At 41.1% G+C, this 57,671-nt stretch carries 57 protein-coding genes and 1 other annotated feature (2 of these 58 only partly in view); of the genes, 16 read left to right on the top strand and 41 right to left on the bottom strand.

Annotated elements, in window-relative coordinates:
* The 12 genes from ACXAEY_RS18360 to ACXAEY_RS18415 form a co-directional block, all read right to left on the bottom strand.
* Window positions 1-422: the start of a sigma-54 interaction domain-containing protein gene (locus ACXAEY_RS18360; protein ID WP_474814882.1), read on the bottom strand. Its footprint begins 943 nt before the window's first position; only the first 422 of its 1,365 coding nucleotides appear in the window; its start codon is at window positions 420-422; its stop codon lies off the left edge, out of view.
* 96 nt (window positions 423-518) lie between these two features.
* Window positions 519-3,272 carry a VWA domain-containing protein gene (locus ACXAEY_RS18365; RefSeq protein WP_474814885.1) on the bottom strand — a complete coding sequence of 918 codons (2,754 nt, stop codon included), beginning with the start codon at window positions 3,270-3,272 and terminating at the stop codon, window positions 519-521.
* Window positions 3,262-5,061, bottom strand: a complete 1,800-nt coding sequence (locus tag ACXAEY_RS18370; protein ID WP_474814075.1) for a vWA domain-containing protein — start codon at window positions 5,059-5,061, stop codon at window positions 3,262-3,264. Before ACXAEY_RS18370 ends, ACXAEY_RS18365 begins: the two co-directional genes overlap by 11 nt.
* 9 nt (window positions 5,062-5,070) lie before the next feature.
* Window positions 5,071-5,946 (bottom strand): DUF58 domain-containing protein, encoded by an 876-nt coding sequence (locus tag ACXAEY_RS18375; protein ID WP_474814077.1) that lies wholly within the window; start codon window positions 5,944-5,946, stop codon window positions 5,071-5,073.
* Window positions 5,943-6,938, bottom strand: coding sequence for an AAA family ATPase (locus ACXAEY_RS18380; protein WP_474814079.1), 996 nt, complete (start codon window positions 6,936-6,938; stop codon window positions 5,943-5,945). The genes ACXAEY_RS18375 and ACXAEY_RS18380 overlap by 4 nt, the downstream gene beginning before the upstream one ends.
* 2 nt (window positions 6,939-6,940) lie before the next feature.
* A complete protein-coding gene (locus ACXAEY_RS18385) occupies window positions 6,941-8,491 on the bottom strand; it encodes a hypothetical protein (RefSeq protein WP_474814081.1) in 1,551 nt (516 codons plus the stop codon).
* Complete coding sequence (locus ACXAEY_RS18390; protein WP_474814082.1) at window positions 8,488-9,342, bottom strand: ABC transporter permease; 855 nt, start codon at window positions 9,340-9,342, stop codon at window positions 8,488-8,490. Before ACXAEY_RS18390 ends, ACXAEY_RS18385 begins: the two co-directional genes overlap by 4 nt.
* A gap of 1 nt (window position 9,343) precedes the next feature.
* On the bottom strand, window positions 9,344-10,270 hold the full coding sequence (locus ACXAEY_RS18395) for an ABC transporter ATP-binding protein (RefSeq protein ID WP_474814084.1): 927 nt from the start codon (window positions 10,268-10,270) through the stop codon (window positions 9,344-9,346).
* Window positions 10,263-12,656 carry a DUF7408 domain-containing protein gene (locus tag ACXAEY_RS18400; protein WP_474814085.1) on the bottom strand — a complete coding sequence of 798 codons (2,394 nt, stop codon included), beginning with the start codon at window positions 12,654-12,656 and terminating at the stop codon, window positions 10,263-10,265. Before ACXAEY_RS18400 ends, ACXAEY_RS18395 begins: the two co-directional genes overlap by 8 nt.
* A gap of 96 nt (window positions 12,657-12,752) precedes the next feature.
* Complete coding sequence (locus ACXAEY_RS18405) at window positions 12,753-13,196, bottom strand: GNAT family N-acetyltransferase (protein WP_474814087.1); 444 nt, start codon at window positions 13,194-13,196, stop codon at window positions 12,753-12,755.
* A 2-nt stretch (window positions 13,197-13,198) separates the two neighbouring features.
* A complete protein-coding gene (locus tag ACXAEY_RS18410; protein ID WP_474814088.1) occupies window positions 13,199-14,641 on the bottom strand; it encodes a hypothetical protein in 1,443 nt (480 codons plus the stop codon).
* Window positions 14,642-14,762: 121 nt separating this feature from the next.
* A complete protein-coding gene (locus ACXAEY_RS18415; protein WP_270182557.1) occupies window positions 14,763-15,002 on the bottom strand; it encodes a hypothetical protein in 240 nt (79 codons plus the stop codon).
* A gap of 137 nt (window positions 15,003-15,139) precedes the next feature.
* Here ACXAEY_RS18415 and ACXAEY_RS18420 point away from each other — a divergent pair, with 137 nt between their 5' ends.
* Complete coding sequence (locus ACXAEY_RS18420; RefSeq protein ID WP_474814089.1) at window positions 15,140-15,496, top strand: YuzC family spore coat inner layer protein; 357 nt, start codon at window positions 15,140-15,142, stop codon at window positions 15,494-15,496.
* A 39-nt stretch (window positions 15,497-15,535) separates the two neighbouring features.
* Here the strand turns inward: ACXAEY_RS18420 and ACXAEY_RS18425 are convergent, their stop codons facing one another.
* Complete coding sequence (locus tag ACXAEY_RS18425; RefSeq protein ID WP_270182555.1) at window positions 15,536-16,027, bottom strand: universal stress protein; 492 nt, start codon at window positions 16,025-16,027, stop codon at window positions 15,536-15,538.
* A 220-nt stretch (window positions 16,028-16,247) separates the two neighbouring features.
* Here ACXAEY_RS18425 and ACXAEY_RS18430 point away from each other — a divergent pair, with 220 nt between their 5' ends.
* The 3 genes from ACXAEY_RS18430 (at window position 16,248) to ACXAEY_RS18440 (ending at window position 19,170) form a co-directional block, all read left to right on the top strand.
* On the top strand, window positions 16,248-17,846 hold the full coding sequence (locus ACXAEY_RS18430; protein WP_474814091.1) for a GAF domain-containing sensor histidine kinase: 1,599 nt from the start codon (window positions 16,248-16,250) through the stop codon (window positions 17,844-17,846).
* A 12-nt stretch (window positions 17,847-17,858) separates the two neighbouring features.
* Window positions 17,859-18,512: a response regulator gene (locus ACXAEY_RS18435; protein WP_474814093.1), complete on the top strand. Its 654-nt coding sequence runs from the start codon at window positions 17,859-17,861 to the stop codon at window positions 18,510-18,512.
* A gap of 94 nt (window positions 18,513-18,606) precedes the next feature.
* Complete coding sequence (locus ACXAEY_RS18440) at window positions 18,607-19,170, top strand: NADPH-dependent FMN reductase (protein WP_474814095.1); 564 nt, start codon at window positions 18,607-18,609, stop codon at window positions 19,168-19,170.
* Window positions 19,171-19,188: 18 nt separating this feature from the next.
* On the opposite strand, the gene ACXAEY_RS18445 is transcribed toward ACXAEY_RS18440, so the two are convergent.
* The 12 genes from ACXAEY_RS18445 to ACXAEY_RS18500 all read right to left on the bottom strand — a co-directional run bounded on the left by ACXAEY_RS18445 (window position 19,189) and on the right by ACXAEY_RS18500 (window position 33,775).
* Complete coding sequence (locus ACXAEY_RS18445) at window positions 19,189-20,259, bottom strand: Ger(x)C family spore germination protein (protein ID WP_474814097.1); 1,071 nt, start codon at window positions 20,257-20,259, stop codon at window positions 19,189-19,191.
* Window positions 20,256-21,350 (bottom strand): GerAB/ArcD/ProY family transporter, encoded by a 1,095-nt coding sequence (locus ACXAEY_RS18450; protein ID WP_474814099.1) that lies wholly within the window; start codon window positions 21,348-21,350, stop codon window positions 20,256-20,258. Before ACXAEY_RS18450 ends, ACXAEY_RS18445 begins: the two co-directional genes overlap by 4 nt.
* A 22-nt stretch (window positions 21,351-21,372) precedes the next feature.
* Entirely contained in the window at window positions 21,373-22,851 is a 1,479-nt protein-coding gene (locus ACXAEY_RS18455) for a spore germination protein (protein ID WP_474814101.1), read from the bottom strand.
* A 173-nt stretch (window positions 22,852-23,024) separates the two neighbouring features.
* Window positions 23,025-24,464 carry an NADP-dependent isocitrate dehydrogenase gene (locus ACXAEY_RS18460; RefSeq protein ID WP_270182548.1) on the bottom strand — a complete coding sequence of 480 codons (1,440 nt, stop codon included), beginning with the start codon at window positions 24,462-24,464 and terminating at the stop codon, window positions 23,025-23,027.
* Between the two features lie 357 nt (window positions 24,465-24,821).
* Window positions 24,822-25,394 (bottom strand): SCO family protein, encoded by a 573-nt coding sequence (locus ACXAEY_RS18465; RefSeq protein WP_474814104.1) that lies wholly within the window; start codon window positions 25,392-25,394, stop codon window positions 24,822-24,824.
* A gap of 215 nt (window positions 25,395-25,609) precedes the next feature.
* Window positions 25,610-29,890, bottom strand: a complete 4,281-nt coding sequence (locus ACXAEY_RS18470; RefSeq protein ID WP_474814105.1) for a S8 family serine peptidase — start codon at window positions 29,888-29,890, stop codon at window positions 25,610-25,612.
* Window positions 29,891-30,482: 592 nt separating this feature from the next.
* Window positions 30,483-31,268, bottom strand: a complete 786-nt coding sequence (locus ACXAEY_RS18475) for an SDR family NAD(P)-dependent oxidoreductase (RefSeq protein ID WP_474814107.1) — start codon at window positions 31,266-31,268, stop codon at window positions 30,483-30,485.
* A gap of 52 nt (window positions 31,269-31,320) precedes the next feature.
* Window positions 31,321-31,638, bottom strand: a complete 318-nt coding sequence (locus tag ACXAEY_RS18480; protein WP_474814109.1) for an ArsR/SmtB family transcription factor — start codon at window positions 31,636-31,638, stop codon at window positions 31,321-31,323.
* 329 nt (window positions 31,639-31,967) lie between these two features.
* Complete coding sequence (locus ACXAEY_RS18485; protein WP_474814111.1) at window positions 31,968-32,891, bottom strand: cation diffusion facilitator family transporter; 924 nt, start codon at window positions 32,889-32,891, stop codon at window positions 31,968-31,970.
* A gap of 150 nt (window positions 32,892-33,041) precedes the next feature.
* The gene (locus tag ACXAEY_RS18490; protein ID WP_270182543.1) at window positions 33,042-33,188 is read right to left on the bottom strand and encodes a hypothetical protein; all 147 of its coding nucleotides are present in this window, start codon (window positions 33,186-33,188) and stop codon (window positions 33,042-33,044) included.
* 35 nt (window positions 33,189-33,223) lie between these two features.
* Entirely contained in the window at window positions 33,224-33,346 is a 123-nt protein-coding gene (locus ACXAEY_RS18495) for a hypothetical protein (protein WP_270182542.1), read from the bottom strand.
* A 102-nt stretch (window positions 33,347-33,448) separates the two neighbouring features.
* On the bottom strand, window positions 33,449-33,775 hold the full coding sequence (locus ACXAEY_RS18500; protein ID WP_270182541.1) for an ArsR/SmtB family transcription factor: 327 nt from the start codon (window positions 33,773-33,775) through the stop codon (window positions 33,449-33,451).
* Window positions 33,776-34,030: 255 nt separating this feature from the next.
* Between ACXAEY_RS18500 and ctaG the strand changes: the two genes are divergently transcribed.
* Complete coding sequence (gene ctaG, locus ACXAEY_RS18505; RefSeq protein ID WP_270182540.1) at window positions 34,031-34,936, top strand: cytochrome c oxidase assembly factor CtaG; 906 nt, start codon at window positions 34,031-34,033, stop codon at window positions 34,934-34,936.
* Window positions 34,937-34,976: 40 nt separating this feature from the next.
* Here ctaG and ACXAEY_RS18510 read toward each other — a convergent pair whose 3' ends face one another.
* Window positions 34,977-35,441 (bottom strand): hypothetical protein, encoded by a 465-nt coding sequence (locus ACXAEY_RS18510; protein ID WP_270182539.1) that lies wholly within the window; start codon window positions 35,439-35,441, stop codon window positions 34,977-34,979.
* A gap of 150 nt (window positions 35,442-35,591) precedes the next feature.
* Between ACXAEY_RS18510 and ACXAEY_RS18515 the strand changes: the two genes are divergently transcribed.
* Complete coding sequence (locus ACXAEY_RS18515; RefSeq protein WP_270182538.1) at window positions 35,592-36,326, top strand: TraR/DksA C4-type zinc finger protein; 735 nt, start codon at window positions 35,592-35,594, stop codon at window positions 36,324-36,326.
* Window positions 36,327-36,384: 58 nt separating this feature from the next.
* Here the strand turns inward: ACXAEY_RS18515 and argS are convergent, their stop codons facing one another.
* The 3 genes from argS to ACXAEY_RS18530 form a co-directional block, all read right to left on the bottom strand.
* A complete protein-coding gene (gene argS / locus ACXAEY_RS18520; protein WP_474814115.1) occupies window positions 36,385-38,070 on the bottom strand; it encodes an arginine--tRNA ligase in 1,686 nt (561 codons plus the stop codon).
* Window positions 38,071-38,119: 49 nt separating this feature from the next.
* Window positions 38,120-38,330 (bottom strand) — a binding site (T-box leader).
* A gap of 58 nt (window positions 38,331-38,388) precedes the next feature.
* Window positions 38,389-38,583, bottom strand: coding sequence for a hypothetical protein (locus ACXAEY_RS18525; RefSeq protein ID WP_270182536.1), 195 nt, complete (start codon window positions 38,581-38,583; stop codon window positions 38,389-38,391).
* A gap of 221 nt (window positions 38,584-38,804) precedes the next feature.
* Complete coding sequence (locus ACXAEY_RS18530) at window positions 38,805-39,119, bottom strand: hypothetical protein (RefSeq protein ID WP_270182535.1); 315 nt, start codon at window positions 39,117-39,119, stop codon at window positions 38,805-38,807.
* A gap of 152 nt (window positions 39,120-39,271) precedes the next feature.
* Between ACXAEY_RS18530 and ACXAEY_RS18535 the strand changes: the two genes are divergently transcribed.
* Complete coding sequence (locus ACXAEY_RS18535) at window positions 39,272-39,439, top strand: YfhE family protein (RefSeq protein WP_270182534.1); 168 nt, start codon at window positions 39,272-39,274, stop codon at window positions 39,437-39,439.
* Between the two features lie 48 nt (window positions 39,440-39,487).
* Here ACXAEY_RS18535 and ACXAEY_RS18540 read toward each other — a convergent pair whose 3' ends face one another.
* The gene (locus ACXAEY_RS18540) at window positions 39,488-40,123 is read right to left on the bottom strand and encodes an N-acetylmuramoyl-L-alanine amidase (RefSeq protein WP_270182533.1); all 636 of its coding nucleotides are present in this window, start codon (window positions 40,121-40,123) and stop codon (window positions 39,488-39,490) included.
* A gap of 152 nt (window positions 40,124-40,275) precedes the next feature.
* Here ACXAEY_RS18540 and ACXAEY_RS18545 point away from each other — a divergent pair, with 152 nt between their 5' ends.
* Window positions 40,276-40,839, top strand: coding sequence for a sigma-70 family RNA polymerase sigma factor (locus tag ACXAEY_RS18545; RefSeq protein WP_270182532.1), 564 nt, complete (start codon window positions 40,276-40,278; stop codon window positions 40,837-40,839).
* Complete coding sequence (locus tag ACXAEY_RS18550) at window positions 40,836-41,474, top strand: hypothetical protein (RefSeq protein ID WP_474814118.1); 639 nt, start codon at window positions 40,836-40,838, stop codon at window positions 41,472-41,474. Before ACXAEY_RS18545 ends, ACXAEY_RS18550 begins: the two co-directional genes overlap by 4 nt.
* Window positions 41,475-41,513: 39 nt before the next feature.
* Here the strand turns inward: ACXAEY_RS18550 and ACXAEY_RS18555 are convergent, their stop codons facing one another.
* Together ACXAEY_RS18555 and ACXAEY_RS18560 are read right to left on the bottom strand one after the other, a co-directional pair.
* Entirely contained in the window at window positions 41,514-42,554 is a 1,041-nt protein-coding gene (locus ACXAEY_RS18555; RefSeq protein WP_474814886.1) for an ABC transporter permease, read from the bottom strand.
* Between the two features lie 28 nt (window positions 42,555-42,582).
* A complete protein-coding gene (locus ACXAEY_RS18560; RefSeq protein WP_474814120.1) occupies window positions 42,583-43,437 on the bottom strand; it encodes an ABC transporter permease subunit in 855 nt (284 codons plus the stop codon).
* Window positions 43,438-43,594: 157 nt separating this feature from the next.
* Between ACXAEY_RS18560 and ACXAEY_RS18565 the strand changes: the two genes are divergently transcribed.
* The 3 genes from ACXAEY_RS18565 to ACXAEY_RS18575 all read left to right on the top strand — a co-directional run bounded on the left by ACXAEY_RS18565 (window position 43,595) and on the right by ACXAEY_RS18575 (window position 46,017).
* Complete coding sequence (locus tag ACXAEY_RS18565; protein ID WP_474814121.1) at window positions 43,595-44,527, top strand: hypothetical protein; 933 nt, start codon at window positions 43,595-43,597, stop codon at window positions 44,525-44,527.
* Window positions 44,508-45,386: a protein-glutamine gamma-glutamyltransferase gene (locus ACXAEY_RS18570; protein ID WP_270182528.1), complete on the top strand. Its 879-nt coding sequence runs from the start codon at window positions 44,508-44,510 to the stop codon at window positions 45,384-45,386. Before ACXAEY_RS18565 ends, ACXAEY_RS18570 begins: the two co-directional genes overlap by 20 nt.
* A 91-nt stretch (window positions 45,387-45,477) precedes the next feature.
* A complete protein-coding gene (locus ACXAEY_RS18575) occupies window positions 45,478-46,017 on the top strand; it encodes a GNAT family N-acetyltransferase (protein ID WP_270182527.1) in 540 nt (179 codons plus the stop codon).
* A 34-nt stretch (window positions 46,018-46,051) separates the two neighbouring features.
* On the opposite strand, the gene ACXAEY_RS18580 is transcribed toward ACXAEY_RS18575, so the two are convergent.
* Window positions 46,052-47,323, bottom strand: a complete 1,272-nt coding sequence (locus ACXAEY_RS18580) for an MFS transporter (RefSeq protein WP_474814123.1) — start codon at window positions 47,321-47,323, stop codon at window positions 46,052-46,054.
* Between the two features lie 152 nt (window positions 47,324-47,475).
* Here ACXAEY_RS18580 and ACXAEY_RS18585 point away from each other — a divergent pair, with 152 nt between their 5' ends.
* Window positions 47,476-48,009 carry an RNA polymerase sigma factor SigX gene (locus ACXAEY_RS18585; protein ID WP_270182525.1) on the top strand — a complete coding sequence of 178 codons (534 nt, stop codon included), beginning with the start codon at window positions 47,476-47,478 and terminating at the stop codon, window positions 48,007-48,009.
* Window positions 48,009-49,217, top strand: coding sequence for a GerMN domain-containing protein (locus ACXAEY_RS18590; protein WP_474814125.1), 1,209 nt, complete (start codon window positions 48,009-48,011; stop codon window positions 49,215-49,217). Before ACXAEY_RS18585 ends, ACXAEY_RS18590 begins: the two co-directional genes overlap by 1 nt.
* A 117-nt stretch (window positions 49,218-49,334) precedes the next feature.
* Here ACXAEY_RS18590 and ACXAEY_RS18595 read toward each other — a convergent pair whose 3' ends face one another.
* The 3 genes from ACXAEY_RS18595 to ACXAEY_RS18605 all read right to left on the bottom strand — a co-directional run bounded on the left by ACXAEY_RS18595 (window position 49,335) and on the right by ACXAEY_RS18605 (window position 50,865).
* A complete protein-coding gene (locus tag ACXAEY_RS18595) occupies window positions 49,335-49,841 on the bottom strand; it encodes a hypothetical protein (protein WP_474814127.1) in 507 nt (168 codons plus the stop codon).
* Window positions 49,834-50,037, bottom strand: a complete 204-nt coding sequence (locus ACXAEY_RS18600) for a hypothetical protein (protein WP_270182522.1) — start codon at window positions 50,035-50,037, stop codon at window positions 49,834-49,836. Before ACXAEY_RS18600 ends, ACXAEY_RS18595 begins: the two co-directional genes overlap by 8 nt.
* A 204-nt stretch (window positions 50,038-50,241) precedes the next feature.
* The gene (locus ACXAEY_RS18605; RefSeq protein WP_474814129.1) at window positions 50,242-50,865 is read right to left on the bottom strand and encodes an NUDIX hydrolase; all 624 of its coding nucleotides are present in this window, start codon (window positions 50,863-50,865) and stop codon (window positions 50,242-50,244) included.
* A gap of 140 nt (window positions 50,866-51,005) precedes the next feature.
* Here ACXAEY_RS18605 and ACXAEY_RS18610 point away from each other — a divergent pair, with 140 nt between their 5' ends.
* On the top strand, window positions 51,006-51,500 hold the full coding sequence (locus tag ACXAEY_RS18610) for a BsuPI-related putative proteinase inhibitor (protein ID WP_474814132.1): 495 nt from the start codon (window positions 51,006-51,008) through the stop codon (window positions 51,498-51,500).
* Window positions 51,501-51,537: 37 nt separating this feature from the next.
* Here the strand turns inward: ACXAEY_RS18610 and ACXAEY_RS18615 are convergent, their stop codons facing one another.
* Entirely contained in the window at window positions 51,538-52,212 is a 675-nt protein-coding gene (locus ACXAEY_RS18615) for a DUF1836 domain-containing protein (RefSeq protein ID WP_270182519.1), read from the bottom strand.
* A 170-nt stretch (window positions 52,213-52,382) separates the two neighbouring features.
* Here ACXAEY_RS18615 and ACXAEY_RS18620 point away from each other — a divergent pair, with 170 nt between their 5' ends.
* A complete protein-coding gene (locus ACXAEY_RS18620; protein ID WP_474814134.1) occupies window positions 52,383-53,135 on the top strand; it encodes a hypothetical protein in 753 nt (250 codons plus the stop codon).
* A gap of 64 nt (window positions 53,136-53,199) precedes the next feature.
* On the opposite strand, the gene ACXAEY_RS18625 is transcribed toward ACXAEY_RS18620, so the two are convergent.
* The 4 genes from ACXAEY_RS18625 to ACXAEY_RS18640 all read right to left on the bottom strand — a co-directional run.
* The gene (locus ACXAEY_RS18625; RefSeq protein ID WP_474814136.1) at window positions 53,200-53,370 is read right to left on the bottom strand and encodes a hypothetical protein; all 171 of its coding nucleotides are present in this window, start codon (window positions 53,368-53,370) and stop codon (window positions 53,200-53,202) included.
* Window positions 53,371-53,438: 68 nt separating this feature from the next.
* Window positions 53,439-54,431 carry a zinc-binding dehydrogenase gene (locus ACXAEY_RS18630; protein WP_474814138.1) on the bottom strand — a complete coding sequence of 331 codons (993 nt, stop codon included), beginning with the start codon at window positions 54,429-54,431 and terminating at the stop codon, window positions 53,439-53,441.
* Between the two features lie 141 nt (window positions 54,432-54,572).
* Window positions 54,573-56,540 (bottom strand): hypothetical protein, encoded by a 1,968-nt coding sequence (locus ACXAEY_RS18635; protein WP_270182514.1) that lies wholly within the window; start codon window positions 56,538-56,540, stop codon window positions 54,573-54,575.
* Window positions 56,541-56,570: 30 nt separating this feature from the next.
* Window positions 56,571-57,671: the 3' portion of an ATP-grasp domain-containing protein gene (locus ACXAEY_RS18640; RefSeq protein WP_270182513.1), read on the bottom strand. It continues 168 nt past the right edge of the window; the window shows 1,101 of its 1,269 coding nt (coding positions 169-1,269); its start codon lies off the right edge, out of view — the gene reads right to left on this strand; the stop codon is at window positions 56,571-56,573.

Below are 57,671 nucleotides of genomic sequence, written 5' to 3' on the forward strand. Positions count from 1 at the left end.
CCATTTTCTTTCGCAGTACCACTTCGATAATATTCAAGTTCTGAAAGCAGTCCCTTCACATGCGTGTTCATCTGTTTCCATTGCTCCGTATCACGAAAGATCACCGTTCCCACAGCTCCGATGAGTTCATCATGATGATAGATCGGGACTCTATTGGCAATCATGTAGTTTCCACGGATGTATTGGAGATCAGCAAGTTCGAGCTCGCCTGTTCTTGCTACGATATGCATTCGGGTATTCTCGATAACATCAGTAACATGCCTTCCAATGACTTCTTCACTTTTCACTTCTAAAAATTCGCAGTACGTTTTATTCATATAATCGATTAAGCCATTCGTATTTACCACAACGATCCATTCGTAAGCGTTATCAATAATCTTCTCTAAGATGTTGCACTTGATCGTAAGCTCACCAGGGTTCAATTTAGCCACTCCTCTTTCCTATCATTCTCTTATTGTACCATCACTCTTCCTCTTAAAATCAATAAGACTCTTGTGACTAGCACAAGAGTCTTACCTTTACTTACGTCTATTTTTCGCATCGAGCAATCTGGACATCCGATCACTGTTTGACGATTCTTGTTTTTTAATAGGCTGCTCTTGCCTTTTCTTCTCATTCTTTGTAACGACTTCCTTTGGTGGATCAACTTTAGAAAAAGTTTTCTTCGTAGAGCTAGTTTTTGACGCTGTTTTTAACCGTTCAAATTTGCTCGTGCTTACTTGTGTTTGAGGGCGTTCCTTTTTCAAATGCTTGTTCTTCAAGTTGACTTTTATGAGACCAAAACGACGAATGGCAACATCTGCAATGAATAATAGAAGTGCGAGTAACAGCAGATAATTCCAAATAGGCTGTCGATCGTAGCCAACAGGTGTATTTCGTTCAAACACATTATCATTATCAGAGAGCACGCGTCCATTTCCTGCCTCAGCAATCACTTCAAGCTTCTTTTGGTCGAGATTCACTGGACGGTACTCCTCCTTGTATGGAAGGGCGAATCCTGTTTGATAAGCGTCGGTTACTTCGCCATTTTCTTGCTGTTGAATCTGAGCAAAGTAAACACCTGTTTCTCCTTTAAAGGTTAATTCATATTCTCCAGGTGCAGTAATGTTAAATTGTGATGGTACTTCATTACCTCCTGAATCTACTATTTTTCCACTTACTTCTCCTTTAACGTCATCATAAGATGTAATTGAAACAGTTGCCTGATCCCCTTGTTTAGCGGTCTTCAATTCAAAAGCACTACCTTCATACTGTGGAAGGGTGGATGTCACCATATTGTTCCAGAAAGCGGACCACTGCTTCCAAGATGGCCAATTACCAGACCATTCACCGCTAAGATCACTCGTCCAGGCAATCGTCTTACCAAGACCGTATTGCCACCTTGCAAGGACTGGATCTTCCTTCTCACTCTGAAGAAGAACAGATGCCCTCCCTTTTGGTGTCGTAGCAATGTAAGCATTCATTCTTGGTACCCCACCTTCAAGGAAAGACTGTAATTCATTTCCCGTCAAAACCGGGAAGAAAGGGTTGTCTTCGATATACGTCCTTGTCGTTAACGCTGTTTCTCTTGCTAATATACTAGGAATCGTCGATGGATCTTCAACGTCATAAAAACGTCCTTCTCCGTAGCCAGCGATTTCTTCGAGAAGCGCTTTATCCGCATCAGTTCCGATCGCAACAGTCGAAAGTGAAATATCGCTATTTTCCGAGGCGTTTATCATCGTTTCATAATCAGGCCGGTTGCTTGCCTGTCCATCAGTAAGTAAGATGATGTGCTTTCGTTTTAATTCGAGAGGAGACAATGTTTCATAAGCAAGTGAGAGTGACGTAAAGATTTCGGTCCCTCCACCGGAGGTAAGGCTCGATACTGTTTCGATCACACTCTTCTTATCCTCGATCGGCTTCGTTTTAATGATTTCCCACGGACGATCGTCGAAAGCGATAAACCCAAACGTATCCCTCTCTCTTAGCAGTTCCACAGAACGAGCAGCTGCTTCTTTTGCAAGATCGAGCTTGTACCCTGACATACTTCCTGAACGATCCAGTACCATGACCATGCCCAGCGATGGAATTTCTTTTTTACCCTTCACATCCATATCAACAGGAAGAATTTTTTCAATCGGCGTTTGAAAATACCCACCTAACCCGAAACTATTCTTCCCACCTGTCATGATGAATCCTGTCCCAAAGTCTCTTACAGCCGACTCGATCATCGTCATCTGTGCTTCACTTACCTGCGTTCCGGACACATTCGCAAAGATGATAGATTGGTATTCCGCTAGACCGGTCAGAGTAGTCGGAAGAAATTCAGGCGTAATTTGCTTTACAGATAGATCAGTAGAAGCTAACGCTGCTACCGCATTATCTCCTTCGCCTTCTTCGCCTTCGACCACTAAGATTTTAGGCGTGCCTTTCACGACTGAAATTCCGTATGCTTCATTATTTTCAGGAATCGTGTCATCTGGTGCAGTCAATTCAGCTTTGTACTCCTTGAAACCCGCTTCTGAGATCTCATCGTTAAACGTAAACCGATTGATGCCAGCTTCGAGCTCAACTTCCTTATCTATGATTTGTTCGTTTCCTCCATAAATTCTTACGTTGCCTATCATCTTTTCGTTACTTTCAACATTAAGCTCAAGAGTTGCCGTCTCTCCTGTATACACCTTATCTGGAACACGAAATGACGTAATCGCAGCATCTTTTCGTGATTCAGGCTCAAACGCTTTTACGTCTACAGTGATGCCTTGCCTCGCTAATTCTTCTGCACGTGCTACTGCATCATGCACCGTTTCGTTTCCATCCGTTAACAGAACGACCCTCGATCGATGGTTCGTGTTTAGTAGACTTCCACCAACACTAAGACCACTTGAGAGATCAGTAGCACTGCCATCGGTTTCAGCAAGAAATTCAATCTTCTGCTTCTCATAACGGCTTAAATTCCGTTCAACATTCACATCTGATCCAACGGTTACGACACCAAACTCATCATCAGATCGACTGTTTTCAAGTGAACTCTGAATATAGTCCATCATCTCTTCACTTTGGTTCTTTTGACTATCAGACCTGTCCGCGACAAAAATGGTTGAAACCTCTGTAACAGGCGTTACGATTTGCATGCCAGCGAGCGCAAAGATCAAGCAAACAAATTGTAGTGATCTAACGGAAAGTAAAACCCATTCTTCAGTAGTAGATCGCATTTGTTTCCAGTAAAGAAATAACGATAGTCCGACGAGAAAGAAGGTGAACAGCCATAGAGGTTGATCAAAATGCATGCCCACGTCGATACACCTCCCATTCGATCAATAAAATGAGAAGCCCTAAACCAGCGAGCACATACCACCATTCAATCTTACCCGACTCTGTAACTGCTGTCGTTTCTTCTCCTAATGAGAAAGACTCGCTACTGATTGGTGACCTTTCATTCGAAGGCAGAGTTACAATGAAGTGCTTCTCTTGAAAGCCATCTGTTCGTTCTTCAACGATGGTATACAAGTCAGGTTGATAAGGAGCGGCTTGGCTCCACTCGTCCGTACTTAAATCTCCCAAGTGACTTCCTTTACTATCTTCTAATACAGCACCTTTCGTTGTTGATGAATACGGTAAATCGATTGTTTGACCAGGGGAATAAGAACCAAGGAAATGTTGATCTTCACTCACATATTGAATCGCATTTTGTATAAAGATTGGAAAACTCGGATGCAATGGCCAATCAGAATCTTCGATATCGAATGAAGCAAACATCATCGGTCTTCCCTCAAGCTTTCCGCTGAGTAACACAGGAGTATCACCGCTAGTTACGATTGGTTCGAGTGGAATTGAAGTCGGATATGCAGCGTTCAGGTAAACATCTTCCATACTCACATATTCCAATACAGCCTGGTCTTTACTCATGAGCGTCTTTTCAAGTTCAATTTTCTCTTTCACTTCATAGCCATTGAAATCCTGAATCATAGGAGAAAAGAGTAAGATCCCTCCTGTTTCCGGCCAATCTTCACGTGCTACCCCGTCCAACACGTAAATAGCATCCTCACGCTCAGGATATGAAAAAGAATCGCCTTCTATAGATAACGTGACCGGATCATACCCGAGCAGCGTGATGGCTCGTTTTATAAAAGGAGAGACATCACCAGCTAGATAGACTTGAGGCGCAGCCTCTACCTCTGAAAAGGTATAGAGGGTATTGTCGACCTTGTAATCATCTTCGTTCTTAATCTGCGCTTTAAAATGGGTACCCTCCGGTAATCCATCGAACTGAAACGTGAATGACTCTCCTGAATTCACCTTTTCATTTTTTGTTTCGATCAATGCTTCATCTTCAGAATAAACCGATACGCTGACAGTTGACGCTTCAGGCATTTCATTCTTCACTGTAGCCGTTGCTTGATTGTTCTTCACCCCAAAGGTTCGTAATGATAGATTTTTCACTTCTCCACCAATGTTATTAACCACAACCTGGTGTTGAACATCGCTAACCTCATTCTTTTTCACGTCATCTGAGAATACGTATACACTCCCCTGTTGATTCGCTATGTACGATGAAGCAAGGCTAATCGCTTCTTGTATATTTTCTTCTTCATAAGTCACCGAAAGCTCTTCGACAATCTTTTTCATTTTTCGTTTGTCCGTTTCTTTTGCAAATATCATTGTAGGTACTGCCCCTGAAGTGACCATCGTTAAGCTCTGATCATCTCCAAGGGTGTCTATTAAATCGAGTACTTCTTTCTTTGCTTGATCAAACTTCGTCTCCCCTTCACCTGCAGACATTGTAGCTGACGTATCGAGTACGACTGCCCCGGTTTCACCTGATAGGCGATCTGTCGTAACGAAAGGCCTCGCGAGTGCAAAAACGATGAGTATGATAAACAAGAGCTGCAAATAAAACAATAGGTTTTGCTGAAGCTTTTTCCACCATTTAGAGGCCTGCCACTCTTCAATCACTTGATTCCACAGAAAAGTAGATGGCACTCGTGTTTTATCAAATTGCTTTCGAAATAAGTAAAATACAATGATTACAGCTAATAAGCTTAATAGCCATAAAAAAGAGGGTACCAATAACCCCATGTCATCACCTCACAAAATCCAGCCTTTCCTACGGAAATCACGAAACACTACGTTGTCGATCGTCTCAGAAGTTGAACATGTCACAAAACTAATCCCACGCTCTGAACAAAACTGAGCGAGATCATGCTGATGAGACTCGAATCTTTTTTGATAGGAGCGAAGGACATTCTTACTCATCGAGACGTTTGTTTCTGTAGAACTTTCACTATCGATCAGTTTCAAGTCCCCTTTATAACTAGGGTTTACTTCTTCCTCTGACAGCACTTGCACCAATCGCACCTGTTGTTTTTGTGCTTGAAGTCGCTTCAGAGTAAATTGAATCTCTTCTAATGGCTCCATGAGATCGCTGATCACGATGGAAATCCCAGTCTTTTTCGGAAGTTTACGAACAACGTCTTTCATAAAAGACTGCGTTGCTCTTTCCTCCATGTGATTAAGAGACGTAACATAGTTTAGAAGTTTCGTGCTATACGCGCGTCCCTTACGAAATGGAAAAGAGGGTATCTTGTCACCGACCGGATGAAGACATACTCGGTCATCTCCGCATAAACCCATATATCCGAATGCTACCGCGAGAGCTTGAGCATACTCTCTTTTTCCTTTGTCCAACATAACGGAAGAGGTAGAATCTAAATAAATGGAAATCAACAGCTCTTGTTCATCCATAAACCTCTTAATATAGTGACGCTTTGTTCGGGCATAAGCATTCCAATCGATTTGTCGCAGGTCGTCCCCTGGTGAATAAAGGCGATAATCGGAAAATTCGAGAGACGTTCCTAGCTTCGTAGATTTTCTTTCCCCTCGATGAGAACCTTTTGCGACAATTGCAGTTTGAATTCTATGTTTAGGTAATCGTTGAAGGAACTGTGGAGATAATAGCGTCATCTTTCTTCTAATCCCTTAATTACTTCCATAAGAAGATCATCCGTCACAACGCCTGATGCTTCACCCTCAAAATTCAGGAAGACTCGATGCCTAAGGACCGGTATAGCGACTTGTTTTATATCACCGATCGACACATTAGCCCTCCCTGCTAAAAGCGCCCTTGTTTTTGCAACCTTAATGATTCCTTGAAGGCCACGTGGTCCTGAACCGTATCGTACATATTGTTGAACAGCCTCAGGTGCTCCTTCTTGATCTGGATGTGTATTCAAAACAAGTGAGACTGCAAAATCCATGATGCTATCAGCCACAAGAACGTCGTTCGTGAGGTTTTGAACATCTACTATAAACTGACCGTCTACAACCTTTTCGAGTTTTACATCATTCCCACCCGTTGTTCGCACCGCAATCTCTTTCAACTCATTTCGCGAAGGATACTCTACGTCGATCTTTACTAAGAACCGATCCATCTGTGCTTCTGGTAGTGGGTACGTTCCTTCAAGTTCGATTGGGTTTTGTGTAGCTAAGACAAAAAATGGACGCGGAAGTCTTTTCATTTCTCCCATTACGGTTACTGTTTTTTCCTGCATCGCTTCTAGTAATGAGCTCTGAGTCTTCGGTGTGGCACGGTTAATTTCATCAGCTAACACGATATTTGAGAAGATGGGCCCTTTATGAAACGAGAAAGATTGTCCTCCCTTTTCATCAGGTTGAATCATCATCGTACCCGTAATATCCCCAGGCATTAAGTCAGGCGTATACTGAATCCTAGAAAAATCCAAATCCATAATATCTGAAAGCGTTCTTACGAGCATCGTCTTTCCTAAACCTGGCAAGCCTTCAAGCAACGCATGCCCTCCAGAAAAGATCGTCCAAAGAACCTGCTCGATCGTCTTTTCTTGCCCTACAATAAACTTGCCAAGCTCTGTTCGAATCTCTTCTACTTTCTCTCTAGTGTATGATAATTTATTTTCCTGTTCTTTCAATTCGACCACTGTTATTCTCCTTCCGGGTTCATCTCACTGTAGTATTGTTTCACGAGAGATTCTAAATGTGTTGGGAGCTGCATCCGATCTACGCTTTGCCGGTATCCTTCTTCATAATCACCGTACACTTCTTGGTAAGACCTGACTGAACCAGGAAGGACCGGCGCTTCTTTGGCTTCTTCCATCTCACTGCTACCTTCTCCAAGTTCACCGCTATCTTGTTCGATCGTTCCTTCTCCACCAATTCGATCAGGAACGGTCAATAGCTCTCGATCACCTTGACCTGTTCCACCTGATGAACCGCCTGTACCAGAGCTCGAACCGCTTCCAGTTCCATTTCCGCTTCCATTTCCATTTCCAGTTCCTCTTCCTTTGCCTCCACTGCCCGAAGTGCCTGCTCCATCGGCTGATTCAGAATTCCCACTGGCAGCCCCCGTGCTTTTGCCGCTAGAACTTCCTTGGCTACTAGATTGTGAGTTAGAGTTGGCAAAAGAAAGCGATTGTACGCCTCCCATACCCGAAGCTTGCATCGATGAATTTAGAGACTTCGCCCCGCTTTGCAAGCTGTTTTGTAATGCCTGAATATCCCCCAACTGGTTGGCACTCGCAACAGCTTCACTCAATGATTTTTCAAGGCTTTCTAATAACTCACGTATCTCTTCATCAGACAACTCGCCGGAATTGGATGAACCGTTCATCTGTTCTTCTAACGTCTTCAGCGTGTTTTTTTGCTCCTGTGAAAGCTCTTCTTGTTTTAACGCATCCATCGCTTCCTTTAATTGATCTTGATCAAGGTTTTTTAGAGCCTCTGACATGCCTTTTAGCCCCTCACTCTTTTCGGAAAGGGTCATGAGCTGCTTTTTCGCTCTTTCAGCTTCTTTTTTCAATTCGTTTAACTCTTTTTCTTTTGTTAACAGAGTTTGCAACAGTTCCTCAGCTGAATTCGCTTCTTCAAGTTGTTTTGATAACTCCTTTTGCTCTTCCTGTAGTGGAGAATCTTTTTCCTTTGCTAGATCCTCCAACTCTTTTTTTGTTTTCTCTACCAATTCATTTTCTTTCTCGATGAGGAACCCTTGCTCCATCGTGTTGTTAGGAAAAAGAACCAAGGCAGCAATCAAAAGACCTGTACCTACCAAAGAGCTGATTCGCTTTTTGCTTGTTAAAAGTTTCATATTATGAACTTCTGTCATCGTACGACGCATTCTCTGAACAGTGTCGTTACGCTGAATACGAATCATCTCATTCGAATCATCTTGCAAGAACGTCAAAGCGGTCTCAACGCGATCTTCACCAACGAACCGGTCAAAAAACTTTGCAGCCTCCGTTAAACGAGGCTTCTTCACCAACGCTATAATCAATGTAGCTAAGAAAACGAGTCCAGCACTTATTGCTGAAATATAAAGTAGATACGGAATTGCGATGATCCGACCAGCTACAAGGATAAGAATGGCTATTCCAAAAGCTACTAATAATCCGTTGATCGCTCTCATCGTTACATACTGAACCTGTAGCTTTCGCTTAAGGACGGTTAGATAGGAGAGAAACGACTCTTTTTCTGTCATGCTTTTCTCCTCTTGCTTACCCTCATATTCGGCCGCAACTTCGAAATGCTGATCCATAATGACAAGGTGATCAAGAAGACACAGGTGAATAAGTAACTGATCCAAAGAGGAATCGAAATGCCACTTTGTTTCATCAATTCCTTCTGCATACTAGGTTCAAAGATGGTCATGAGCACAGCAGCAGGGTTCCCCATCAACATAAGGTATGGAATAGGATTTTGTGTTTGGGTCGGACCACCCATCGAAATGAACTGAATCGATAGAACCGCAACAAAAGCCGTAAATGCCGTTAAAAATAATGCGACGCCGTATGTCGTGATCATCGAAACGATCGTTTTTCGAATCAAAGTAGAAAACATCACGCCCAAACTACCGATCGTCAGAATTGTAATCATGTAAAGTCCAAAGGTAGCAAGAATGGTCCCTGGGGCTACCCCTCCAAATAGAAATGTGATGCTGTAGAGCGGGAGAGATGCCACGATGATCAAAAGTAGAAAAGATAAAGAAGACAACAGCTTCCCTATAATGATGCTTCCTGAAGATTGTTTTGTCGTAAGAAGCATATTTAGCGTTTGTCGCTCACGTTCCCCACTGATCACACCGGCTGTGAGTCCAGGCGTCATAAACAAAATTAATCCTAGCTGCACCATCGACAGCACCATGAACATAACGCGACTTTCTTCCGGACGGAAATACCCCATCCTCGCGTTCATCGTCGTTAAAAAGATGAACCCGATTCCAATGCTGCCTAGAACGATTAAATAAATGAGTATCCCTAGATAGCTCTTAAAAGACCTGAGCCTCAATTTAAATTCTTTATTCAGGACTGGATTTAAAAGTAACGCCTTCACCTTATTCCACTCCTTTCGTAATTTCCATAAAGATATCCTCAAGATCCGTTTTTTCCTCAGTAAAGCTAAGGATCGGTAGGCTTTGTTGTAATGCCTCTTTCAGTAATTGGATTTGATCTTCGTCCGTTCCATTAAACCCAAACTGAAGTTCAGTATCAGCTGTTTTTCGAACATCAACTGCAAGCGGCTGATCTTCGAAGAACTGTACAGCACGTTCAAACTCATTCTGAACAGTTACGATTAACACTTTGTTTGCTTTTAACTGCTGTTGAATCGCAGCGACTGAACCTGTTGCGACGAGCTGTCCATTTTCGATGACGCCAAGCGCATCACACATTTCAGAAAGCTCTGGGAGGATATGTGAAGAAATCAAAATCGTTTTCCCCATGGCTTTTAGTTCTTTTAAAATATCGCGCATTTCTACTCGTGCACGTGGGTCAAGACCTGAAGCAGGCTCGTCTAGAATTAATATTTCAGGATCATGGATAAGGCAACGAGCAAGACAGAGACGCTGCTTCATCCCTCTAGAAAGCGAATCAACGTACGTGTCTTTCTTCGAAGATAAGTTCACCAGTTCCAGTAGCTGAGGGATCAAAACTTCCCGCTCTTTCGGAGCGATACCGTAACTCGCACCATAAAAGTCGAGATACTCACCTGCTTTTAAAGAATCATATACACCGAAGAAGTCAGGCATATACCCGATGTATTCTCTAATCTTCGACGGGTTTTGCGTCACGTCGATCCCATCGATATATGCTGTCCCACTCGTCGGCGCAAGAAGTGTAGCTAGGATTGAAAATGTGGTAGACTTCCCTGCACCGTTCGGACCAACCACTCCGAATACGGTTCCTTTTTCTATAGTTAAATTCATTTGGTCGAGCGCTGTGAACGTTCCATAGCGCTTCGTAAGATTAACGATCTCAATCACTAGTAAACTCCCCCTTCACCGTTATACGAGGAACAAAGAATTGACCCTTCATACCGCTCGGTCTCTCTACTTGAAGAACGATTGCATTATCTATAACGTAATCCTTCACATTGTCTGTTATCTTCTCGCTTTGTTGCTCTAGAACCTTGCCGTCTTCTTTATTCATCAAACGTATTTCAGAATTCCCGTTGAGTTGGTCAAATTTTACCGTCAACTCTTCAAACGTTACATCTTTATTGTTGATCGATTCAGGAAGCTGATAACGAAATTCAAATTTCCCCTGCCCTATATCGATCCAATTCTCACCGTTCGCTAATGGTTCAATGTAAAATTCAGCGTCTCCTTCAAGCGTCTCGATCTCAGGAACAGTGTCACCTAGATCGATGGAAAACTCTCCAGCGTCTGAAGTTTCAACTTCGACCGGCTTTACGATCATGTTTAAACTATTTCTCTTCGGTGATTTATCATTGATCTTCCCATTAAGGATCGAGTCATCTATATATCCGACTATCACTGGGGATGTATTTCTAGAATTGAGCAAGCCATTCGATAAATAGAATTCTAGAATCGAAAACTCTTTCCAGTTTTTATTGCTTCCTTGTCCTCCATAAGCATTGTGCGCATTTGGAAACACATTTTGTGCAGCATAGGAAGATGGAGCAGTCATTAAGGTATTATCGACATCATCGACCGTAATCGCCGTTCTAGAGCTTGCTTTAACGTTTCCGAGCTCATACGTTTTTGTGCCACTGATGAGGTAGACATGGTTTAAATCGTACGTTAAGTTACTAGTGATCTCACCAGTCAACTGACCGTCTACCACTGCTAGATCAGCTTCGAGTTCACCTAGTTGGACTGATGGTACAGTAACTGTTGCAGATCGTGTCGACCAGTACTCTACATCCTGGAATGTGATCTTCTCTCCATCTGCCGTATTTTCTTTCATAGGAAACGTGCTGTAATCAATATCTTCATAGACGTGATCTGTTTTTGGTGAAAGAGATAAGGTTTCCCCCTCAAATGAAAGACTATAATCCCCGCTCCCATTTGTTAAAAGTGACGCACTTCCATAACCTGAAGCCATTCCGGATTCATTTAGCTCGAAAACCATCATTTCATTCACTTGTGTTCCTTGCAATCGATCTTTTGCTCCTACGAGATAGATACCAATGCTAGTAATCAAAGCGAGCGATGGAATAATCCACCAACCCCACTCACGTCGATCTTTTTTCTTCAAAATAACGTAGAGAACAGGTACAACTACAATAAGATAGATCGCAAACACCATAACCAACATTGAAATCGGGACGACAGACCCTGGGAACATCTCTGAGTCATATGTAAGCTGCTGAAGCATGTCATCCGTTGAGTTGTACCCTCCCCTGCTAATATCTACAGTGTTCTGGATCAGTTTATCCCACCATTTGCTATTTCCTTCCCAGTCAACGAGGGCTTTTGAGGATGGGTTGTATGTAAGCTGAATGACCTGTCCCATACCGATAGAATCACTAACAACGAGTGGTGTGTTACCTTCCTTAAATTCTACCTTTGCTGAATCTTTCAATTCACCAGTCATCACTTCAAAGTTTGATAGAGACAGTGACTCCTCGGAATTAAGAACCTTTAATTCGTTTAACTGCTCTGATCCTGTTGGAGTAAGCGGTAACAGGTCACTCAACGACCCAATACGCTCCGTCACACCAGAGGAACTCCCGATAACGAGGCTGCCCCCTCGTTCAACCCATTCTGCTATCTTCTCCTGTTGATCATCTGAAAATACCGCTGCGTTATACTCATTAATAACAATGAGGTCAAATACCTCGAGTGCTTCTGCTGAATTATAAACGGAGTCCATTTGTATGACTTCTGGAGAACTTCCATTTATCGTCGTCACCTTAATCGCATTGAACGCATCTTGATCATCACTAAGCACACCGACTACAAGGCGATCGAACGGTAAAAAAGAAGGCGTTAAATCGAGATCTCCTGAAAGCTCCACTTGCTTTCCGTCCTCAAAGCCTCCCTCATAAAAATAAATATGCTGCGTTTTCTTTGTAGGGCTTGCCGAATGCTGGACGTGCTCCCCAAACCCTGAAACAGTGAGCTGGTAGGTTTTTTCCTCACCTTCCCCTAGTTCTACTGGGACAACCTGGTTGTGACCAGAGGAATAGCCTTTGCTTGAAGCAATGACCAAATCACCCTTTACACTCTCCCCTTTGTTCTTAAGGGTGAGCTCGACAGGAAAGCCTTTTCCAATCTGTGCTTTTCCATCGATGCCTATGTTTGTTTCTACCTCTATCCCACCTGCTGCATCGGCATAATGAGGTACCGAGATCGCAACTATGAAAAATAGAATAATTGCTAATTGTTTATGTATGTTCCTCACTTTTTCTTCCCCCTTTTTCATCGTCTCTCCACTAATTGAACGATTGATCACGCAAAAAAGTTCCATCTTCTGATAAAGAAAATGGAACAATATCCCTTATCGAACAGAAATCGATAATCTTATCATATCTCTGCATACGATTCCGTTCTCAATTATTTCTTCTTCATAGCGTTCAAAATAGCCATGTTGAATGTCTATGATCCTAAATCCACACTTTTGGTATAGAGCTAGCTGACCTATACTAGAGTTTCCTGTCCCAATTTCAACAGTCTCCACTCCCATTTGTTTTGCTTTAGCTAACGCATCCTTTAACAATCTCTTACCTATCCCTTTTCCTCGATATGATTCTTCTACTGCTATATTCATGATTTCTACGGAAGATCCTTTATGTAACAAAACATAAGTTCCGATGATCTTCTCACTAATTCTCGCGGTGTAACAAACCCCATGCGTGAGATATCCTTTCACCTTCTCGATTGATGGATCTGCATCGAGGAGAAGATCGAACGGATAGTCTTCCAACTCTCTATCTATTTTCATGATCAACCTCCTTTACTTGTTAACGTAAACGTCGTATTGTTCTCTTCAAGCTGTTCAACATAGGGAAAGTGACTGATTTTCAAGTTTATTTCGCTAGCATTTTCAAAATACGTTCTTTCGATCAATATATTTTGAACTTCTTTTTCAGGGGTCGGATTTAGTGAGCTACCGATAGGCTCTAAGATGTTTCCATCTTGGTCGGATATTTCAATAAGCGGGCCTTGCCTATATTGATAAACCTCAGACTCAGAATCACCTGAGATGTTATATTTTAAATTTTGCATACCTTCCGTCACGTAATTAAACCAAGTATTGAATTGTTTGTCCTCAACACCTTCTAACCCAACCAATATCCCCATCAAATCTTCATGTGGCCCACCGTATGTATCATTAGTAGACAATCCTTCGAAAAAGATGTTCACGCCATTCTTAGATCCGATCTTTTTCTCGATAGATTGCGATTCTCCTTTGTCCATTCTCAACCCTTGAGTGATTATTTCTTTCGGAATTGTAAACGTCATGGGAGTGCCTTCATCCATGAATTCAAGCGCAGTCACTTCAATGCCTAGTTCATTCGGGAATTCTGTAAACCCTCTCATGTTCACTTCATACTGCTCTTTTCCTAAACTCCCGACACTCACTTGGTCTTCAAAAACTTCTCCATTCGGCTTCTTAACTCGTAACGTCATACCTTGTAATGGCCGCTCGGTATCCATGTTGAATAAGAGCTTTGTATTATGAATAAATAAAGTGAGCGCTTCCCATTCGATCGTTCTTCCATCGTTCAAATTTGTTCTCTGACTAAGCTCCATCCTTTCGAGCTCATCATTTGCATTTGTAGGCAGTGAGAGACCGATCTTCATTGACTCCATTGCCTTCTTATCTTCAAATGAACCGTGAATCATGTTTGGCTGATCGATAACAATTTGATCAATTTCTTCATGTCCAGTTATGTTTTGAAGCTTTTCAAAGTTCTCTTCAGACCCTGTCATTCGTATGTTTATGCCTCTATACAATCGATAATTATGTACATACCCTTTGGACAGCCAATTCGTCTCGAGTGTTGTGAGTTCAAAATTATAACGTTTCCCATTTGCCATTAGACCGACCTCTTCAAACATCAAATATGGCACGTCCAATTGCTTTTGATCCTCTCTGCGTAAATCGATACTATAAATAAGCTGTAGCTCACCTTGGTGTAACCATGCTTTTTCAACCTTCAAGGTGCGCTGAACCTCAATTAATAGTTTCTCATAATCTACATCTTTAAATAGTTGGTAGTTTGCAACTAGCTCTGATCCAGTTAATTGCCTCGTCAATTCAGCCATCAACATTTGTTCAGAGTCAACTTGCTCGAAATCATCACTAATCGCAAAAGTAGGCTCTTCACCATGGTTCCAATTCATATAGAGGAGAAAGCCAGTAAAAATTGCTAAGACAATCAAAAGCTTGGGTGCATTCTTCTTAAGAATGATCTTCACTCCTTTTTACAGTTATTCCAGATTTATCATACTATTCTTTCTATTGGCAGCAAAGGGCTACAAAAAAACCGTGTTCACGACACGGTTAAGATGGTTTGTATTTAGATGAAATTCCGATGCTGATCACAAGTGCTACGATTAAACTGATAAGATCTATTGGATTATACAACAGACCGAACGTTATGCTTCCTGTTATCTGCTGACCCTTGCTCCAGATCGGCAGCCATTCTGGTTGGAACGCTTTGTTCACAATAAAGCCGATGACCAAATTACATATAAAATAAAAACAAAATAAACTAATTGTGAAAATCACATATTTCTTCAAGTATCCCTACTCCTTCTAACGCGTCTTCTCCAACATTGTAACCTGTCTTAATCTTTTTTCTCAACTTACCAGCAGTGACACATTCCAATTCATATCCATACCGTATAACTATGTAGAAGAAAAAAAGGAGGGGTGAAATGTACTTCCATCACAGACCACCGTATATACCACCAAACAGATATGTACCTTCTGAATATCTTCGGCCGATGCCACCTGTTCAAGTAACTCGCTTTCAAGCTTCTGCAGGTACGTGTCTTCACCTTATGGAAGAAGGTAGGAAGCTATTGAATAAAGTGCATGACGACCATCATTTTGCGCACGAGCTAAAAGATGCAGCTCAAAGTAACGACCACACTTATGTTCACTCCCTTATTAGAAGTACTGGTGTTCAGTCTGCTTTGAAAACCACCTATACACCAGATGCGATTCGAATCGATCTTCATACCGGGGACGAAAGTGATTGCAGCGAACTCTCGATCAAGCTTTGCTGGTAATGAAAAAGAGAGCCTGACTAGAGGCTCTCTCATCATGAACTATTTCACGATTAATACCTGACATGGTGATTGCTGGGTTACTTTCTGACTAACGCTTCCTAACATCCATTTTTTCACGCCACTCAAACCTCTGCTACCAATCACGATCAACTCAGCTTCCGTCATAACAGCTAGATCTACTATCTCCTTAGCAGGATCACCTGCTCTTACTTCTGTGTGTACGTTTATACCCATATGCCTTAAAGTTTCCTTCACTTCCCTCAGCATGGCTTCTCCCTGACTTCGTTCGATGTTCATGCCTTCAGTATTTTCGTTCACAGGAGAAGGAACGCCAGCATGGCCCTCATTTCCAATGCTACCAGTTCCATAAGGAATTCTCGTTGCAGCCTGAGTCGAAAACTTATTCGAGTCCTTCATCACATGTACAAGCGTGAGGGAGGCTTGGTTGAGCTCTGCAAGCTTTACTGCTTGATGCAACGCTTTTTCACTATCTTCAGAACGATCATAGGCAACCAGAATTCTTGAATACATACTATTCACTCTCCTTATGGATTGAAGTAGTAATGATATACCCGGTTCCTCTAGAAAATAACTCTGTGTTTGAAAGCGTATTCTTAACGATATATTTGTTACATGATCATAACGTAGAAGTAATCAAATTCTTTTCAATCTTCTTAAAGCGAATTTAGAAACTGAGGTTCATGTAGTATAATGAACTCTACTATTTGTACGTTTTTTGGAGGGAGAGACTGTGGAAGATAAGCAACACGAACAAGAACTGTTAACGCTTAAAGCGATCGCTGAAACGCTAAACCGTTCGACTGATTTGGAGAAGATGCTCCAGGCTGTGTTAGAAGAATTGCTGAGTGTAACCGGACTAACATCTGGATGGATATTTCTCACACACGATCGATCGAGCTTTACGTGTGCTGCAGACTCACATTTACCTCAAGCCTTGTCACAGAACAACAAGCAGTTGATGTGTTCTGGATCATGCTGGTGCTTGAACCGTTATTGGGATGGCAGGCTTAAAGAGGCTGTAAACATCATTGAGTGCAAGCGTCTAGAAGATGCCACGAAGTTAAAACTCGGTAATACTGAGGGACTGACGCATCATGCTACCGTACCTCTTGCTGCAGCAGGTGAAACGTTCGGGTTACTTAACGTCGGGTCTCCTGGAAAAGAACAGTTTTCAGATGAAGAATTAACGTTATTAGAATCTGTGGCATATCAAATTGGTACCGCTATTAAACGAACGCTACTGTTTGAAAGTGAACAAAAGCGTGGCGAGAATTTCTCCAAACTCGAAACGATCACGAGAGAACTTTGGAAACAAGAACGAATCGATCATATCATCGACATCGTAATAAGTCTTACAGGCAAATGCTATGGATGGCCATTTGTTGGCTTTTTTGTAAAAGAGGGAAACGATTTTCTGTTATCTAAACATCATATAGATGGGGAAAAATCACTTTCGAAAGAATGTTACGCTAAAGAAGAACTTCCTATGATCGATCAAGCTTTTGATGAACAGCAAACTGTGGAGACAACTAGTGAGTTTTCACTATATCCGGAAGCAGCTTCAACGCTCTCACTACCAGTTTCAGTAAAAGATGAGCATATCGGCGTTCTTTTAGTAGCAAATGAAAAAGACAACGCTTTTGAAAGTAGTGAAAAGGATGTTACGAAAGCAATCACAGATCATATGGCTCTAGCGATCGAACATGTAAAACTAAATTACAAGAAACAAGAGCTGCTTCTCGCTGAAGAACGGAACAGGTTAGCGAGGGATCTTCATGATTCTGTTAGTCAGAAGCTCTTCTCCTTGTCGATGACGGCTAGAGGGGCGCGCAGCTCACAAGAAGAAGAAAACCCTGTTCTCACAGATGCGCTATCAGATATTCAGCAGATGGCTCAGGACGCGATGCGTGAAATGAGAACCCTGATCTGGCAGCTTAGACCTGCTGGAATGGAGGCCGGTCTTATGACTTCATTAAATTCCTATGCGGCAGGTCTTAACTTAGAGCCTCACTCTGAGACGGAAGGCATTAAAGAGTTACCGAGGTTTATTGAAGAGGCTTTGTGGAGGATCGGTCAAGAAGCGCTAAACAATGTACACAATCACGCAAACGTGAAAGATGTTCGAATTAGGTTGGAGATACAGGAAAAGCAAGTAGCACTTACGATTAAAGATTCAGGAAAAGGATTTGACCCAACCACATATACGTCACTCACGTTAGGGGTTCAGGGAATGAAAGAACGAACGGAGCTGCTAGGCGGCTCCTTAGAAATCAATAGTATTCCAACTCAAGGCACGACGGTTAAAGTCGTTCTGCCGCTAATGAAGTAGAAAGGGATCGATATGAAAATAAAACTTCTCCTTGCAGACGATCATTTAATGGTACGAAAAGGATTGAGACTCTTCTTACAAACGCAGACAGACATCGAAATCGTAGGCGAAGCGTCAACAGGAAAGGAAGCAGTAGACTTAGCTGAAGAACTTCATCCAGATGTTATTTTGATGGACCTTATCATGCCTGAGATGGATGGCATTCAAGCCACTAAAAGCATAAAAAAACAATTACCGAAAACCAAAATCATCATTCTCACGAGTTTCTCTGATCAAGAACACGTTTTACCGGCTATTCGAGCAGGTGCAGAAGGATATCAACTAAAGGATATCGACCCTGACGAACTGATCTTTACAATCCGTTCTGCTTATAAAGGACACCGTCACCTCCATCCTCAAGCAACGAATCAAATACTTTCACACATGAATGGGACTTCAGAGGCAGAAGGTGAGCCATCACTCGAAATGCTTACACCGAGGGAGAAAGACGTATTACGAGAAATCACAACAGGGAAAAGCAATAAAGAGATCGCGACAACGCTATATATTACCGAAAAGACAGTCAAAACGCATGTCAGCAGCATCCTCTCTAAACTAGGACTACACGATCGAACGCAAGCTGCATTACTAGCTACCCGAAAGAATTGGTTTGACGCATACGACTAAAGTCTGAGAATGGTATCGGTCATTCTGCGGATTACGACTTCTCACTATTCTGATATTCTAAAAGTATAGAAAAAATAATGAAAGGGGAATACGCATGAATATTCTTGTAATCAACGGCAGCCCACGAGAAAAATCGATGACACGCAATTTATCGAACACAATTATTGACGAACTAGATGAAAAAGGGATCAACGTCCTCTCCTTTGATGTAAATTTTCATGAACTACCGCTTTTCAAAGGCGATCAATCAGACCTAGAGCATCCTGAGGTACAGCGCCTCTTAGAATATGCGACCAAAGCTGATGCTTTCTTTCTTTGCTCACCTGAGTACCATAACGGCATGAGCGGTGCCCTAAAAAACGCGCTTGATTTTCTTGGTGGGAGTCATTTCAAACATAAGCCTACAGCGCTTGCTTCCGTAGGTGGCGGTGGTAAAGGCGGCATCAATGCTCTTAACAACATGAGGACAGTAATGCGCGGCTTATACGCACTCGTGCTGCCTGACCAATTTTGCGCCGATCCGACTTGCTTTGATGAGAAAGGATACATGGCAGACGAACAAGCGAAAGAACGATTATTAGTCGTAGTGAACGAACTGATTACGCTCACTAAACAAGTGGGCCATCCAACAGAAACACATCAAAACGCATCCAACTGATCTTGGATGCGTTTTTCCTTATTCGATTACTCCTGATTCTGTTATCACGACCTGCATATTAAATTTAATATCGACCTCTGGATAACGGTCCTTCCACTCGTCGTAATCAAACTTCCCTCTTGTAACACTTCGGACGGCGTTCCCGAGACCTAGCGGATCGATGCCCTCCTCCTGAAACTTCTTAATCATCTCTCTTCCTTTCGCTTCAACCTCTGCCTCCATATCCTTTTCTATCTTATTTATCACCTTGGGACTTAACTCATTGCCCGTGTACTCCTTTATTACGCCTAACACTTTTCCATTCAGCGTTATCTCATTCTTTTTCAGCATTTTCAAGTCGATCTTTCTCTTTGAAGCAATGTTGTATATAGAAGCATGATTGCCATCACCAAGATCAGTTGTGAATGAATCGTTGCTGCTGAAATTTTCATAAAGGATTTTAAAGGTGAAGAGATCGTCCGCAGGTAACTCAGCTACCATCTTATCTTCTTTTAGTAAAGCAAGCCCTGAAATCTTCACTTTTCCTTCCTCCATCTTGATGAGTGGAAGAAATGGGTCATTACCTTCTGAAAAGTAATAGTAGAAAAAGTTATGCAAATTCGTTTTCGGAAGCATCCCATAATTACTGTTATGATCTAAAATATTATGAATGAAATGTCCTGTATCTGCATTCCCATAATTCATACTCAACATTTTTTCGATGTCGGTATCTGAGATCGCTAAAAATGCGCGCGATCCTATCGAAGGATCTCGTTGGAGGGTATCGGTGAGTTCCATGATCCCATCTTCTTCAGCAATCTTTCTACTATAAATGGCGAGCTGTAATTTTCCACTTACAAATGGCTTCGGAGATTCAGAATTGTATTGACTTCTTATCTCTTTACTAATTTCTGCTTCCTCAATAAATACGCTGTTCTCAATCTTTCCATCGGCCTGAAATTGTGGAGCAACAGCTATTCCTTTTATTTTTCCATCATCACCTTTTTCATATCCAATAACGGTTACCATCTGAATGTCGTCCACAACTGAATTTTCTACACAGCCACTTAGTAAAAGGATGCTTATGCATAATAGCACTGGTAATTTCATTGACGCTTCCTCACTTTGTATACGACGAATTGTAATAGATAAAGAAGGGGGATATAAATGAAAGTCATATAGAATCCAACATTACTTATACTGCTATTCAACAAGTCAATGTTTCCTCTTTCTGTAAGCATGCCATTTACAATCAATATTAAGATTAGAATTGGAATCGTCGCTTTTCTTTGATTCACTGTAGTCAACCTTCTAATTCCTCTCCCAGCAACCCAAACCGTAATACATATATTTGGGAGGATAACGAGTGCCCAAGTTGCGATCCCAATATATTCAAATCGCTCAACAAACGGCATCTCTGCAATTTTCCACGTCGTCAGCGTTGCCCATATTGTTTTTTCTAACTGACTCTCACTAAAAAAAACAATTGTGGCGATCATGACGATAACATAAATAAAAATCGTTAATAAATGACCACCTTGAGCCCAGCGATGCGATTTAGCAGGGTCTTTAATGAAAGGGAAATACAGGAGGAGCGTGGAGAAGCCTAAGTATGGAAGCGCCCCGCCTTTGGCACCCGCATATAGCTCTGAGATTGAGTGGTTAAGTATTGGTAGTAAGTCTCTAAAATGGCCGTGATACAAAGGAAACACCATCGTCAATAGAAGATAAAATGGTAGCACAACCCCAAAGAATGAAATTCCAGTAACGACTTTAAATCCGCCAGAAAGACAGTAGTATACAAGAATTAAGAAAACACCACCAAATATCCATTTATTTAAATCTGGAAACATCCAAACCTGAACCACTTCTATGTATGTTCTTAAAACCGTAATGCTCATCGCGATAAAATAAATAATAAGGATCCAGCTCAGAAGACCTCCCAACCATTTCCCTAAAAGGTTTTTATGAACTGAAATGATATCACCATTTTCTTTCAACAATATTTTGTACATGAGAAAGATGATCAGGTGAAGGCTTAATCCTGCCGCCAGAACTGATATCCACGCATCGTTCCCTGCTTCTTTTGTAACGATGCGCTGAAATCCCATAACCCCAACGCCTACTTGCATCGTATGAACTAAATAAAACACAAGGAAAGGTGAAATTTTATGTTGTTCTTTAACTTCCGCATCTCGCATATAAAATCTCTCCTTTCACCTGCTATTCATGAAATTCGTTCTTATCTTTTTCAAACCTCACCGTCGATTCAGTTTGTAGTTGAATCGGCCTCTTCGTTTGAAATCTATGGGGTAATCTGACCAACGCATCTTTCAAGTCTTTTACTCGAAGTGGATAAATCGGCTCAAGAAACGGCTTTCCAAGTGACTTTAAGCGGAGCAGATGAATGAGTAAGAAGCAGAAACATAGTACGACGCCTAGTAACCCCCACAGATGAGCAAAGAGAAGAAATGGAAAGCGTATGAGTCGAATGGTATTACCCATTCGATAAACAGGTGTTGTAAATGAAGCAAGTGCAGCTAGTGCAACGATAATCAATAAGACATTACTCGTTAGACCCGCTTCAACTGAAGCAGTTCCGATTACAATACCACCAACGATACCGATCGTCTGACCAACCTTAGTAGGTAGCCTTGCACCCGCCTCTCTTAATAGCTCGATCGATAGTTCTAAGAATATGGCCTCTAGAATAGGAGGAAGTGGTATTTGCTGCCTTGAGCTTACGAGCGTACTGAGTAAGTCACTCGGGATGAGCTCGTAGTGATACGTCAATGTTGCTACATAGAGAGGTGTTACGAGAATCGAGAACAGCACTGCAAATATTCGAATCAGTCGTGCCGTAGATGCGATTATCCAATTCACGAAATAATCTTCGAACGCTGAGAAAAACTCGATAAATGTTGTAGGCCCAAGAAGAGCTTGAGGGGACCCTTCTGATAAGATGACAATCTTACCTTCACAAAGCACGGATGCTGCCCGATCTGGCCGCTCAGTATCAACGAGCTGAGGAAAAGGAGAATTCTGATTGTCTGTAATAAGCTGCATGATGACGGAATTATCCACGACTTGATCGATATGAATACTCTTCAAGCGATCTTTAACGATCTGTATATTTTCTTGATTGGTAATTCCATCTAAATAAAGGACGGCTACTTTTGTATGAGTAAGCTTTCCAATCGTTATTTCATAAGCTTTCAACTCATGGACAGGCAGTCTTTTACGAATCAAGTGAAGGTTTTTATCAAGCGATTCCACAAACGATTCCTTTGATCCTACCACCGTAAACTCTACTTCAGGCTGTGAAACTTTTCTCGAAATATCTGTAGGGGAAGGAACTAAAGCACACTCGTTAGAATTTTCATTGAATCGAACGATAAGATACCCGTTCATGACTTTCTGAGATATCTCCGAAAGATCATCCGTTACAATGATTCCGGGAATGGGAACAACCTCTTTCACCTCTTTAGGTGATGTAACCTTATTCTTCACCATCGGCCCTAAGATTTTTTCACTAAGTTCTTTCTCATTTACTAACGTTTTAAAGTAGTATATAAAATACGGCATACCGGTCTGTTCACTTTTAAAATGGAGAAAATCACCGGATGTTTTCAAGTTAGTAATGAGTTGGGGTAAGTTCTTTATCTGATCAGGTTTTTGTCGTTTTTTTAGCCATTGAAACACACGGATCACCCCACATTCCTACAATACTCTCTGTACGTTAGTGTTCTCATGATTCATTTGATTATCCAAACATGCACACAAAAAAGAAGCGCTATAATGCGCTTAAAGTTAGCCTTATATTTACCTATAAAAAGAAGCCTGCCGAGATTTTCTCGACAGGCTTTCATACCCATTTATTGACCTTGTGCTAATGAATAAGCAATTTTCCCATTAAAACGGTAGAGGTTTTCAATCTTGATCCAATCAAGCTCTTCGTCTTCGATGCGTGAAAGCAGTTCACGTATCTCTGACTGCTCGACTTGCTTTCCTTCTGCCTTTTGGAAGCGGCAACGCCAGTGGTCAGATAGGAACGTTTCTGAGAAACCATTTGGGTAAACTTTCACTCCGCGGTTTGTCATCATGACGAACTCAAAGGATTCTCCAGCCGCTCTTTCAAGCTTTTCGCCGATTTCATCTACAGTGAGTGTGTTGTTGAATAAGAAGACATCTGTACCATCTAATTCTCTCTCAACTTCGTGTTTTGGACGGTCAAAATCTTTTTCTTTTTGAATTGTTTTCTTGTTATACGAAACGGGTTCGAGCGTTGATGGAGACTGACCAAGACGTTCAACGACAGCCGCTGCAAATTCTTTCGTTCCTACAGCTGCTTTCCCTCTAGCCATGTCGCCTGTTAAAACACCGTCTTCAATCGTCTTCAACCATGCATTATGAATCTTCTCAGCCGCTTCAGGCTGTCCGATATGAACGAGCATCATGATTGCTCCGTGTAAAAGGCCAGACGGATTTGCAATTTCTTTGCCCGCGATATCCGGTGCACTTCCATGGATTGCTTCAAACATAGCGATTTCGTCACCGATATTAGCAGATCCCGCTAAACCAACACTACCAGCAATTTGAGCAGCGATATCGGAAGCAATATCTCCGTAAAGGTTTGGTGTTACGATTACATCAAACTCTTCAGGTGTATCTGCAATACGCGCCATACCAATATCTACGATGTAATGACTAGATTCGATATCTGGATATTCCGCTGCGATTTCTTTAAAGACTTGATGAAATAAACCGTCACTTAATTTCATGATGTTATCTTTCACTAAGCAAGTGACCTTTTTTCGATTGTTTTGACGAGCATACTCAAACGCATAACGAACGATACGCTCAGAACCTGGACGAGAAATCAATTTTAGACTTTGAACAACATCAGGAGTTTGTTGATGTTCGATTCCTGCGTATAGATCCTCTTCATTTTCACGTACAATCACTAAGTCCATGTCTGGATGTTTGTTTTCAATAACTGGACTATACGAAACGCATGGGCGAACGTTTGCATACAAACCCATAGCAGTTCGAATCGTAACGTTTAAGCTTTTATAGCCCCCACCCTGAGGTGTTGTGATCGGTGCTTTTAGAAATACTTTCGTACGGCGTAATGAGTCCCATGCTTCTTGTGGGATTCCAGTGGAGTTACCTGTAAGATAAACTTTCTCACCTACATCAATATACTCTGGTTCTATTTCTGCCCCAGCTTGTTCTAAAATGTGCATCGTTGCTTCCATAATTTCAGGACCTATTCCGTCCCCTGTCGCAACTGTAATCGGACGCTTTTCTGCCATGGTTCTCTCCCCTTCTCTCTGGTCAGTCTCACAGATTCTATGATAAACCATCATGTTATCGCTTTCCTTCGTTATTATAGAAATCCTGTTGTTTTTTGTCAATTTAGCACGATGTAGTGCTAAAACAAAAAAGAACCTCATTGATGAGGTTCAAAACTATTCAGTGCTTCCCATACCGCAGGAGTTCGAATACAGCTTGCTTTCCTGCGGACGAACGCCCGAGCCTCCTCCCGGACAAAAAACGTCCGGTCCGGGGTCTCGGTCGCCCGTTCTACCGTGGGATTCAAGCTGTATTCACTCCTACTAGATTGCAATCAAGTAACACTGTCCAGATTTTCAATCGTGAGGTTCTTCCTATTATTGCAGTGCCTTCACATCGTCTACGATTTCATCATATTTGACGTTCGAAACACCTTCGTATTTCATAACTACGATTCCCTCTTTATTCACGAGATAGAAAGATGTTCCGTGAGTGAACTGGTCAGATTTGGGGTCAGGTAGTGCTAGTGTTTGAAAGCTATTCTTCGCGAACTCCTGGATTTCATCTCCATCATAACCTGTTAGGAAATGCCAGTTAGATAAATCTGCATCAAACTTTTGAGAAAATGTTTCGAGCTGTTCAGGTGTATCACGTTCTGGATCTACACTAAACGATACGATTTCAGCATCGATATCTTGCTCTGCTAGTTTATCCTGTATTTTAGACATGTTGGATGTCATAGGAGGACATACCGTATCGCAATTCGTAAAGATGAAGTTCGCAAGCCAAACGTCACCTTCTAAATCCTTAAGACCAAATTCGCTGTTTGTGTGATCCGTATATGTAAACTCTTCAACTTCCCAATCAAGATCATCGGGTACATCTTGTCCGCATGCTGCTAATAGCAAGATACTGATAAGACCGATCATCAATGTTAATTTTCTTTGCATTACTTTCTTCCCTCCAAACGTAATCGTTCTCTTACTACCATATATGATATATAATCGACTTGCCATACGTTTTATTCGTTAATTTTGAGCATTTCTTGAAATAGCAAATATAAATAGCCTAATAAAAAAAGTCCCGTCCATCACTATTGAATGAACGGGACTTTTTTTGCAATCACGACGGTGTAGTCCCCCGCCGTGAAAAATCCTATTAAATGTTATTCATCTAAATTGATATTCAATAACCCTTCAGCGAGTTTTCTAGATTCATTTCCATAGGAATCCTTTACTTTCACTTCGATTTTAGCTCCTTTTGCAACTATATTTGATGTAGCAGTCCAATACCCTTCGTAATGTCCTTCTGACACTTCCATCATTGGAAACTCAGTCACACTTTGAGGCATCATAGTTGGATTTACGAGAGGCATATGAATTGAAAACGTAGCCTTTAATCCTGGTTCACTATCAAATTCAATCTTTACCGATTCTCCAGCTTGAAGATTTTTAGTTTGATCAGGCTTTAGATTACTAATCTCCAATTCATCTTGCTGTGAATAGACAGTAATGGATTTCTTTGCCTTATTACCTGCTTTATCTTTTGCTACAACTTTTATTTTATTTTCACCTTGATCTAGTAAGATACGAAGCGAATACTCTCCATCTTCTACTTTCGCTTTTGTCCCATTTACTTTCACCCATGCTAGGTTTTCATCACTGATTTCACCTTTGACTGTCACAGAGCCTTTATTCGTTTTCCAACCATCTTTTGGAGAAGTGATTGTTAGCTCTGGCTTATCTTGATCCAAAATGACGAGAACCGAATCTGATTCATCTGTCATTCCATTGTCGGTAGACGCTCGCGCAGTCAAACGATTGTCACCTTCGCTCAATTGAATTTCTTCAGCAAAGTAACCGGCGTTATCAGAAGATGTCGTCGCTTTTTCTTCCCCATTATTATAAAGATGTACTGTAGTAGAAGGTGCTGTTTCTCCTTCAACTAGAATCGTGTCTTTCTTTGTATAAGTTTTATCTTTTGGAGAAGTAATCGTAGGTGCTGTTAACTCATAATCCACAACCGCACGGATCATATAGTTTCCTTCTTCTTCAGGCGTCTTCGACCATGCTCCACTTACATATTGCCAACTACGGTCGACATATTCTCCATCTTCATCTGTTGCAAGTCCTGGAGCGTTTGGATTAGCATTCGCTTGAATATAAGTGAGGTAAAAATCACCTTCTACAATAACTCCACGATCTGAGAGGTCGACCATCGTCCATTCTCCATTTCGAAGAGCTGTTGCATCGATCGGACCAGCGAGCTTCTTGCCTGGTGCTCCATCTGGACCTGAAGCATCATGAATTTCAACTTTGAAATCTGTCCCGCCTGGATTTGGCCATTCTGTATTCCAGAACCTGAATAAACCGCCTGTTACAAGTGCGCGTTCTTGCCCTTCCTCAAGTGACATTTTGACAGACCAGCCGTTACCGGCATCATAGAACGCACGTGCATTCTCTGCTGTACCATCATCGTATCCAATTTCCCCACTGTAACCAATAAAAGGAGAAAGTGCTGCGTCTTGAACAATTGTTTCACCGGCTTCCACAGTGATGGTGAAGGTTTCACTATAGTAACCAGCAGCAAGAACTTTTAGAGTATATTCCCCTTCATATCCTGTTAATGAGTAGCGACCTTCCTCATCAGTCTGAACAGGTGCGATTGCTGCATCTTCTACTAATAGGACGGTCGCTCCTTCGATTGGCTCACCCGTTTCACTATTCGTTACTGTTCCTGCAACTTCTCCCTCAGGAATGGCTTCTAAAGTAAAATCAGCTTCCGTTATTTCATCATCCGTTATTGTTACTTCCTGAGTTTCTGATTGATAACCATATGCTTCTGCAACGGCTGTGTATTCGCCTGCTGCATGAGTAATGGAATAGCTTCCATCTTCCAAATCAGTTGTTGCGGAGCGCCCTGTCTCAAGAATAGACACTTCTGCTTGAAGCGGCAAAGCTTGAGGTGCAGGGGCTGGTTTCTGTTGATCAGGAGCTTTTACATTGAAAAGTGGTGTAGGTTTTAGTTTGCTAGGAATGACCTTTTCTTTCGCTTTTACGCTAGATTTCTCAACGACAGGCTGGGTAGTGGCTCTCATAGTTTTCTTAACAGCGACTTCCATCGGCTCAGATGATAACTTCACATCATCAATATACCAGCCCTGCTTCATAACACTACCATCCGTTTCAACGTGAAAAGCTAAATAAATACGTTGATTTTCATAGGAGGATAGATCCACCTCTTCACTCATCCAACCATCAGAAAGATTATTGTATTCTCTAAGAGCTTCCCAATTTTCCTGATCGGTTGAAATGAATAAATGACCATAATCATAGTTTCTTTCAAGTTCATACCACTGACTAAATTGAAGGTATGCTTCACCATCTTCAAGGTCGATAGGTGGCATCATTAGCGTCATATTCGCATTGTTATCATAGGCACCATCAAGATTCGTACCATAAACTTTTTCTCCAGAGAAGGCTTCAGGACCGGCTGTCGGTGCTCCCCACTCCCAAGAATTATTTTCACCCCAGCTCATCCACCCAACTGGTTCTGATTCAAAATCACTCTCATAGCCAGTTGTGATGCCAGGCATAATGTCTACTTGATAGTCGTCCGTTGTAACGACATGCCCACCATAGTCTTCAATTTTGAACCTGTAACTAACGGAAGGTTCATCGATCGCTTCCCCAGGTATAGTAGCTTGATAGGATCCAGAAAGATAGTTCCCATCAACTCTTGCAGCTTCTGCTGAAATCCACTCACCATCAACAGCATACTCAAGTTCTACATTTGTTACGCTGATATTATCTGACGCCGTAATGGTCAGAGGAAGATCCATTCCTGCATAAGCCTCTGAAGGTGCCTCATGTTGATACGTTGGCTCTTCTTCATCATTTCCTTCCTTCATGACTTCTCCTTCTAATGTACCAAGACCACTCATAACAGATGAAACAGCATCAAAGGCATTTACTAACCCATAGCCGTACCCATTATTCGGGGATTCAGGAAATTCATCATCCGTAAGCGGCGTAACCGTACTGAAAAAGATGTCTTCTATTTCATCAACCGTTAACGACGAATCAGCTTGAAGAAGAAGAGCTGCAATCGCTGAAACGTGAGGTCCAGCCATCGATGTACCATTCCAACCTCCTTCATAGTTACTTCCCGGTACAGCAGAACGTATATTGACGCCTGGTGCTGAAACGTCTGGTTTTATTTCATCATAAGGCGATGGTCCTTGCAGTGAAAAGCTTCCGAGCGAATCATTAATGTCTGTCGCTCCGGTAGCAAATGACTCCGGATAATTGGCAGGTGTAGCGATGGACTCTGGGCCCCCTGGATTAAATAACGTTGTATTTCCAGCTGAAAATTCAGGGAAAATATCGGCATTTCGCCAATTCTGAACCATCGGACGATACCACTCATCAAGTCCTGGTCCGCCTCCCCACGAGTTATTTACAACGTCTGGCGCTTTCTCTGGGTGCGGGTTTCCTTCAGCATCTTTCGGAGCAAGAATCCACTCTCCTGCCTCAAGAAGATCAATATCTGTTCCTCCTTCTTCGCTAAATGCCTTTACTGCAATCCACTTCGCACCTGGAGCAACACCGATCTGGTTTGAACCATCCGGTTCAACGCCAACCATCGTCCCCATTGTATGTGTTCCATGGCCATTGTCATCGTATGGAGCTTCTTCACCGCTAACAGCATCAAACCAGTTAAATTCATGATCTACTCCTTCGGAACTGTATCCTCTATACTGTTCCATTAGAGCTGGATGATCCCACTGAACACCGGTATCGATATTAGCAATGACTGTCCCTGCTCCGTCAATTCCCATTTCCCAAACTTCTGGAGCCCCTACTCGTTCAATATTCCATTCAATTGAATTCGTTTCGGCAGTCGTTTTTTGCTTAGTTTTGTTCGCCATTGGCTGAATCTGTCTCATTTCATTAGGGAGGATCTTCTCAACTTCTGGCATGGAAGCAAGATGCTCCATTACTTTCTTCGTTGCAGTTACTGCCATCCCGTTCACAATATAGAATGATTTTATGTTTGTTGCATTGCCTTTTTGCTCTTGTTGTTCTAAGTAAGTTGTAACACCTTGCTGAGTTTCAATTGCCGTAGCTCTAAGTGCATTGACTACTGCCGATCGTTGTGTGATTTCTGCTTGCAATGAGGTTAAGTTCTTTTTCTTTGCAGTAGCTTTCGCATTTTTTGCTACTTTCGTGGTGTCTGCCTGTTCAGCAAATTTAATTAAGAACGTTACTTTTTCATTTTTCTCAAAAGCTTTCGTTACTTTCTTGTTGATTCGATCGCTTTCACTTTTCATCGATACAGAAGATTTGTTTCCGGCATCTGCTTGCATAGCTGGCTGCATGAAGCTCGTGATGAGGAGAATAAAACAAGCAAATAGCATAAGAATTTTACGTCTTTGCTTCTTCAAATTTCTTCCTCCCTTATTTGTTGTGGTAAAGCCTCTTTTCCTCCCTCCTGTGTTCCAGCTTCATCTCCCATGCTATACCAGTAGTTACCATAATTAAATCTAAAATAACATAATTTTCAGAAAATAAACCAAACAAACCATTGTACTTTCAATATAAAATAATGACTTATTTCTTACTTATTTCTTCCATAAATTACATAAACGTTACCCTTCTGAAATTCAACATTACAAAGGACTATTTACCTATCAATATAAATCAGCACTAACGGCTAAGACTAAATAACTGCAATTACTTTTCTAATCTTTAAAGCCTCACTAAAAGGAGGATGTATATCAACAATAAGCAACAATCTTTTTTCCATTTATGGATAGTCCTATTAAATACGCTATTTTTCGCTAGATTTTAGGTCGTCAACCCCAAATCGCTTTGCACAAAAATTCGACAAGTCTCTCAACAGTCTCCTCATAAAGTTTTAGTAAATTAGAACGACTGAAACGACTGAACCAAACCAGCAAAAAAAGTGGTACGTGAACATCGATGCTGTTCACGTACCACTTTTCTTATGTTATTTCCTTTTGTCTAATCAGATCCTCATTTTTCTTTTTGAACATTTCTAACGATCCTTGTCGCTAGTTTTCGAGGCATGAATCGCACGGATTTTGCCATCAAGCGATTTTGTCGACCAGGTATGATCACACTTCTGTTGCTCATAAACCCTTTATACCCTATTTTAGCAACAGACTCTGCATCCATCGTACCCATATTGAAAAGTTTTGATTTACCTAAGTCCGCTCGGTCGGCAAAATCTGTTTTTGTAGGACCAGGACATAGTGTCGATACTGTTACACCAGAGCCGTTTAACTCGTTTTCTATCGCTTCAGAAAACGACAGAACATAAGCTTTAGAAGCATAGTAAACGGCCATCAGTGGACCTGGTTGAAATGCAGCCGTTGAAGCGATGTTTAAGATCTTTCCGTGACCTCTATCTTTCATTCCGCGTAAAAATAGCTTCGTTAAATGTGTGAGGGAATTGATGTTCAAGTATAACATGTCCATCTCTTGCTGAAGGTCGTTCTCTATAAATCGACCAAACATGCCAACACCAGCGTTATTAACGAGAATGTCAACTTCCTTCCCGATTCTTTGTACTTCAGCATAAACTTCATCCGGTGCCCCAGGCTTCGAAAGATCGCTTACGATGACGTCAACCTGAATACCATGCTTCCTAAATTCGTTTGCGTTTTCCTCTAATTTTTTTTTATTTCGTGCGACTAGAATCAGGTCGACGTTATCTTTCGCCATTAGTTTGGCTAACTCATATCCTAAGCCACCTGATGCTCCAGTTATCAGTGCAGTTTTCACGTATATTACCTCCATTACTTCTATTAGTTTAAACTTTTAAACATTAAATGTGTTAAAAAGTAGAAGACTAAAAGCAAGCATCTTCTACTTTTGCTAATAAGTGTTTTAATGTTGTTACGCTATCTTCTAACTGTAGTGAATAAAAACGTGTCGTACCTTGTTTAGAAGCAGCTACAAGCCCTACTTCACGCAGGATCTTCAAATGGTGAGAGATCGCTGGTCTTGATAAAGTTGATTTCTCCGTGATTTCATTGACACTCAATTTGTCATGTTCACTTAAGAGCATGATAATATCCTGTCTATATGGATCACCTAACGCTTGAAAAATTGGTGTGCTTTTCCTAAAAAGATCAATTACCTCGTGATGCTCTTGTTCGTTATTCATAGAAACCCACATCCGTTCAAAAGTTTAAACATATAATCTAATATGATGATAAGGAAAAAAGAGCTGGTTGTCAACCCAACTTGTCGAGGAACCCATTTCATTATTCGGTGCTCCCGATACCGTAGTCGATGACGACCGCAGGAGTCCGCGATCGTCTCTCCTACTTGATGAGAATTTATCCAAAACGAACGTTCCGTCCAATGGTTTAACAGGCAGATATTTCAATATCCATCAACATTAATTAGAATGGAAATTATCATCTACTTTCATCTACCTTCGAGACTTTCTCTACACTCTGTGGTTGTCAACCTCTCTAAGCCTATGTACAACTACCGATCGTCCACAGACGACTCAGCCATCAGACAACGTTCATCTTGGTAATCGACTTGGATCGTTAAATGTTCCAGATGCAGCTCTTCAACAAACTCTTGAATTCGTTCTTTAATGTGGATGATTTCAGCTTTGTCTAGAGACTCTTCCACAACGATATGAGTACTAAGAACATGCTGTTCGCCATCGAGAGACCATAGATGCGTATGGTGGGTCGAAGTAATGCCTGGTAGAGCTGCTATCTTACGTTTTATCTCTTCCAAATCGACACCCTCAGGTACAGCATCTAAAAAGATCATAAGTGTTTTCTTGAGGTTCTTAATCACATTCACCAACACATAGAGCGTAATCATAACCGAAAGAATCGGGTCGAGAATCGGGATGTTTTTAAACATCAGAACGATACTCACGATCAATACAGCTACCCAGCCTAGTACGTCTTCAAGTAAGTGCCACGTTACCACTTTTTCATTCATGGATTTACCACTACGGAGTTTAAAAACAGCTGCACCGTTCACGAGAACGCCTAGAATTGCTAATACCATCATTCCACTCGCTTGAACAGGCTCTGGATTTAAGAGACGAGGGACGGCCTGTGTCAAAATAAAAAGGGAGCCGCCAATTAAAATGATGCTGTTGATTAAAGCTCCTAGTAACGAAAATCTTCTATACCCAAAGCTAAACGTGGCGTTACTTCCTTTACGGTTTGATTTCTTTTGGAGATACCACGAGATTCCTAATGATAATGAATCTCCTAAGTCATGCAGAGCATCAGATAGGATCGCCATACTGTTCGTTAAGAGGCCGCCTATGATTTCTATGATAGTAAAACTGAAGTTTAGGAAAAATGCCGTTTTAATATTTTTTACTGAGCTGTGATTATGGTGTCCCATCTTATCCCTCTCTTCGCTCGAATTCGCCATTATTATGTATTCCTTACTTCATGCTGTTTATAACAAAAAAAGACCTTTCTCCTCGGAAAAGTCTTTTATACATTACCAAATGCCCAGACCCAGTAGGCGACTCCCCATACTGCGCTGATAATAAGTAATATAATAAGCAGTCTTATATTTTTACTCCTCATGTTCAGGCATCTCCTTTTGATTCTCTTCCTTTCTTTCTTTTCGTTTTAGCATATAAAGAAAGAAACCAAACAGTCCGAAGACAACAAAGAAGATAACCGTCGACATGACGACTAAGATTGATCCTATATCCGTCATCTCGTCCACCTTCCTATGAAAACACTGTTAATTCCTTAGCCACTATAAGATAGATAGATCGATAATGCACCGATCACAACCATCGTAATAAAAGGCAGAATAAAAGCTAAGAAAATAACAGCAGATTCAGTTTTATGCTGCTTAATTTTTGCTAACATGCTTATTCCCCTCTCGTTCGTTCTATCCACATTATAACTTCGCTTACATTCATTCAACACCTAATTTTATGAACGTTTCTAAACTTTTTTCAATCATTCCTACTAATCATGACAAGCATGATTGATCGCCTGACTCAAAAGCGCCATAACGTGTGTATCATCTGGGGAATAATAAATGCTTGTTCCTGCTCGTCGAAATTTAACCAGCCTTAAATTTTTCAAGAAACGCAATTGATGTGAAACGGTGGATTGAGACAATTGAAGCCCTTCCGCTATTTCACTAACAGAGCATTCATGATCTGCTAGAAGATTTAAGATGCGTATTCTTGTAGGATCACCTAGTGCTTTAAACGTTTGCGACACGATAAATAACGTTTCTTCATCAAGATCCACGTTCTCAAGGATAGCGTCTCTTTCTTGATTATCCATACTTTTTCCTCCGTTTTATATGAATGTGCGTTCATATATGGTCCTGATGCCATTCTATGTGAAGGTTTGCTCTACTGTCAACTAGAGGTCAGAATGTCACGGTTCCTTCACACATTCCTATTAGGTATTGTTGTATTTCATTTGATTCCTTTTTACAATAATGGTAGAGGTTAATGAGATTTTGTATTGATGTGGTATGATGGGTATGTTGATTTGCTATGACTGGCTTATGAAATATAGATGGAGGTGTTCCTGATGTGGGAACAATTATCAAGCACGTTTTCCTTTAGTGCGTTGTGGAGCCCTGGGTTAATGGTCGCTGCCATTTTCGTAGGAGTACTCTATTTACTTCTAACTGGACCATGGAAAAATTCTTTTAAAGATTCAGCTCCTTTTCCGTTGTATAAAAAGCTGTTCTTTCTTTTAGGCGTATTTATTCTCTATATTGGATTCGGTGGACCTTTATCACTTATGGGGCATTTACTTTTAAGTATCCATATGACCGAGATGGCACTCGTTTATTTAATCGCACCGCCATTGATGATCATCGGTACGCCAGCGTGGATGTTAAGACCGCTTCTCAATATCAAGGTCGTCCATAAAATTGTGAAGTTCTTTACGTTTCCAATCATTTCATTGCTCTTATTTAACGGGCTGTTTTCCTTTTATCATATCCCTGAGATCTTTGACTACTTAATGGTTAACTATACAGCTCAGGATATTTACAAGGTCGCACTGATTCTATCCGCTTTTGCAATGTGGTGGCCACTTGTATGTCCTGTCCCTGAATATGATACCTTATCAGGAGTGAAAAAGCTTGGATATATCTTCGCAGATGGTGTTCTATTAACACCTGCGTGTGCATTGATCATCTTCGCTTCAACTCCTTTATATGCTACTTATACTGATCCAACTGTATGGGCGACGGCAATGGGTTACTGTGTTCCTGGGGGCACTACTGTACCTCCTGAACTTTTCGCTCAATTTAAACCACTCGGAATCTTAGAAGACCAGCAATTAGGTGGAATCATCATGAAGATTATTCAAGAAATCTCATATGGTTCTGCACTAGGCTACATCTTCTTCCAATGGGCACGAAGAGAAAGAGAAAAAGATGCAGAAGAACTACAATCCGCAGATTTTCGAATGAGTGAAATTTAACTAAAACAGGCAGTGAGGAAAAATTCTCACTGCCTGTTTTTTAATTCGGTAATCTTCTTAATAAGAACTTTCGACACACAAGTCCTATTCCAACACCTATCACAATTCCGAGTATCGGAGTGAATGTGGGTGGAATCGGTATAACATTCGAGTAAATGACTCCGATCGTTGAAAAATATGCCCCTGAAACAAACGGAATACTTACGTATGTAGGAATACGCATGCTAAGACGCTGATATGCCATCACATAGCTTTCAAAAATCGCAAACAAATAGATACATGGATAAAACATCGCCCATTGATAGTTTGTTACATCGACTGCAAGGCTTGACTTGCCTTGAAAGCTATACAGAATGTTCAAGTTAAGGTTCGAGTTTACATTGATTAAAAATTCGAGAAGGATAAAAAATCCGCCGCGAATATAAGCACGATTTAAAATTTGTCCAAACCCTGGAAACGCGATACTCCAAAGTAAAACCTCAATAGGATAAAACTTCCTTTTCATCTGATCACCAGTTTCTCCACAGCTTTGTCACTTCCCTATTTTTTCCAAATAACTAGGATTCATTCTTTATTCATGGAATTATTTTCAGAAGTAGCATGTGAAGCTTTGCTACATACTACAACTATCCATAAAAATAAGGAGGCTGTATTTATGCTGACAACCAATCAGCTTCGTTCATTTAAAGAAATGATAAAGAATCGATTAGCAGAAATTGAAGAACAAGAAAGAACTGAACAAGACGATTTTGGTCTATCGCAGGCCTTTGTTCAAGAATCCACCGGTGAACTATCAAATTACGATAACCACCCTGGTGATACTGGAACTGAGTTATTCGAACGTGAAAAAGATTTGTCTTTAGATGAACACTTAAAACAAGAAAAAGCAGAACTAAACCTTGCCTTACAAAGAATCAACCAAGGTAAATATGGTGTTTGTCAGGAATGTGGAAAAGAAATTGCTACTGAACGGCTACTCGCCATGCCAACAGCAACAACTTGCGTCGACCATTCTCCATCTGATCAAACTTCCCACAATAGACCTGCAGAAGAGTCTGCAAATCCGTTTGGAAGATATGATAACGATAACCGTGATGCGAATTTCTTTGACTCTGAAGATTCCTGGCAACGTGCAGCGAGTTATGGAACATCAGAAACCCCTTCAGATTTCATCGATCCAAAAAAAGACTACGACAATATGTATGTCGAAGCAGACGAACCATATGGGTATGTTGAAGAGATCGAGACGTTTCTTACATCTGATATCGATGGGAAACCGACTGGTGTTATGCCGAATGAATCTCATGAACGATACGAAGAGACGATCGATGAATATGAACAAAATATGTTTGATGGAACAGTCGAGGATACGGATTACACGGGCTATTAAAAAAACGCAGATCCACTTAATGGGTCTGCGTTTTCCTTATAAAGCCTGAACCATGTTGTTACATTTCTTGCGGTGCATGAATTCCGAGTAATCGAAGACCTTCTGTTAACACGATCGAAACGGATGCCACTAAGTCTAGTCTACCTTGTTTCATATTTTCTTCATCAAGTATTCTTACATGGCTATAATATTTATTGAAAGAGCGAGAGAGATCGATCAAGTATTTAGCAACGATCGATGGGTCAAATTCACGCGCTGCTCTTTGAACCGTTTCAGGAAAAGCATTGAGTAACATAACGATTGGCCATGCCTTCTCATCCTCCACTCCAGAGACATCACCCTTAGTGTATTGTCCCTTTCTTAAGATCGAACATGCCCTTGCATTCGTATATTGCACGTACGGACCTGTCTCTCCTTCGACTCTCAACATGCTTTCGAGAGAGAAATCGATGTCGTTTCGACGGTCATTCTTCAAATCGTGGAACAGTACAGCTCCTACACCAACTTGTTTTGCAATAACATCTTTATTTAATAACGAAGGATTTTTCGTTTCAATATTAACTTTCGCAAGCTGAATTGCCTCTTGAAGCACTTCTTCTAGGAGAACGACTTTCCCTTTACGCGTAGACATTTTTTTGCCATCCTTCAACATCATACCGAATGAGATATGATGCATGTTTTCTGCGAAATCAAAGTCTAGCTTCTTCAATACTTCGATCAGTTGTTTAAAGTGCAAGCTTTGTTCATTCCCTACTACGTATAAAGATTGACTGAATCCATATGTTTCGTAGCGGTATAACGCTGCTGCTAAATCACGGGTAGCATATAACGTTGCTCCATCTTTTTTCTTAATCAAACATGGAGGAAGGTTGTCGTCGTCCATCTCTACAACTAGCGCACCTTCTGACTCTTTGAGTAACTCTTTGTCAGATAGAAGCTGAACAACGCGATCCATCTTATCGTTGTAAAATGCTTCCCCGTTTGTTGAGTCGAAGGAAATATCCATCAATTCATAGATACGATTAAACTCTTTTAGTGATTCTTCTCTAAACCATTCCCATAGCTTAACGGCCTGCTTATCTCCATCTTCTAAGCGCTTAAACCATCTTCTTCCTTCATCTTCAAGATTGGCGTCTTTCTCAGCTTCTTCGTGAAACTTAATGTATAGAGCGAGAAGTTCTTTAATCGTATTCTGACGAACCTTTTCTTCGTCACCCCATTTCAAGTAAGCTGCGATCAGCTTACCGAACTGAGTTCCCCAATCTCCCAGGTGATTGATTCGGATAGGCTCGTAGCCTATTTTTTCAAGTAATAGAGCTAGTGAATTTCCAATAACAGTTGAGCGTAAGTGCCCCATTGAAAAGGGTTTCGCTATATTAGGAGAAGACATGTCGATTGGAACTTTTCCATTGTTGCCATGATTGCTCCTTCCAAATTCATATCCACTCTCTAACACGTCACTTATGATTTCTGATGAAGCCTGTCTCTTTTTCAAATACACATTAAGATAGGCCCCTACAGACTCACATCTTTCAAACGCAGGATGTTCTAATTTGGGCGCTAACTCTGATGCGATTTGGTGAGGAGAACGTCTCATGATTTTAGCGAGATCAAAACATGGAAAGGCAAAATCTCCATAGCTTTCTTGACTTGGTTTTTCGATTCGGTTGAGGATGGTCTCGTACGCTACTTTATTTTCAATCACATGATAAAGCTCATTTGCAAATATGTCTTTATAGTTCAATTAAAAATCCTCCTTCATAATATACAAAAAACTCCGCCTCTAATCATTGATTAGAGACGGAGTAATCCGCGGTACCACTCTTATTGCCTGGTTACAACCAGTGCCAACTTTATTCCATAACGGGGAAACCGACCATTCCTACTAATCGTTCAGAACAGTATCTTGAAAGTCCGGTTCATGCTTGCCTAGGCTCCAGGCTCACACCATCCCCGGATCGCTTTTCCCTTCACAAACACTACTCTCTTTCGCATAGACGTTGTTATATTACTAATCAGTATAGCTAAATCACACAAAAAATCAAACCATTTTTTTGGCACATTAGCCTGAGTGCTGTTCCTGAGGTTGTTCTTGACGTTCTCCATCGGCCAAACCTTCTTTATAAGCTTCCCGATAAATAGAGGTCATGTACATGTAAATAAGCTGTCTTACTTTAGGTTCAACGTTGACGACTTCTAAATGTTTCATACACCGATCTACAGCGAGCTTCTCCTTCTGAGTGTTTCTTATCGTCATCGTAAGAACCACCTTCCAATTTAGTACCTTTATTATACATTACTTAAACAACAAGAGTACATACATTCGACAAAACCTATCAAAACATCAATGAAAATGATACAAATGGACAGCAAACCTGACTGTTCATCTGAGTCTTTTTGCATATATCTCGTTTGTTCAACTTATTTTCACCATACAACTATTGAACAATCGGTATACAAAAAAGTAGAACGAGAATATTACTCTCGTTCTACTTTTTCCATCTCTTCAATGACAGGTTCCTTTGAACCATGCCATGCATAAGCAACGTTGTAAAGTTCACCTTCGACTACTAAATTCCAAGTCATCTCATCTTCTACAACAAGCTTTTTGGCATCACCTTCACCCTCGGGCTGTACAAAGACATAGTACTCGTGGTGATGACTTTCCTTACTAACGATTTCGCCTCGTTCGATGTGCTCTTCATGAACATACGTATACTTCCCTAACAAAAGAGCTCCCACGATCACAATGAAACTTCCTATTATGAGATTCGTTAATTTTTTTCGTTCCATAATTCCTCCAATAGTAAAAACGACATACGCTTATCATTAAGTTACCACAAAATCGTGTGCGATAACAAAATAGAACATGTATGTTTAACTCATTTTCTACCAGGGTATCGATTTAATATAAGCCGATATTTACTACAAGGAGGAATAGCATCATGGCTAAGAACTCTCAATATCAACCGATTCACGAAAAAGGTTTTCAATTAAGTGATGCACAGGAAGTTGCATATGCAAAGGACTTTAAAAAAGCGGACATCGCAGGTGGCGTTCGAAAGCCTAAAGTAAAGCGAGCGAAAAGTGAAAATCCAGATTTATTAAAATAAGAACAACAAATGAGTCATGCAGCAGCATGACTCATTTTTTATTGACGATTATCGCTCTTCTTTTATAATCGCATCATACCCTTTTTCTCTTAATTCAGTACAAAGTGTTAGTGCTCGTTTCTTCTCTTGAAATGCACCAGCTTGTACAACATAGACCGACTGCGTCTTTTTAACAACGGCAAGCGCAACAGACTCTGCAAGTTTCAATCGAAGCGCACGTAGTTTCGCCATGTCCTCAGTTGAATCCAAAAAGCCATATTCTACAATGAGCGTTTCAACTGATCCAGTGAGGCGATGCATAAAGTAATAATCACGATCGTCTCTTCCTTTTCGCGAGAACACTCGCCTGAGAGGCATTCCCGCTGACGTAAGAGCATGTCCTGCTGCTTTTGCAAGCTTACCATCTGAATAAATTGAATGGATCACTTCAGCTCCTTTCCCTCCACCCGCGTTAAAATGATTACTAATACAAATTGACCCACCACACCGTTTGACGAGATTCGTTCGCTCTATAGGCGTCAACCCTTTATCGGAGGTTCTAGTCAGCACCGTTTGAATGCCAAGATTATTTAAAAACGATTGCTGATGCAACGACACTTCTAACGTCCAATCCTTTTCCCTTATCCCTCCTGCACATGCACCTGGATCCGTACCTCCATGACCAGCATCGATGATGATCATCATCTTTCACTCCCCATAAATAAATTTACTTCCTACTATATATCGAAAAGAAAAAGGAAAAAGGGGCACGCAAATGAAATAAATTAAAGATACCTGCAACTTTATGTAGGGGCGACCGTCTTTATAAGAAAAAGGACTTTTAAAGGGCTGATAACATGAGAAAGATCGACCTTAACTTAATAAAGAAAAGTGATATTACCTCCTATACCACTGTCGAGAAAACGCAGTTAATCGAACAGTTGATGTCACAATTTGGTGAGTCGATCCTTCGACTTTCTTATACATATGTGAAGGATTGGGGCAAAGCTGAGGACATTGTACAGGAAGTATTTTTAACATGCTTTCTAAAAATTGATACATATCGTGGAGAAGCTTCCTTAAAAAACTGGCTATACCGCATTGCGGTAAATCGTTGCCATGATTACGTTCGTAGCTGGTCCTTTAAACATATCGTTCCGAGCACAATGTTGAAGTTAATAAAATCTCATGATTCTTCTCCTGAATTACTAATCGTGAAAAACGAAGAAGCTTTGAAGTTGCGCAACGAAATTTTAAAGCTTCCCATTAAATACCGTGAATCGTTTATTCTTTTTTATCATGAAGATTTATCGATCAAAGAAATCAGTGATCTTCTAGATACAAAAGAAGCAACGGTTAAATCTCGTCTGCATCGGGCCCGACGCCTGCTTGAAACAAGACTCGGTGGAGAAAGTGAGTGAACAACTTTATGGAAACAAATGATATGAAGAAAAAGGTAAAGAACGTCATGTTTCAGAAGCAACATTTTACTGAAGCAAAAAAAGAAAAAATGCTCGACAATATACTCATCGAACATTACTCAAGACGTCCAAGGAAGAAAAGTATGGTTCTTGAATGGGTAGGGTTAGTAGCCTGCCTGCTCTTACTCATTACGACTACCATTCAATTAACAGGAACCGACATGTGGTTCCCTGAAAACAACAGTGCAGAGGAAAACATTGACTCCCCATATATTAGTGCCGCTTATATGAAGCGGTCAACAGAAATAGCAAAGCGAGACACGGATATTATGAATGTTACTTATTTCGCAAAAGGGAGCACGCTTCACCTTGAATTGATGGTCCCTGACTCCATGACGGAAGAGAAAATGAAAGAAGCAGCTAATAGCTATCTTACGTTACTTTCACACCTTTATATTGAGGAATATAACGGCCTCGGTGATCTCTGGAAATACTATTCTGTTGATATTATCATTACGGCAGAGAACGAATACGCCATACAAAATTATTTAGGTGGAGAGAATAGTGCGATTTTATTAAAAGGTACAAAAGGAAGAGATGACACTCGCATTAACTGGCTTCAACCAAATGAATAAAGATGCCAAAAAGCACAACCTCCGCGGTTGTGCTTTTGTCTATCTGTTCACTGCTTTTTGATCTTCGTACTCACTTTCTTCATGGTTGATAAAATAAAATGACCCAGCTGACACGTTCTTCTCTTCTGTTGTTGTATGAACTTCTTTTCTCCGTTTACGCCTCTTCCCTACCTGACCATTTTGAGATTGCTTATAGCCTTCGAGGGTGATGTTAACTGAAAGAATGACAACGACAAAGAAAAGGATCGGGATAAGAGGAATCCACGTATTATACGGAAGAAATTCATATGTAGACCCGATTAGCCCCGACCACTCTGAAGACACCGAACGATATTCGTCCCCAAGCTGTGGATCAGGATTAAAGATTGTACCACCTAAGAAAAGCTTTAGTAATCCGAGATGTAACAACAGGATAAAGACATTGATCAACTGTTGCAGAAAGATGATCATCATTCTTGGCCACAAATGAGGAAAGATGTGTTTGAACAAGATTCTTACTCTAGAACCACCAAGAATTCTCGCACCTTCGATATAGCTCTTTTGCCACAATGAATGCGTCTCATTTGATATCAGTACGGTCGTAGTAGGAACAGCGACTGCTGTTAAGATAATGACTTCAAAGATCAACCTTTCCCAGAAATTATATTGAAACGTACCTTCCATCCCATTCTCCATCAGTACGCCCCTTAAGATAAAATAGCTAAGTAGAGAAATAGGAATGTACTGCATCGCATCTACCAGGCCTGAAGTTACACGAGACGTTTTCTTTGAATAGGTACCAGAGATCACTCCAGCTACAAAGGATAACGACATTCTCATACATGCGATAAGAAGCGCGATTCCAATTGTATATTTTGCACCTATAATGATCTGTTGAAAAAGATGGTATCCTAATTTATCTGTTCCAAACGGCTCAACCTGTGAAGGTGTTAATGGAGCTTTGTCGATCAAATTTCCTTCTTCATTATAAAGCATGAATGTTTGTGGAATGTGGTCATCATACGCGATGGTATAAAATACGCTCCCTCCAAACAAAAGGATAAGAACAAGTATCCCAGTAAGAAACATCGGATTTTTCATTAACACGAGCTATTCCCCCCATTCATCGTTACAATGCCTCCGCTTTGGAAACTCGTTCTGCAAGAAGTTGGTAGAGTCCAAGAATAATAAAGATCGGCACAAAAAGTAACAAAGCGCCAACTGTAAAGAGTTCAGGTGTAGGGTTAGTGTACATAAAGCGGATGATACCGTTTAAGTTGAAAACAAATTCCATGATGAACAAATTTGAAAGCGCGAACCAGATGATTGACCTCGAATGAAAATAAATCGGTAACAAAGCGTTTCGAAACATATGAACAAACATAAGAGCAGTTCCTGCAACACCCTTTGTTTTCGCCAATTCGACATAAGGCTTTTCAGCTTCTTCTTCAAACACATGAAGCATGATGCGATAGAATAACAACGCTGGAAGGATCGACAACACGAGTATTGGCATCGCATAGATTCTTTCGAACGCAGCGATATCAACGAGTAGAATACTAGTCTTCTTATAGAACCAAATGACACCGATCTGTACGCATGCAAGAATAAAAACGTCTGGTAACGATTCGAATAAAAACGATCCTCTTTTTATCATCTGTTTAAATTTTATTGGAAGCATCATGGTGAGATATGTTGCCCCTAACGCACTAATGAAAGCTAAGATAAGTGCTGAAAATAGCAAAATCAAGGAATAGTTTAAGTATGTAAAGAGTTCAGGAAACAATGGATATTGGTTATCACCAACTCGGAAGGTGAGCTCGTTATAAGCCATCAGTTTTTGTATAGTCGCGACCAACCGATCTCCATAACCTCCTAGATCAAGTTTCATTCCATTGAACAAACCTGGTAAGGCACCAAGCAGTAAAACACCAACAAAAGATGCTAAGAACTTCACCCCAAAACGATAGACCCCTCTAATCATAGTTATCCCCTTTCTGTTTCTACCCTTCCACACTTGTAGACGTAAATAATTCCCAAAGGTTGCATATGGCGTGCCAAAATTTCAATTTCACTCAGTGATGAATTTTTAAAAAGATGAATAGGTTGTTAGAAGGAGCATTAAGAGGGGAGGAAATTCTATGAACAGTTCCTTGGAGATGATTCGAAAAGTAAGTGGGATCAGCGCTCTCAAGAGTCATTTTACAGACCTAATCGAACAAGATAAAAAGCTTGCAGCTTCTCAAGTAAACAGTGAGGAGGTGTCATTCCCAACGCTTTATGTACTCTCATCATCTATTAGTTCAAACAGATTAACAAAATACTTATCAGATAGAAATAAAGTCGCACTCGCACTAAGAAAAGATATACTCGCAAAAGAACGTGCACCCGCGAGCCCTTTTCCATACTCAATATGTGAGACACCTCAGCTCATCCACTCTGTATTAAGATGGATCGTCAAAACTGGGGCTAATGAAAATCTTAACTCGAAGTACCGTTTTGTATTAGATCGGTCAGCAGGGTTGTTAACGACGATCTTTCATGACCCGACTGACCTTCCTGCTATTTCTCAGTTATTGTTTAAGCGACATCAAGAAGGACACCCAACGCATTATTTAACGTGGGCATACTTTTCAACACAAAACGTAAGTAGTTTACTTCCCGTCGGCGAAAGACTAGCATCGCATGATCGTGAGGAGAAACAATTCGCAAAGGAACTTCTTCACTTTATTCCTGGGCTGAACGAGTCAGAAAATCCTTATGTACATTTCAGGACGTGGTACGAAGAGAACCTTCCATACCTTGTACTCAATGAAAATAGTTATGAGCTTACAGCGCAGTTAGAGCCCTACTGTGTTGACTTTATGATGAAATACAAAGAACAGCCTGGAAATAGCCGCCTTCATGATGAAGAGTTCCGGTCACTGCCAGCGGAAACACAAAAACGTCTTAGTGACTTTTCATATAAATTAAGAAAGTATTCTCGCTCTGAATGGAATGAATGGTTAACACGGCCTCTAGAAGCACAGGTTCAATCGATTGAGGAGGTAAACCATGATACTTATAGGAGATAAGGTCGCGACGATCGACGATTTTGACCATCGTATGATTCAAAACTCCTTCGAGCGACAGGTGTTAGAAACGCTTCTCAACAGTTCGGTCACACACACGTATCGCTCTCGTGGCGAAGTCGTATTTGAAATGCAGTTTCGTTCAGCAATTACAGCGAGTGCTCGAGAACTTTATTATAGCGGCGCACAATTTGCGGATTTTTATAAATCAAGGTGTAATCCAATGTTTTGGAACTTGATGCCTGACGGAGCTTTTCAGCTAAGACAAGGCGTTCCTCCTGCTGAGGCTATCGTTGATATTTTTCGAAACGGAAGAATCTATGCGTTTGAATGCGCAACAGCCATGATCATCGTTTTGTACAAAGCTGCCTTAAGAATGCTTCCGCCCGTGAAATTCAATACGTTATTCGCAGATATTCGGCTATGGGGTTGGAAGTATGATGCTGATCTCCGGATCGTTCATAATATCCCATCGCAATATATTCCTGGCGATATACGGTATGTAAAGAATCCAGACGTAAATCCATTAACACCTGAATGGCAAGGTGAGAACATCGTCGATATGGGGGATGGTATGTATTTTGGTCATGGACTTGGTTTTAGGACGCTTCCTGGGATCATCGATGCCCTTGCGAGAAGACGACGACCTGGCGCCATGAGGATGCCTTACCTTCTTGAAACAGCAACAAGGCCTGGCTTCTCATATTTATACCAATTTGCGACTATGAGACTTGAGCAAGAACAAAACGTATTGTTATTTGACGATCAGCTGGAGAATAGCTCTTTATCTCTAGATGAATACAACAAGAAACAAGAAGAATTATTAAAGGAATACATTACGATTCGTTTTCCTCAATCATAAAAGAAGTTCATAAACTTCTTTTTAAATAGATGACCGCCCTCCACTCTATGGATCGTTCTGCATATAGTATAAAAAACGGACGGTGCAGAACATGGATACTTTTCCAACACTTTTAACATCACGATTAGTGCTAACAGCTCTTCATCCGAACGATGTTGATGCTTTATTTTCCATTTTTTCAGATCCGCTTGTCACGTATTACGATACGGGTGACACCATGAAGACTAGGACACAAGCAAATCACTACATCAACGCTTTTAAAGATCCATCTTCGATTTCAACAACAAATTCAATTCGATTTGCCGTTCGTCTTAAAAGCAACAACCAACTGATCGGCACTGCAGGATTCCAAAACTGGGATCGCAATTCTTCCAAAGCGGAGATTGGCGCAGTACTATCGAGAGATTATTGGCGAGGAGGATATGGTTTGGAGGCAGCGAGGTCCATTATCGATTTCGGATTTTCAAAGATGAGATTACACAAAATTTATGCCCAGACCATCCAAAACAACGAATCTGCAGTCAAGCGCCTCAAACAGCTAGGGTTCAAGAAAGAAGGCTGTTTTAAAGAGCATATCTTTCTCCATCAAAAATATTATGACGTTCTTGTTTATTCCATCTTTTCTAAATAAAAGCTCCTCCCATTCGATTGGAAGGAGCTTATTATTATGCGGGTTTCTTTGGAGGTGGAGATAAAAAGGCTGCAACCGTACCAAGGATTGGGAAAATCAAGATAAGTAATAAAATCTCTGTATACCCTCCAAATGTATCGTAAGCCACACCAAAAGGTAATGGACCGAAAGCAGAACCGATTACCATCGTTGTAGTCGCGATCCCTTTTATACTTCCTAGGTTTTCTCTGCCAAAATAATCTGGCCAAATAATGTTGAGGGTGATCCTCTCGATGCCACCTATGATTCCCCATAATACGCCGAACACAATTGCCAGGACATACGTATCTACTTGAGTCAATAACAGGATAAAAGCCATTTGACCGATGAAAGAAAGTCCTAAAACGATATGTACATTAACACGTTCTAAAATAAAACCTGATGCCATCGTTACCGGAAAACCAACGATCGCCATGATACTCAAGATCAATGCAGCTGTTTTGTCAGGTACACCTTGCTCTCCCAATATGGAAAACAAATGAAACGTGAGCCCTGTATTAACGAGTGCTGGGATACTCACACAAAATAAAATCAACCAGAAAGCTCTCGTCCTCATCGCTTCCTTTACTGTCCAATTCGTTTCAAACCCTTCCTCATCTTCTCCACCCATCTTTTCTTCCTTTCGCTTTGCGAGTCTTTTTTTCGAAACCGCATTATCAGGAAGTAAGCCGATGTCTTCAGGTTTGTTTCGGATTAGAAAGAAAACGACTGGTAAAAAGATGATGACGATTGAAGCTCCGAGAATTCTCCAGGCATTTTCCCAACCGAACGAGTCGATCAACCACGTGTTAAGAGGTGGAAAAATTGCAGAACTCAAGAATCCGCCTATCGCCATAAAACTGAGTGCGCGTCCCCTTTTAAGAATAAACCATTGAGGGACAAGCGTATTTGGAACAAGTGTCATTGAACCCTGTCCGAACAATCGAAGCATAAAAAAACCGATGAACAACATGACCGGTCCGACTACAAAGCTATTCCAAAGGCACGCGACCGCTAATAAAGACCCTATGGTGAGCATCATTCGTCTCTGCCCAAATTTGTCTACCATTCTACCAATGATAAATAGTAAAAGACCAGCTGCTAACGTAGCTGATGAATAAATACCAGAAACTAACGAACGACTCCAACCGAAATCTGAGATATAGTGATTAATAAAGACAGAAACGCCGTAGGTTTGTCCAGGTCCTGAAAAGAAAACGCCTAAGGCTGCTGCTGCGACGATCAACCATCCATAGAAAAATGGGGCAGACTGCTTAGAAGATTGCACGACTATTCTCCTTTTCATAAGGTATTGATTACCATTTTACAGAAATATTCATACTTCCCAAAACACTTTGTCCTTTTGAATAAATTTCAATGTCGTTGTAACCTTTTCGTAACGTATGTCGTTTTGTTATATAGGAGGAGGAGGGGTATAACATGAATGAAACATTTGATCGACTGTATAACGACTATCACGCAACATTATTTCAGTTCTTATTTTATATGGTAAAAAATCGTGCAGTCGCAGAGGAGCTTGTTCAAGAGGTCTATATTAAAGTACTACGCTCCTATCATTCATACGAAGAAAGAAGCAATGAAAAAACCTGGCTATTAACGATAGCGAGAAACGTCGCAATCGATTATTTGCGTACACATAACCGGAGAACTTCAAGGTGGCTGAGCAAATTCGAATTTAACAAACAAAATACGAAAGATGATACACCGCTCCCTGAAGAAATCGTGATGCAAAAAGAAGACGTTCAAGCCATCTACCATAGTTTGAAAAATTGCACGCTCGACCAGCAACAAGTTCTTATTCTTCGCTACATTCAAGAGTTTACAGTGAATGAAACCGCCGAAGTTCTTCAGTGGAGCGTGAGTAAGGTAAAAACCACACAGCATCGTGCCATCAAAGCGCTTCGAGAACTATTGGACGACCAAATGAAGACGAATTTAAAGGGGGTTTTATGATGAGTGAAAAAACAAAATCTCTGTTATCAAAATTACCCGAAGTTAAAGACCATCAAAGTAAAGAAATGATCTATCAACAAATTCAAAATAAAATGAAAGAACGAGGTAGTCATGTGAAGAAGAAAAAACGTGCACCATGTATCGTTCCATCATTTGCAACTGCAGCAGTCGTTAGTTTATCTTTATTTCTTTTACCAGGCTTATTCAACGAAACTGAAGATCAATCGCAACCTGCCATAGAATCTTCTTCGGGTCAGGGAGATTCCAATGCGAATGAAAGCGCAACTACCGCTACACTCGATGAAGATAAGAAAATTGTAGATGATCCGATCGGTGAAGCTGATGATAGCGACAAGGGATTTGCCGCTAAGGAAATGGTAACGTTCGATCACTATACTCCTGCTATGCAACATGGCGCAGAAAGTATCGTCCTCTCATTTCCAGATCAAGAGGGGCAGGCTCTCATTCCTCTATCATTTCCTTTTGACAGTGAACAAACACTATCAGACCAATTAAAAGAAATCCTTTCCTCCTTCGATGCAAGTGAATACGGGCTTTCAGAATCGCCAATCTCTGATGCTTCCTTTACTATCGAAAATACTAATGATTCGAAAACCCTAGTCGTTGACTTCCCAACACCTGGTGATGGCCTTTCATCAAACGAATCGATCATGATTCGAGATAGTATTGCGTGGCTTGCGGATAGTGTCGATGCACAAAACATCACATGGAAAACGAATGGTGAAGAAGGTTATACCCTAGGTAATTATGGTCCAGCAGAGCAAAGTATTGAAGACGAAACTACTGCACCATTCTTTCTATTTGAAGCGAGTACGGGCGATCGATACCTTGTAAAAGGTTCACCATTATATGGTGACAACGCGAATGATTTGCAGAGTGTTCTCTCCCTTATGAAGAACGGCGATAGCGAAAACAACGCATATGCGCCTTCGATTCCAGAAAGTGTGTCGATCGATTCAGTTGAAAAAAGAGACGATGTAGCTGCGATCACATTCACAGAAGATAGCACATTTGATTCTCAAGAAGAAGCGATGGAAACACTTGAAGCGATCATGCTTACGGCATCACAATTCGGCTATAGCAAGGTCAGCTTCTTTAATACAGGGTTTGACAGGATTGGTCCTTATTCTCTCTATGAAGCGATTCCAATCCCTCAGTCGCCAAATGCCCTCTCTCTCGATCAATAATCATCAAAAAACGCATCTGTTAATCCAGATGCGTTTTTCTTTACACGGCAGCTTCTTTACCAAATAAAAAAAGAGCTTGAGGCACATGCCATTCCAAGCTCTTAAACTTACGATATGTTATCTTGCTATTTCAGCAATAATCTGAGCTGGTGTCATCTCTGTAGTAAGCTCGAATTCACGTGGTTGAATTGCAGTTTCCTTGCCTTTATCTCTTAATACCTTAATAAATTCATCAGCACTTTCCACGAGTTTTTGATCTTCGAGACTTTGAGCTACTTCTTGACTCGTCATGCCCTCTTTGATAACAAACGTAATCTTTTTAGGTTTTTCCTCTTTTTCCTCTTTTTCCTCTTCTTCTTTTACCTCTTTATCTTTGGAGGTTTCTTTTGAAGTATCTTTAGCATTGATGGATTCTAACTCTTTTTGTGAAGCCTGCAATGATTCGTACTCTTCTTTCTTTACCATCACCATGTTCTTTTCCTTCAATTGCTCTTCAATCAACTCGTCCGTTGATTTCTTACTCTCTTCAGCCCATGCACTTGAAAACATTAAATAATAGGCTCCGAGAAGAAGAGCAGCAACCAAAAGACCAGCCGCAATTCCCTTTGCTTCTTGCTTACTCATTGCTACCACCATTTGCAGTTTTTGCTTGGCGTTCGAGAAGTTCCGTACGTTGTTTTACAACTTTTAACTCTCTCATTAAGTTAATGTATACATCATCTACTTGTCCTTTAACTTCTTTCGCATAATCGTTTACGAAATATGAGTAAATAAAGAACCCTAGTGAACCGGCAAGCAATAGAAAAATGATCAAAAGCATTATTATCCCCCTACTAACTGTTTTTTGCATTTTCTATATATGTACGTATTTCATCCATCTAATTCTTTCGTGGGGTTTGAAGGCTTTTTGTCTATTTCAGCCAATATAAAAGAATTGCAAACACAAAAAAACTAGAAAATACGACATGAATCGACCTTTTCTAGTTTACCTATTATTTAAGAAACTGGCAATACGTCTCTCATCCTACTGTTCACTTATAAGTTGAACGAAGTGGTATAGAATTCTTGCAGTCATCCCCCAAATCACATAATCCTTATAATAATAAAAGAACTCAGGTAATACAGAAGACGACCAGTTATATTCCTCACCATTTGGTATAAGATGAAATGGAAAACTCTCGTCAGGCTTTACATGTATTTTGATATCGTGGCGTTCAGGAGGATTCGATATAAAATAGCTTAAAGGTACTGTAAATACCTCCTCTACCTCCTCAGGATTATGAGACAACGTCGTATCTTTATTAATAACTCCCAGAAACGGGTAGACGATGGATTGAAACGACGACACAAGGTAATCGAGCTCGCCAATGACTTGAAGATCATTTTCTGATACCCCCAGTTCTTCACACGTTTCTCTCGTAGCTGCTTTCAAGGGGCTATCATCGGTTCGATCGACTTTTCCACCCGGAAAACATACCTCACCAGGCTGTCTGCGCAGTGTATGAGCCCTCACTTCGAACAATACATGGAGTTCATCCTTCACCTTGATCAGGGGAAGAAGCACGGCAAATTTATAGAAGTTTTCGTTACCGAGTACTTCACCTTTTCTCCCTCCAACGTTAGCGTTTATCTTATGCCATAGCTGCATTCTATCGAACTCCTTTTATTCTTCCGTCACATTTATTATATACCCCTAAAAATAAGGATTACCTGCTTTTGATGAAATTTTCTAATAATCGTGTAACCTTTTCTTCACTTGAGTCGTCCAATTAAGAAAAGGGTGATTATATGCTTAAATACTTGGCTATCGGCAGTATCGCATTACTTACGTTAACTGGATGCGGAGAAGGGAATGAGTCAATGAATTCAACAAACAACGGAAATGGAAAGGCCGAAGAGGTTAACACTGGGGCAACTGGCTCCTCTGGCATTGTTGCTGGGTCAATGGAACCTTCCCTCACTTTAGATTCGATTAGTAACGGGCAAGCAACCTTTACTTACAAAGTTCAAAACCAAACTGAAAAGGTTCAAACCGTCGTTTTTCCTTCGAGTCAGAAATATGATTACAAACTTTATAATGAAGAAGGGGAAGTTCTTGTAACCTATTCTGCCAACAAAAGCTTCATCAAACAAGTTGAAAAGAAAGAAGTGAAACAGGCTGATACTCTTGAATATACAATCACGCTCGATTCACTTGCCAAAGGCTCATATACGTTAGAAATCTGGCTTGCAGTTGAAAACGAAGAAGATTTCAAGAAGACCATTGATTTTACGGTAGAATAATTCAAACCAGCTGGCATACCAGCTGGTTTTTTCTTTATCAACGCAAGGCCTTCTCTAGGTATTGTTTTGACAACGTTTGAAAGTATGCAGCTTCAACAGATAGTGATGAAGAGATAAGCAGACTTTCCATTGCTTCACTCTCCACAAACGTTAACCGACTCTTTGAACAAAGTTCCTGTGCCTTTTCTTTTACAACTGAAAGATTATTCTCTGAATGAACTTCTTCAAATAGACATGCATACGCATGATAAAAAACAAGAGGGTTGATCAAATCATCGTTTCGATCTGCAGGGTTGTTGAAAGCAAATCTTAATAAGAGTCGAATGCTTTCAAAGTCATGAGTGTTCTTTAAATCTTCTACAATGAATAAAATCGCTGCCTGTTCAATCGAATACTTTTTCCCATGCTGCGGAGGGCCAATCCAATCTTTAATATCTCTTTTCACCCAATTTTGTACGGCAGTGGAACGAAAGCTTGCATATTCAATTTGATTACCGAGACTCACTATTTCATTGATAGACAATCCGATCGCTCTTTCTTCAGCTTTTAAGAGCTTTTGAAAGACAGTAGGCAGATTATTGTTTTCTTCAAATCTCCCTTCTCCTCCGGTACGCTCCCAAGCTTTCATCAAAATGTCATATGGACTTTCTTGATTCTTGATACATTGTAAGATCTTTCCCATTTCCATTCTAGTTAAATAATAGCCTTTCATCGTACACCCTACCTTATAAGGTCATTTGAACTTATCGTATAGTTTCTTTATGGAAATATCAAGGAGGAGTGCTTCTTACATGTAATAATTGGGCTTTTCACCCCTCATTTTGTTGTAACTGTTTAGGAACTGGGTGAATATCCTGTGTTGTGTAAAGGAGGAGTTCGCTTATGAACATGTACAACAACCCCTACGGGAACCAACAAGTTCAGGGTGCTAACATGCATAACCAAGTACAAGGCGCTATGAATGGTCCTAATCAGCAAGTTCAGGGCGCTATGCACGGATCGAATATGCCAAATCAACAAGTTCAGGGTGCCATGCACGGACCAAATATGCCGAATCAGCAAGTTCAGGGTGCCATGCACGGACCAAATATGCCGAACCAGCAAGTTCAAGGTGCCATGCACGGACCAAATATGCCGAACCAGCAAGTTCAAGGAATGATGCACGGGCCAAATATGCCGAATCAGCAAGTTCAAGGTGCTATGCAAGGGCCAAATATGCCGAACCAGCAAGTTCAGGGTGCTATGCAAGGGCCAAATATGCCGAATCAGCAAGTTCAAGGCGCCATGCAAGGACAGAAACAGCAAGTGCAAGGAGATTTAAAAGAACTTTCAGGGGACATGAAAAAGCTATGTAAGAAGTACAACAATTATCATGCAAACGTTCGAATGACTGATGGTATGGAGTATGAAGGTATTATAATGGACTCAGACAGTGAGCATGTTTCATTACTACTTCCTCAAGAAGTTGGAGAAGAAGAAACAGAGCGTCAGTACGGACGTCGTTACAGACGTTATGGAAGATACTATTTTCCACTCGCAGGCATTGCAGCACTTAGTCTAATTCCTTATTATCGCCCGTATCCTTACTACCCTTATTACGGCTATCCTCCATACGGATATCCATATTACTATTAAAATAACTACAAAAAGACGAAAAGGAAGCCGAGGGCTTCCTTTTCTTTTATGGTTTACCTTAAGCTTATTGCTTACTTTTAACATCCAAGTCATTTCTGGACATGAGCTCTTTTGCTTGCTCGGAAGTAAACCGTTGATTGAGTGAATCACCGGAAATACTGTCAAAAACCATATCTGGGTTCAATGAGGTATTCATCTTGATATCCTGTTTTGATCTATCCCTGTTTTCCGCCATGATATCCACCTCCATCATTAGTTATCATGACCTGAACTGTTCGAAACATACCTCACCCAACATTTAAGCTACATGGTAATTACGATTTTTCCGAACTGTTTGGCCTCAGCTAAATGATTGAACGCGTTCTCAATCTGCCCCAATTCATAGGACGCGTCGATGATCGGTTCAATGGAATGATTCGTTACAAAATCCAGCATAGCGCTAAATTCATCTGCACTCCCCATCGTCGAACCAAGAAAATTGTATTGTCCGTAGAAGAAGGCTCTTAAGTTAATTTCAGCTGTATCACCTGTTGATGAGCCAAAAATGACCAAAGTACCTCCACTCCGTAAGAGATCTAACGATCGGTTGATCGTCGCTGCTCCTACACTTTCGATTACAAGATCGACCTTTTCTTCTTTAGCAACGTTCGTCCAGTCATCTTCATTTGAAAGAGCGAGATCCGCTCCAAGATCGAGGGCTTTTTTGCGCTTTTCCTCACTTCTTGAACTAACGATTACCCTAGCGCCAATCGCTTTAGCAAATTGGAGTAAAAATGTCGCAACACCGCCACCGATTCCTGGAATAAACACCGTTTGATCACTTTTTAACTGTCCTCTTGTGAATAAAGCACGATAAGCTGTTAGTGCTGCGATGCCATAAGAAGCAGCTACCTCAAACGAAAGAGAAGAAGGCTTTTGAATAGCATTTTCTTCAGGAAGTACGATACTTTCTGCAAAAGTACCATCTCCAGGAAAACCAACAATTTGAAAGCCTTCGGGCGGTGCTGCAGCATTTTCTTTCCAACCGATCCCTGGATTAATGAGCACCTCATCGCCTACTTTTACTGATTGGACGCCTTCACCTACTTCACTGATGATTCCCGCACCATCTGAGCCTAAGATGACGTCAGGATCTCCGTTTGATCGTCGCGTAGGAACAGACAAATCTCTATGATTTAATCCCGCTGCTCGTAATCGGATTTTCACCTCACCTTTTCCAGGTCGAGGTTCTTCTAAGTTATCTTTGTATACTAGCCCTTCTTTTCCTTTGACTCCACCGTGCACATAACCTTGCATATGTAACTTCCCCTTCCTATAGTCATTTCGTCTCTTCTATCCAATGGTACTATTTATTCCCGGTGTTTTCGAATTCGTAAACCTTACCGCCGTAGTTAAAAAGTAAAAAGCATCAGGGGATAGTCCCTGACACTTTTATACTTAGCCACTAATCCATTTGTATTCTTTCCCCCAGCTTTCTTTTGCAAGGGTTTTCACTTTTGCTACACTGTCTTGTTCAACTGCATACGAATCGCCCTGTTCGTATGGGTTGTAGTGAAACGCATAGAGACGAGAAGTGAATTCATCAAAAGGAAGCGAGCTTTCGCCAAAGTACTCACCGTTACCCATAACCGTACTAACAATTCCTTGCCCCCAGTTCTGAGAGCCGTCGTTATTCGGGTTATAGAAATAAACACGGTAGTTACCTTTAGGACATTTCGCAATTCTTTGAATCGATACCGCGTGGAAACCAAGCATCTTTCCATGAACGTTCGTGATGAATATACCGACAGGGTTCGGATAGATCAACTCATATTCATCGTTGTATTCCGGATGGTGAGTTGCATAAAACAGTCTCACAAAACCAGGATAGTCTGCGATGTTTCCAGTAATCGGTTCAATAACAGTGCTGAATCCTTTTTGTACCCAGTTTCCATAAAAAGCTGGATTTACCCAGCGATGTCCATCTTCTCCTCTTAGAGCTACCCTCGTCATCATCTCACTATAAATACGATCGAGGTGAGGAACTAAAACGATTGAAACAGGATCAAGTTCAGGATGTAGTTCAGGTGCTAATCCTCCCTGAAGATCTTTAGAGTAAATGTTAACACCTTCAAACACCATATCGATTTCACCGTCACGTGCAGCTCGAGGGATGATTTCTAATAAATAACCTGGAGCATGCTGTGCCCACAAGCTGATCCCCCTTGCAGCCTGACAGGTTGGGTTCAATCCTTGACCTACTCCGAGCGGTTGTCCTAGTACACTTATGACGCCAGCAAGGAGGATACTGTTCGCCGTTAGCCCTTCACCTTCGTTCGCTTTGAACAATGCGTTTCGAACTTCTGGGCGGATATCAAGCTCAATCAGTCTTCTTAACCCTGGGATAACGGGTGATGCTGATAGTACGCCTCTTTCTAAGAGCAACGCTAGTCCGTACACAGATTGACATGTTGTCGGGAATAGAGCGACTTTTATAAGCTGATGAACGAGTTCTTCGTGCTCTTCGAAATTCGCTTTTCCTTTACCACTCAGTTGTAAAAGGGCAGGGAGAAGCTCCGGTGACTTCCTGCTTAACAAGCGTGCAAGCACACTATGATGAGGAGAGCAAAGGCCAGTATTTCGCATCGATCGACCTAAAATTTCACTTTCCCGTTGAAGCTCTTCAACGGAAAGGTTCATCAATTGCTTCCGATATTCATTAGGCTGTGAATATAAATGACTTAAGTTAGACGGTCCTTCAATAGAGGCGACATATTGCTGAAGAACCTCTTTCTGCGTATCATTCTCATTTGATTTAAGCATTTCTTTCGCCATTTTGATGATGGAAACCGTTCTTTTGACCATTATCGGCCGCTGTGCAGTCAAACGTTTGATTTCATGGATCAGCGTTTCAGAAAGCGCACTCGATGAAAGGTATCGAGAGATAAACTGGAACAAACGCTGAGCCTCATCGGCATTCTCTTTTTTCTCGATTCGAGAAGCCTCTGTAGCTTGAGGGAAAAGCAAATCCAAATTGAGCGCCATGACCTCATTTAAGAAATCCATCGCCATTTCTTTAGAAACAGTAGGATGCTCCTCCATGCCTTCAGCAATAGCTAGCATACGTAAGTTACTAAGCATCTCAATGACATAAGGAAGCCCCTTCGCTTGCAGCGAACCTGCGACTAGCGGAGGCTGAAGCTTCGATGGATCTTCCCAAGGACCGTCTTGGAAAACACCTGCTTCATCAAAACGATCTGCATATTTAAATAGGATTTCGAGACCTTCTTCTGTTTCTAGGAGACGGTTTGCTTCTTGATAAACATCCGTCTGATATCTCGATTTTGCGTATGTTGGTGCCTCGCTGAGCTTAGTCAATGACTGGGAAAACCTTGCAATCTTTCCTTCTGTTACTTCAGATGGCATGCTTAATTCTCCTTTATGATAAAGAATATTCTACAAATAAAAATCGTACTTTTCATAGTATTCTAGTAGGCGTCTCATCTCGGCACTATCATCACCGAAGAAGAAAATCGTTCCATAGTGGTTACCAAAGCCTACTCGCTCTGCCACTTTACCTTGCGGTGGAGTGAACATGTCATGCTTTTCGAAGAAAGGATGCTCTTCAAGCTCATCTGGAATCGTTAGTTCTTCAATGTAAGTGACGTGCGGGTGTACCATAAGGCAGCCTGCATATCCATTAGCTTCATCTTCAGCTGGGAAGAATTTTCTTAGCTCTTCTTCTGTCGTGTTCGGGTCACTACAAAGAATTTGTGCTTCATATGCACTAAATCCGTAAGCGCGTTCAATTAAGTCGAAAATATGACCTCCTGGAACACGTGCAGCTACTTCCCCGAAGTGCAACGTTCCGTCAGGCATGATGAAATATTCAGGATGAATAACCCCGTTCTCAATCTCAAATGCTTCGATCAGTTGCTCGATCGCTTGACGGATAACTGGTCTTTTCGATTCAAGAGTTGGAGAAGGCGGAACAAAGTTTGAATAACCTAACTTCACATATTCAGTGATGTTCAAGAATTGAATTTGTCCTTTGTGAACAAAAACTTCACATGAAAACTCTTGTCCATCAAGATGACTTTCCATCAAAAGTGGAAAATCATTGTCTGTTAGAGCTTCGATATCGGCTGGATTATCGATGGCACGGTGACCAACAGAACCTGCCTTATCGAGAGGTTTACAGTGAATTGGATCGTATTTATCTCCATCTACTTTAAGGAGTGCTTCATTAACTCGTTTCAGGAAGCGTTTGACATCATCTTTGTCTCTTGCCTCTTCAAAGACACCCACTTTAATTCCTGCAATCTGAGCCTTCCTCTTCATCATCCCCTTATCTCTCAATAGAAGTGAACGATTAAAGAGTCTTGGTTCTTGACGGAATCTGGCGTTTAGAGCTCCTGCCCATTCTACACATTCTTCATATAGTGGAACTGCAACTTCTGCACCAAGTGCTTTCAGCTGCTTATAAAGCTTGTCTGACCCTTCATTCAAACGATCAAACTCCCACCCTACAAATGTGATATTATGTTTTTCAGCGTA

Source organism: Anaerobacillus sp. ABA4_114, assembly GCF_056159065.1.

Bases quoted from the DNA above. Each gene is read 5' to 3' on its own strand.
- ACXAEY_RS18440 (WP_474814095.1), top strand. From the start codon at position 18,607: ATGAATATTCTTGTAATCAACGGCAGCCCACGAGAAAAATCGATGACA.
- ACXAEY_RS18445 (WP_474814097.1), bottom strand. From the start codon at position 20,259: ATGAAATTACCAGTGCTATTATGCATAAGCATCCTTTTACTAAGTGGC.
- ACXAEY_RS18565 (WP_474814121.1), top strand. From the start codon at position 43,595: ATGAACAGTTCCTTGGAGATGATTCGAAAAGTAAGTGGGATCAGCGCT.
- ACXAEY_RS18585 (WP_270182525.1), top strand. From the start codon at position 47,476: ATGAATGAAACATTTGATCGACTGTATAACGACTATCACGCAACATTA.
- ACXAEY_RS18465 (WP_474814104.1), bottom strand. From the start codon at position 25,394: ATGCAAAGAAAATTAACATTGATGATCGGTCTTATCAGTATCTTGCTA.
- ACXAEY_RS18560 (WP_474814120.1), bottom strand. From the start codon at position 43,437: ATGATTAGAGGGGTCTATCGTTTTGGGGTGAAGTTCTTAGCATCTTTT.
- ACXAEY_RS18545 (WP_270182532.1), top strand. From the start codon at position 40,276: ATGAGAAAGATCGACCTTAACTTAATAAAGAAAAGTGATATTACCTCC.
- ACXAEY_RS18385 (WP_474814081.1), bottom strand. From the start codon at position 8,491: ATGACAGAAAAAGAGTCGTTTCTCTCCTATCTAACCGTCCTTAAGCGA.
- ACXAEY_RS18420 (WP_474814089.1), top strand. From the start codon at position 15,140: ATGTACTTCCATCACAGACCACCGTATATACCACCAAACAGATATGTA.
- ACXAEY_RS18515 (WP_270182538.1), top strand. From the start codon at position 35,592: ATGCTGACAACCAATCAGCTTCGTTCATTTAAAGAAATGATAAAGAAT.
- ACXAEY_RS18500 (WP_270182541.1), bottom strand. From the start codon at position 33,775: ATGGATAATCAAGAAAGAGACGCTATCCTTGAGAACGTGGATCTTGAT.
- ACXAEY_RS18450 (WP_474814099.1), bottom strand. From the start codon at position 21,350: ATGCGAGATGCGGAAGTTAAAGAACAACATAAAATTTCACCTTTCCTT.
- ACXAEY_RS18370 (WP_474814075.1), bottom strand. From the start codon at position 5,061: ATGGGGTTATTGGTACCCTCTTTTTTATGGCTATTAAGCTTATTAGCT.
- ACXAEY_RS18535 (WP_270182534.1), top strand. From the start codon at position 39,272: ATGGCTAAGAACTCTCAATATCAACCGATTCACGAAAAAGGTTTTCAA.
- ACXAEY_RS18540 (WP_270182533.1), bottom strand. From the start codon at position 40,123: ATGATGATCATCATCGATGCTGGTCATGGAGGTACGGATCCAGGTGCA.
- ACXAEY_RS18405 (WP_474814087.1), bottom strand. From the start codon at position 13,196: ATGAAAATAGATAGAGAGTTGGAAGACTATCCGTTCGATCTTCTCCTC.
- ACXAEY_RS18610 (WP_474814132.1), top strand. From the start codon at position 51,006: ATGCTTAAATACTTGGCTATCGGCAGTATCGCATTACTTACGTTAACT.
- ACXAEY_RS18570 (WP_270182528.1), top strand. From the start codon at position 44,508: ATGATACTTATAGGAGATAAGGTCGCGACGATCGACGATTTTGACCAT.
- ACXAEY_RS18635 (WP_270182514.1), bottom strand. From the start codon at position 56,540: ATGCCATCTGAAGTAACAGAAGGAAAGATTGCAAGGTTTTCCCAGTCA.
- ACXAEY_RS18485 (WP_474814111.1), bottom strand. From the start codon at position 32,891: ATGGCGAATTCGAGCGAAGAGAGGGATAAGATGGGACACCATAATCAC.
- ACXAEY_RS18510 (WP_270182539.1), bottom strand. From the start codon at position 35,441: ATGAAAAGGAAGTTTTATCCTATTGAGGTTTTACTTTGGAGTATCGCG.
- ACXAEY_RS18460 (WP_270182548.1), bottom strand. From the start codon at position 24,464: ATGGCAGAAAAGCGTCCGATTACAGTTGCGACAGGGGACGGAATAGGT.
- ACXAEY_RS18365 (WP_474814885.1), bottom strand. From the start codon at position 3,272: ATGCATTTTGATCAACCTCTATGGCTGTTCACCTTCTTTCTCGTCGGA.
- ACXAEY_RS18530 (WP_270182535.1), bottom strand. From the start codon at position 39,119: ATGGAACGAAAAAAATTAACGAATCTCATAATAGGAAGTTTCATTGTG.
- ACXAEY_RS18375 (WP_474814077.1), bottom strand. From the start codon at position 5,946: ATGACGCTATTATCTCCACAGTTCCTTCAACGATTACCTAAACATAGA.
- ACXAEY_RS18595 (WP_474814127.1), bottom strand. From the start codon at position 49,841: ATGAGTAAGCAAGAAGCAAAGGGAATTGCGGCTGGTCTTTTGGTTGCT.
- ACXAEY_RS18605 (WP_474814129.1), bottom strand. From the start codon at position 50,865: ATGCAGCTATGGCATAAGATAAACGCTAACGTTGGAGGGAGAAAAGGT.
- ACXAEY_RS18625 (WP_474814136.1), bottom strand. From the start codon at position 53,370: ATGGCGGAAAACAGGGATAGATCAAAACAGGATATCAAGATGAATACC.
- ACXAEY_RS18575 (WP_270182527.1), top strand. From the start codon at position 45,478: ATGGATACTTTTCCAACACTTTTAACATCACGATTAGTGCTAACAGCT.
- ACXAEY_RS18620 (WP_474814134.1), top strand. From the start codon at position 52,383: ATGAACATGTACAACAACCCCTACGGGAACCAACAAGTTCAGGGTGCT.
- ACXAEY_RS18630 (WP_474814138.1), bottom strand. From the start codon at position 54,431: ATGCAAGGTTATGTGCACGGTGGAGTCAAAGGAAAAGAAGGGCTAGTA.
- ACXAEY_RS18425 (WP_270182555.1), bottom strand. From the start codon at position 16,027: ATGTATTCAAGAATTCTGGTTGCCTATGATCGTTCTGAAGATAGTGAA.
- ACXAEY_RS18490 (WP_270182543.1), bottom strand. From the start codon at position 33,188: ATGACGGATATAGGATCAATCTTAGTCGTCATGTCGACGGTTATCTTC.
- ACXAEY_RS18600 (WP_270182522.1), bottom strand. From the start codon at position 50,037: ATGCTTTTGATCATTTTTCTATTGCTTGCCGGTTCACTAGGGTTCTTT.
- ACXAEY_RS18480 (WP_474814109.1), bottom strand. From the start codon at position 31,638: ATGAATAACGAACAAGAGCATCACGAGGTAATTGATCTTTTTAGGAAA.
- ACXAEY_RS18555 (WP_474814886.1), bottom strand. From the start codon at position 42,554: ATGAAAAATCCGATGTTTCTTACTGGGATACTTGTTCTTATCCTTTTG.
- ACXAEY_RS18435 (WP_474814093.1), top strand. From the start codon at position 17,859: ATGAAAATAAAACTTCTCCTTGCAGACGATCATTTAATGGTACGAAAA.
- ACXAEY_RS18615 (WP_270182519.1), bottom strand. From the start codon at position 52,212: ATGAAAGGCTATTATTTAACTAGAATGGAAATGGGAAAGATCTTACAA.
- ACXAEY_RS18525 (WP_270182536.1), bottom strand. From the start codon at position 38,583: ATGACGATAAGAAACACTCAGAAGGAGAAGCTCGCTGTAGATCGGTGT.
- ctaG (WP_270182540.1), top strand. From the start codon at position 34,031: ATGTGGGAACAATTATCAAGCACGTTTTCCTTTAGTGCGTTGTGGAGC.
- ACXAEY_RS18495 (WP_270182542.1), bottom strand. From the start codon at position 33,346: ATGTTAGCAAAAATTAAGCAGCATAAAACTGAATCTGCTGTTATTTTC.
- ACXAEY_RS18475 (WP_474814107.1), bottom strand. From the start codon at position 31,268: ATGGAGGTAATATACGTGAAAACTGCACTGATAACTGGAGCATCAGGT.
- ACXAEY_RS18590 (WP_474814125.1), top strand. From the start codon at position 48,009: ATGAGTGAAAAAACAAAATCTCTGTTATCAAAATTACCCGAAGTTAAA.